The 57,671-nt window shown below is 41.9% G+C and carries 47 protein-coding genes and 7 pseudogenes (1 of these 54 running past the window's edge); 26 read left to right on the top strand and 28 right to left on the bottom strand.

Annotation, left to right across the window (positions count from 1 at the left end):
• From V7L29_RS26140 to V7L29_RS26180, 8 genes and pseudogenes are all read left to right on the top strand, one after another.
• Nucleotides 1-1,067, top strand: a 1,067-nt coding sequence (locus V7L29_RS26140; RefSeq protein WP_334737266.1) for a condensation domain-containing protein, incomplete at its 5' end; no start/stop codon positions are given.
• A 40-nt stretch (nt 1,068-1,107) separates the two neighbouring features.
• Nucleotides 1,108-3,132, top strand: a pseudogene (locus V7L29_RS26145) (condensation domain-containing protein).
• A 265-nt stretch (nt 3,133-3,397) separates the two neighbouring features.
• Nucleotides 3,398-6,319 carry a non-ribosomal peptide synthetase gene (locus tag V7L29_RS26150; RefSeq protein ID WP_334737267.1) on the top strand — a complete coding sequence of 974 codons (2,922 nt, stop codon included), beginning with the start codon at nt 3,398-3,400 and terminating at the stop codon, nt 6,317-6,319.
• Nucleotides 6,276-7,043, top strand: a pseudogene (locus V7L29_RS26155) (phosphopantetheine-binding protein); the annotation flags it as partial. The gene V7L29_RS26150 and the pseudogene V7L29_RS26155, both read left to right, overlap by 44 nt.
• A gap of 66 nt (nt 7,044-7,109) precedes the next feature.
• Nucleotides 7,110-11,714 (top strand): annotated as a pseudogene (locus V7L29_RS35655) (SDR family NAD(P)-dependent oxidoreductase).
• A 186-nt stretch (nt 11,715-11,900) separates the two neighbouring features.
• Nucleotides 11,901-12,320, top strand: coding sequence for an aspartyl protease (locus V7L29_RS26170; RefSeq protein WP_442944267.1), 420 nt, complete (start codon nt 11,901-11,903; stop codon nt 12,318-12,320).
• Between the two features lie 580 nt (nt 12,321-12,900).
• A pseudogene (locus V7L29_RS26175) lies at nt 12,901-14,409 on the top strand (condensation domain-containing protein).
• A gap of 15 nt (nt 14,410-14,424) precedes the next feature.
• Nucleotides 14,425-15,228: an AMP-binding protein gene (locus V7L29_RS26180; protein ID WP_334737272.1), complete on the top strand. Its 804-nt coding sequence runs from the start codon at nt 14,425-14,427 to the stop codon at nt 15,226-15,228.
• 217 nt (nt 15,229-15,445) lie between these two features.
• On the opposite strand, the gene V7L29_RS26185 is transcribed toward V7L29_RS26180, so the two are convergent.
• The 5 genes from V7L29_RS26185 to V7L29_RS26205 form a co-directional block, all read right to left on the bottom strand.
• Complete coding sequence (locus tag V7L29_RS26185; RefSeq protein WP_334737273.1) at nt 15,446-15,664, bottom strand: hypothetical protein; 219 nt, start codon at nt 15,662-15,664, stop codon at nt 15,446-15,448.
• Between the two features lie 141 nt (nt 15,665-15,805).
• Nucleotides 15,806-17,545, bottom strand: a complete 1,740-nt coding sequence (locus V7L29_RS26190; RefSeq protein ID WP_334737301.1) for an NAD+ synthase — start codon at nt 17,543-17,545, stop codon at nt 15,806-15,808.
• A gap of 87 nt (nt 17,546-17,632) precedes the next feature.
• Nucleotides 17,633-18,379, bottom strand: coding sequence for an NUDIX hydrolase (locus tag V7L29_RS26195; protein ID WP_334688985.1), 747 nt, complete (start codon nt 18,377-18,379; stop codon nt 17,633-17,635).
• Nucleotides 18,340-18,939: a nicotinate-nucleotide adenylyltransferase gene (locus V7L29_RS26200; RefSeq protein WP_334688989.1), complete on the bottom strand. Its 600-nt coding sequence runs from the start codon at nt 18,937-18,939 to the stop codon at nt 18,340-18,342. The genes V7L29_RS26195 and V7L29_RS26200 overlap by 40 nt, the downstream gene beginning before the upstream one ends.
• 4 nt (nt 18,940-18,943) lie before the next feature.
• A complete protein-coding gene (locus V7L29_RS26205; protein ID WP_334688986.1) occupies nt 18,944-20,392 on the bottom strand; it encodes a nicotinate phosphoribosyltransferase in 1,449 nt (482 codons plus the stop codon).
• 451 nt (nt 20,393-20,843) lie between these two features.
• Here V7L29_RS26205 and V7L29_RS26210 point away from each other — a divergent pair, with 451 nt between their 5' ends.
• Nucleotides 20,844-20,993, top strand: coding sequence for a nicotinate phosphoribosyltransferase (locus V7L29_RS26210; protein ID WP_298919063.1), 150 nt, complete (start codon nt 20,844-20,846; stop codon nt 20,991-20,993).
• 301 nt (nt 20,994-21,294) lie between these two features.
• On the opposite strand, the gene V7L29_RS26215 is transcribed toward V7L29_RS26210, so the two are convergent.
• The 5 genes from V7L29_RS26215 to V7L29_RS26235 form a co-directional block, all read right to left on the bottom strand.
• Entirely contained in the window at nt 21,295-22,038 is a 744-nt protein-coding gene (locus tag V7L29_RS26215) for a M50 family metallopeptidase (RefSeq protein ID WP_334737274.1), read from the bottom strand.
• A 366-nt stretch (nt 22,039-22,404) separates the two neighbouring features.
• Nucleotides 22,405-23,280, bottom strand: coding sequence for an FHA domain-containing protein (locus V7L29_RS26220; protein WP_334737275.1), 876 nt, complete (start codon nt 23,278-23,280; stop codon nt 22,405-22,407).
• A gap of 270 nt (nt 23,281-23,550) precedes the next feature.
• A complete protein-coding gene (pgl, locus tag V7L29_RS26225; RefSeq protein WP_334737276.1) occupies nt 23,551-24,273 on the bottom strand; it encodes a 6-phosphogluconolactonase in 723 nt (240 codons plus the stop codon).
• A gap of 372 nt (nt 24,274-24,645) precedes the next feature.
• A complete protein-coding gene (rph, locus tag V7L29_RS26230; protein WP_334690823.1) occupies nt 24,646-25,392 on the bottom strand; it encodes a ribonuclease PH in 747 nt (248 codons plus the stop codon).
• A gap of 163 nt (nt 25,393-25,555) precedes the next feature.
• On the bottom strand, nt 25,556-26,179 hold the full coding sequence (locus V7L29_RS26235; RefSeq protein WP_334737277.1) for an adenylate kinase family protein: 624 nt from the start codon (nt 26,177-26,179) through the stop codon (nt 25,556-25,558).
• Nucleotides 26,180-26,511: 332 nt separating this feature from the next.
• On the opposite strand from V7L29_RS26235, the gene V7L29_RS26240 reads away from it, so the two are divergent.
• The gene (locus V7L29_RS26240; RefSeq protein WP_334737278.1) at nt 26,512-27,048 is read left to right on the top strand and encodes a P-loop NTPase family protein; all 537 of its coding nucleotides are present in this window, start codon (nt 26,512-26,514) and stop codon (nt 27,046-27,048) included.
• 56 nt (nt 27,049-27,104) lie between these two features.
• On the opposite strand, the gene V7L29_RS26245 is transcribed toward V7L29_RS26240, so the two are convergent.
• From V7L29_RS26245 to V7L29_RS26260, 4 genes are all read right to left on the bottom strand, one after another.
• Nucleotides 27,105-27,677: a deoxycytidylate deaminase gene (locus V7L29_RS26245; RefSeq protein ID WP_334737279.1), complete on the bottom strand. Its 573-nt coding sequence runs from the start codon at nt 27,675-27,677 to the stop codon at nt 27,105-27,107.
• Nucleotides 27,678-27,725: 48 nt separating this feature from the next.
• Nucleotides 27,726-28,160, bottom strand: coding sequence for a nucleoside 2-deoxyribosyltransferase (locus V7L29_RS26250; RefSeq protein ID WP_334737280.1), 435 nt, complete (start codon nt 28,158-28,160; stop codon nt 27,726-27,728).
• A gap of 204 nt (nt 28,161-28,364) precedes the next feature.
• Nucleotides 28,365-29,192 carry a hypothetical protein gene (locus V7L29_RS26255; RefSeq protein WP_334737281.1) on the bottom strand — a complete coding sequence of 276 codons (828 nt, stop codon included), beginning with the start codon at nt 29,190-29,192 and terminating at the stop codon, nt 28,365-28,367.
• Nucleotides 29,193-29,435: 243 nt separating this feature from the next.
• A complete protein-coding gene (locus V7L29_RS26260; RefSeq protein WP_334737282.1) occupies nt 29,436-30,935 on the bottom strand; it encodes a thymidylate synthase in 1,500 nt (499 codons plus the stop codon).
• Nucleotides 30,936-31,129: 194 nt separating this feature from the next.
• Between V7L29_RS26260 and V7L29_RS26265 the strand changes: the two genes are divergently transcribed.
• Both V7L29_RS26265 and V7L29_RS26270 read left to right on the top strand, forming a co-directional pair.
• Entirely contained in the window at nt 31,130-31,345 is a 216-nt protein-coding gene (locus V7L29_RS26265; protein ID WP_334689573.1) for a high light inducible protein, read from the top strand.
• A gap of 144 nt (nt 31,346-31,489) precedes the next feature.
• A complete protein-coding gene (locus V7L29_RS26270; protein WP_334689574.1) occupies nt 31,490-32,071 on the top strand; it encodes a thioredoxin family protein in 582 nt (193 codons plus the stop codon).
• Between the two features lie 107 nt (nt 32,072-32,178).
• On the opposite strand, the gene V7L29_RS26275 is transcribed toward V7L29_RS26270, so the two are convergent.
• Complete coding sequence (locus tag V7L29_RS26275) at nt 32,179-32,691, bottom strand: hypothetical protein (protein ID WP_334689575.1); 513 nt, start codon at nt 32,689-32,691, stop codon at nt 32,179-32,181.
• 415 nt (nt 32,692-33,106) lie between these two features.
• Here V7L29_RS26275 and V7L29_RS26280 point away from each other — a divergent pair.
• From V7L29_RS26280 to V7L29_RS26290, 3 genes and pseudogenes are all read left to right on the top strand, one after another.
• Nucleotides 33,107-33,349, top strand: a pseudogene (locus V7L29_RS26280) (3-phosphoshikimate 1-carboxyvinyltransferase); the annotation flags it as partial.
• Nucleotides 33,350-33,729: 380 nt separating this feature from the next.
• Nucleotides 33,730-37,194 carry an efflux RND transporter permease subunit gene (locus tag V7L29_RS26285; RefSeq protein ID WP_334737283.1) on the top strand — a complete coding sequence of 1,155 codons (3,465 nt, stop codon included), beginning with the start codon at nt 33,730-33,732 and terminating at the stop codon, nt 37,192-37,194.
• Nucleotides 37,195-37,287: 93 nt separating this feature from the next.
• The gene (locus V7L29_RS26290; RefSeq protein WP_334689577.1) at nt 37,288-38,646 is read left to right on the top strand and encodes an efflux RND transporter periplasmic adaptor subunit; all 1,359 of its coding nucleotides are present in this window, start codon (nt 37,288-37,290) and stop codon (nt 38,644-38,646) included.
• Between the two features lie 331 nt (nt 38,647-38,977).
• Here the strand turns inward: V7L29_RS26290 and V7L29_RS26295 are convergent, their stop codons facing one another.
• The 3 genes from V7L29_RS26295 to V7L29_RS26305 form a co-directional block, all read right to left on the bottom strand.
• Entirely contained in the window at nt 38,978-39,946 is a 969-nt protein-coding gene (locus tag V7L29_RS26295; protein WP_334737284.1) for a glutathione S-transferase family protein, read from the bottom strand.
• A 63-nt stretch (nt 39,947-40,009) separates the two neighbouring features.
• Nucleotides 40,010-40,300: an Asp-tRNA(Asn)/Glu-tRNA(Gln) amidotransferase subunit GatC gene (gene gatC / locus V7L29_RS26300; RefSeq protein ID WP_334737285.1), complete on the bottom strand. Its 291-nt coding sequence runs from the start codon at nt 40,298-40,300 to the stop codon at nt 40,010-40,012.
• Nucleotides 40,301-40,391: 91 nt separating this feature from the next.
• The gene (locus V7L29_RS26305; RefSeq protein ID WP_100902961.1) at nt 40,392-40,913 is read right to left on the bottom strand and encodes a photosystem I assembly protein Ycf3; all 522 of its coding nucleotides are present in this window, start codon (nt 40,911-40,913) and stop codon (nt 40,392-40,394) included.
• Between the two features lie 197 nt (nt 40,914-41,110).
• On the opposite strand from V7L29_RS26305, the gene V7L29_RS26310 reads away from it, so the two are divergent.
• Nucleotides 41,111-41,239 carry a hypothetical protein gene (locus V7L29_RS26310; RefSeq protein ID WP_334737286.1) on the top strand — a complete coding sequence of 43 codons (129 nt, stop codon included), beginning with the start codon at nt 41,111-41,113 and terminating at the stop codon, nt 41,237-41,239.
• On the opposite strand, the gene V7L29_RS26315 is transcribed toward V7L29_RS26310, so the two are convergent.
• A complete protein-coding gene (locus V7L29_RS26315) occupies nt 41,236-41,934 on the bottom strand; it encodes an SOS response-associated peptidase (RefSeq protein ID WP_334737287.1) in 699 nt (232 codons plus the stop codon). The two genes, V7L29_RS26310 and V7L29_RS26315, sit on opposite strands and share 4 nt — an antisense overlap.
• Before the next feature lie 197 nt (nt 41,935-42,131).
• Here V7L29_RS26315 and V7L29_RS26320 point away from each other — a divergent pair, with 197 nt between their 5' ends.
• Nucleotides 42,132-42,743, top strand: coding sequence for a glutathione S-transferase family protein (locus tag V7L29_RS26320; protein ID WP_334689584.1), 612 nt, complete (start codon nt 42,132-42,134; stop codon nt 42,741-42,743).
• Between the two features lie 124 nt (nt 42,744-42,867).
• On the opposite strand, the gene V7L29_RS26325 is transcribed toward V7L29_RS26320, so the two are convergent.
• Nucleotides 42,868-43,095, bottom strand: a complete 228-nt coding sequence (locus V7L29_RS26325; protein WP_334737288.1) for a DUF167 domain-containing protein — start codon at nt 43,093-43,095, stop codon at nt 42,868-42,870.
• Nucleotides 43,073-43,489: a ribosomal maturation YjgA family protein gene (locus V7L29_RS26330; protein WP_334737289.1), complete on the bottom strand. Its 417-nt coding sequence runs from the start codon at nt 43,487-43,489 to the stop codon at nt 43,073-43,075. The genes V7L29_RS26325 and V7L29_RS26330 overlap by 23 nt, the downstream gene beginning before the upstream one ends.
• 649 nt (nt 43,490-44,138) lie before the next feature.
• Between V7L29_RS26330 and V7L29_RS26335 the strand changes: the two genes are divergently transcribed.
• Together V7L29_RS26335 and V7L29_RS26340 are read left to right on the top strand one after the other, a co-directional pair.
• Nucleotides 44,139-44,711 (top strand): TauD/TfdA dioxygenase family protein, encoded by a 573-nt coding sequence (locus V7L29_RS26335; protein ID WP_334737290.1) that lies wholly within the window; start codon nt 44,139-44,141, stop codon nt 44,709-44,711.
• On the top strand, nt 44,629-45,087 hold the full coding sequence (locus tag V7L29_RS26340) for a TauD/TfdA dioxygenase family protein (RefSeq protein WP_334737291.1): 459 nt from the start codon (nt 44,629-44,631) through the stop codon (nt 45,085-45,087). Before V7L29_RS26335 ends, V7L29_RS26340 begins: the two co-directional genes overlap by 83 nt.
• A 148-nt stretch (nt 45,088-45,235) precedes the next feature.
• Here the strand turns inward: V7L29_RS26340 and V7L29_RS26345 are convergent, their stop codons facing one another.
• The 3 genes from V7L29_RS26345 to V7L29_RS26355 all read right to left on the bottom strand — a co-directional run bounded on the left by V7L29_RS26345 (nt 45,236) and on the right by V7L29_RS26355 (nt 47,526).
• Nucleotides 45,236-45,787, bottom strand: a complete 552-nt coding sequence (locus V7L29_RS26345; protein ID WP_334689587.1) for a DUF2231 domain-containing protein — start codon at nt 45,785-45,787, stop codon at nt 45,236-45,238.
• Nucleotides 45,788-45,820: 33 nt separating this feature from the next.
• On the bottom strand, nt 45,821-46,561 hold the full coding sequence (locus tag V7L29_RS26350; protein WP_334689588.1) for an LmeA family phospholipid-binding protein: 741 nt from the start codon (nt 46,559-46,561) through the stop codon (nt 45,821-45,823).
• Between the two features lie 524 nt (nt 46,562-47,085).
• Entirely contained in the window at nt 47,086-47,526 is a 441-nt protein-coding gene (locus V7L29_RS26355; RefSeq protein ID WP_334737292.1) for a Uma2 family endonuclease, read from the bottom strand.
• Between the two features lie 168 nt (nt 47,527-47,694).
• On the opposite strand from V7L29_RS26355, the gene V7L29_RS26360 reads away from it, so the two are divergent.
• The 5 genes from V7L29_RS26360 to V7L29_RS26380 all read left to right on the top strand — a co-directional run bounded on the left by V7L29_RS26360 (nt 47,695) and on the right by V7L29_RS26380 (nt 52,346).
• Nucleotides 47,695-48,261, top strand: a complete 567-nt coding sequence (locus tag V7L29_RS26360) for an HD domain-containing protein (protein ID WP_334737293.1) — start codon at nt 47,695-47,697, stop codon at nt 48,259-48,261.
• A 182-nt stretch (nt 48,262-48,443) separates the two neighbouring features.
• The gene (locus tag V7L29_RS26365; protein WP_334689591.1) at nt 48,444-48,989 is read left to right on the top strand and encodes a hypothetical protein; all 546 of its coding nucleotides are present in this window, start codon (nt 48,444-48,446) and stop codon (nt 48,987-48,989) included.
• 421 nt (nt 48,990-49,410) lie between these two features.
• Nucleotides 49,411-50,247: a CheR family methyltransferase gene (locus V7L29_RS26370; RefSeq protein ID WP_334737294.1), complete on the top strand. Its 837-nt coding sequence runs from the start codon at nt 49,411-49,413 to the stop codon at nt 50,245-50,247.
• Between the two features lie 241 nt (nt 50,248-50,488).
• Complete coding sequence (locus V7L29_RS26375) at nt 50,489-51,268, top strand: hypothetical protein (protein ID WP_334689593.1); 780 nt, start codon at nt 50,489-50,491, stop codon at nt 51,266-51,268.
• 691 nt (nt 51,269-51,959) lie between these two features.
• Nucleotides 51,960-52,346, top strand: coding sequence for a hypothetical protein (locus tag V7L29_RS26380; protein WP_334689594.1), 387 nt, complete (start codon nt 51,960-51,962; stop codon nt 52,344-52,346).
• A 140-nt stretch (nt 52,347-52,486) separates the two neighbouring features.
• Here the strand turns inward: V7L29_RS26380 and V7L29_RS35660 are convergent.
• Both V7L29_RS35660 and V7L29_RS26385 read right to left on the bottom strand, forming a co-directional pair.
• Nucleotides 52,487-52,743 (bottom strand): annotated as a pseudogene (locus V7L29_RS35660) (IS701 family transposase); the annotation flags it as partial.
• Between the two features lie 55 nt (nt 52,744-52,798).
• Nucleotides 52,799-53,722, bottom strand: a complete 924-nt coding sequence (locus tag V7L29_RS26385) for an FTR1 family iron permease (RefSeq protein ID WP_334737295.1) — start codon at nt 53,720-53,722, stop codon at nt 52,799-52,801.
• 353 nt (nt 53,723-54,075) lie between these two features.
• On the opposite strand from V7L29_RS26385, the gene V7L29_RS26390 reads away from it, so the two are divergent.
• Both V7L29_RS26390 and V7L29_RS26395 read left to right on the top strand, forming a co-directional pair.
• The gene (locus V7L29_RS26390) at nt 54,076-54,483 is read left to right on the top strand and encodes a beta/gamma crystallin-related protein (protein ID WP_334737296.1); all 408 of its coding nucleotides are present in this window, start codon (nt 54,076-54,078) and stop codon (nt 54,481-54,483) included.
• Between the two features lie 841 nt (nt 54,484-55,324).
• Nucleotides 55,325-55,420: pseudogene (locus tag V7L29_RS26395) on the top strand (cysteine peptidase family C39 domain-containing protein); the annotation flags it as partial.
• A 79-nt stretch (nt 55,421-55,499) separates the two neighbouring features.
• On the opposite strand, the gene V7L29_RS26400 reads toward V7L29_RS26395, so the two are convergent.
• On the bottom strand, nt 55,500-56,102 hold the full coding sequence (locus V7L29_RS26400) for a cytochrome c oxidase subunit 3 (protein WP_334737298.1): 603 nt from the start codon (nt 56,100-56,102) through the stop codon (nt 55,500-55,502).
• Nucleotides 56,103-56,208: 106 nt separating this feature from the next.
• Nucleotides 56,209-57,671, bottom strand: the 3' portion of a protein-coding gene (ctaD, locus tag V7L29_RS26405; RefSeq protein WP_334737299.1) for a cytochrome c oxidase subunit I. Its footprint extends 223 nt past the window's final position; the window shows 1,463 of its 1,686 coding nt (coding positions 224-1,686); the start codon falls outside the window, past its right edge — the gene reads right to left on this strand; it ends in the stop codon at nt 56,209-56,211.

Below are 57,671 nucleotides of genomic sequence, written 5' to 3' on the forward strand. Positions count from 1 at the left end.
GTTTCGACAGGCTTTCTTGCCTCAAACATAGACTAAACAAAGCTTTGCGTCACTTCATTCATTTATTCTCTCACGAGAGTGATGGAAGAGCGATAACGGGTGACAAACGCTTAATTGCTTATATTACACCCCTCCCCAACCCTGACATAACTTCAAAATCATCTAATTTGCGGCAATTTCTAGCAAACCGTTTACCAGATTATATGATTCCCGCCCATTTTGTTTTCTTGGAAGTATTGCCGCGTACTCCCAATGGCAAAATTGATCGCAAGGGGTTACCGAAAGTAGAAGAACTACCTAGCCTAACTGTAACGGCTCCCCGCACACCTAGCGAAGAATTGTTAGTAGGCATTTGGCAGACAGTATTGAACTTAAAATCAGTAGGAGTTGAAGATAATTTCTTCGCTTTAGGTGGACACTCACTGCTGGTAATTCGGATGATTGCCCAAATTCAGCAGGTATTTGGAGTAAATATACCATTGCGGCAAGTGTTTGAAACACCAACTATAACTGAATTAGCGTCTGCGATCGCATCATCATCTAATCAATCATTCTCACAGTTGGTAATTTCACCCATCAATCGGGAGGGAAATTTACCCCTTTCTTTTGCTCAACAACGCCTCTGGCTTTTAGCACAATTAGAACCAGATAACCCATCCTACAACGTAGCTGCGGCATTGCATCTGAGTGGGAAGTTGAATGTTACTGTCCTCAGACAAAGCTTTACCGAAATCATCCGTCGTCATGAAGTATTGCGTACCAGCTTTCCTACAGTTGATGGTCATGGGGTAGCAGTTGTATCTTCTGATGTAACTCTATTTATTCCAATTATTGACCTGAGTTCACTTTCTGCATCGCAACAGCACCAAACCGTTGAACAGCTTGCTCATAGCGAAAGTCAGCAGCCGTTTTACTTGGAACAGAGTCCACTTTTGCGGGTAAAATTATTATATCTGCATCCAGATGAACACGTATTATTATTGACCATGCATCATATCATCACTGATGGTTGGTCAGTTGATGTTTTAGCGCAGGAAATCGCAACTTTATACCAAGCAATGGGATAATCAAGTTAAAATCAGAGGTTTTCGGATTGAGTTAGGCGAGATTGAAGCAGTACTCGCTCAACATCCAACTGTACAAGATTGTGTAGTAATTGCTGACGAGTTCAAATCGCAGCATAAACAGCTTGTAGCTTACTTCGTACAAGACACAAAATTGCAACCGATTTCTGCAACTGAACTGCGGCAATTTCTTCAACTACGGCTACCAGATTATTTGATTCCTAACTTTTTTATCTCACTAGAAACTTTACCGCTCACAGCTAATGGTAAGGCAGACCGACGAATCCTACCAGCACCAGAACTGCAAAACCAGCAGGATGTGGTTTTACCACGCACTGATATAGAGGCAATACTAGTGAATATCTGGTCATCACTTTTACATCTGCCTCAAGTCGGCATCCATAATAACTTTTTTGAACTGGGTGGAGACTCAATTCTGGCAATTCAAGTGATTAGTCGTGCCAATCAAGCAGGGCTGCAACTGACTCCTAAACAGCTTTTCCAATACCAAACCATCGCCGACTTAGCAGCAGTTGTTACCCCTGTCTTAGCAACCCACGCCCAGCAGGGTATAATCACAGGTTCTCTACCACTCACACCCATTCAACATTGGTTTTTTGAGCAAGAGTTAGTGAATCTGCATCACTTTAATCAAGCGGTGTTTTTGCAGGCGAAGCAGAAATTACAACCAGCAATTCTCATTTCAGCCTGGAAAAAACTATTACAACATCATGATGTACTGCGGAGTCAATTTACAAAACCCCATCCATCTTCCCCAAGGCATCAGCAAGGGAAGGTGCAATGGCAAGCTACAATTGTCGAGTTAGATGATGATATTCCCTACATTTTTAGCGATTTATCGGCTTTATCGGCGACGCAACAAGAAGCGGCGATGAGAGAACTTTCCAGCCAACTGCAAGAAAGTTTAAATATTACTCACGGTTCATTGCTGCGGGTAGCTAATTTCGATTTGGGTGAAGAATCTCGCCTATTAATTGTGATTCATCATTTGGTAATAGATGCAGTTTCCTGGCGTATTCTCTTGGAAGATTTGCAGAGAACTTATCAGCAACTCATTCAAGGACAAAGTATTGATTTTCCGCCAAAAACCACTGCTTTTACAGCTTGGGTAGAACAGTTACACAGCCATGCTGCATCAACAACTTTATCAGAAGAACTCGATTATTGGCTATCAAGCGATGCCTCCGGCGGGCTTAGCCTACGCCAAACAGTAAAACCCCTAGCAGTCGATTATGCCGATGGCAGTAACACAGTAGCCAATGCTGATGCCATTACCATCAGTCTCTCAGCACCAGAGACACAAGCATTACTTAAACAAGTCCCCTCAGCATACAACACCCAAATTAATGATGTGTTATTGACTGCCTGTACACAAGCAATCTCAACATGGACAAAAGAGGATTTAGTCTTGATTGATATGGAAAATTATGGTCGTGATTTTCCCGGAAAAGAGATAGATGTATCTCGTACCGTGGGCTGGTTTACAGTCATATATTCCCTATTGTTGTAAGTTGAAAGTAGCGACAATTGGGGCGAAAAGCTCAAAGCTATCAAAGAACAATTGCGGATGGTGCCAAATCGCGGGTTTAACTACGGACTACTCCGTTATCTTAGCAAAAATAAAGAAATCAGTGATCGCTTACAGACTCTCCCATCCGCCGAGATTAGCTTTAACTACCTGGGACAGTTGACAGGGGAAAGGGAACAGGAGGAAGAGAGTAAAGTTTCCCCTTCAACCTTTACCCTTTGTGATTCTTTCTCTAGTGGTACACCCCAAGATTTACAACAGCATCGCCACTATCTTATTGAAATCAATGGTTTTGTGCGCTCAGGGCAATTACAATTCGAGTGGATATACAGTTGCAAACAGTATAAACAAACAACCATTAAGCATCTCGCTACCAACTTCTGCACTTACTTGCAACAAATAATAACCCACTGTCAAACGCCCCAGAATACAGGCTATACGCCCTCCGATTTTGAATTAGCAAACCTAGACCAACACACATTAGACCAAGTGCTAGGGATGGTGAATTTTGAGCATTAACTATTCTAGAAATTCAATCTTGCTCTCTGCGCGACTGACACTTTCCTCAAGTCGGAAAACTCGCCTACGGAAGTGTCCTCCTCTGCGCCTGTGCGTGAAAATTTCATATTTATATTCCAGTTGGGTTAAAGCTAGCACTTTTTGTCAAAGTTATTTTTTTTACGAACCGCAGAGGCGCAGAGGACACAGAGAGAAGGAAAAATTGCTTACTGAACTGTATTGATTTATATTCAGCAATACCGAATTTTGAGACAGAGGATAAACAGTGAACACAACCCCCAACCGCCAAGCCATTGAAAATATTTATCCCTTGTCACCCATGCAGCAGGGTATGCTGTTTCATAGCCTTTATGCTCCCTCTTCTGGTGCTTATGTTATCCAAGTAAGCTATGAATTACACGGTAATTTAAATATTTTGGCTTTTGAGCAAGCTTGGCAACATTTAGTCAATCGCCACACTGTGCTAAGAACAGCATTTGTTTGGGATAAGTTAGAAAAACCATTGCAAGTAGTCGGCAAACAAGTAAAATGTCCTATCACCCATCTTGACTGGCAAAATTATTCTACCACCACCCAACAACAGGAACTTTCAATACTACTACAAAAAGAGCGACAACAGGGATTTAGCTTATCGCAAGCGCCCTTAATGCACATCACCCTGATCCAACTTGCACCGACAGTATATCAATTTGTCTGGAGTTATCACCATCTGTTATTGGATGGTTGGTCAATGCCGATTTTGCTCCAGGAATTTCTGATGATTTACGGTGTCTACAGCCGGGGACAAACCCCCACCTTATCTAACCCGCGTCCCTATCGAGACTACATCGCTTGGTTGCAGCAGCAAAATGTTTCCCAAGCCGAAACGTTTTGGAAGCAGCACTTACAGGGATTTACAACTCCCACCCGCTTGGGTATTGGACAACCTGGCGATGCTCAAGGTGATAATTTATCTACCCATTACACTGAGCAAAGCATTCACCTAACTTGTGAGCAAACGCAACAACTATACAATTTCGCCAAACAACAGCAAATTACTCTCAACACTCTTGTTCAAGCAGCTTTTGCTCTATTGTTAAGTCGTTACAGTGGGGAAATGGATATCCTGTTTGGTACTGTCTGTTCCGGTCGTCCAGGCACGCTAGCAGGTGTTGAATCGATGGTAGGACTGTTTATCAATACATTACCATTACGAGTGTTAGTCTCACCACAGCAAAAATTATATTCTTGGTTACAAAAAATTCAATTCCAGGAAGTAGAAATACGTGAATACGAATATAGTAACTTGACTGATATTCAACGTTGCAGCGAAGTGCCACGCTCTCTGCCATTGTTTGAAACCTTGGTAGTGTTTGAAAATTATCCTGTGGAACCTGCCCTCAAGCAATCCTTAGACACAGTGCAAATTCGTAACTTTCACGCCACAGAGCAAACAAATTATCCTTTAACACTATATGCAGTGGTAGATTCTCAGCTTAGTTTAAGATTATTATCCGATCGCGATCGCTACACCGAAGATAACATTACCCAATTATTGCAACAGTTAGAAACCCTATTATTAGGGATGCTGACTCAAGGTGATTGTGCTTTGGTAGAACTCCCATTACTTTACCCCGCACAACAGCAGCAAATACTAGTTGATTGGAATGTAACAGTTAAGGAAATCCCTGACCAATGTTTGCATGAATTATTCGCGCAACAAGTAAAGGAAACACCCGATGCAACAGCAGTTGTGTTTGAGGAACAACGTCTTAGCTACAGCGAATTAAATTCCAAAGCCAATCAAATCGCTCATTATCTACAAAAATTGGGAATTCAGCCAGAGGCACGGATAGGAGTTTATTTAGAGCGATCGCCACAATTACTTATAGCATTACTAGGTATCCTGAAAACCGGAGCCGCATATATTCCCCTCGATCCTAGCTATCCGGCTGAACGTCTGCGCTTTATGATTGAGGATGCTCAGATTGCCCTGCTGCTCACTGAATCTAGCCTTGGGGAAGTAGGGGGGCAGGGGACAGGGGAGCAGAGAGGCAGGGGAGCAGAGGGGCAGGGGGAAATAAAGATTACTTCCTCATCTGCCAACTATCAGGTAATCTGTCTTGATACAGACTGGGAAGCGATCACTCAATGCTGCACAAATAATCCTGAATGTCAAGTAAATCTGGCAAATTTAGCATATTTGATTTACACCTCTGGTTCTACCGGCACACCAAAAGGGGTGATGGTGGAAATGCGATCGCTTGTCAACGTTCTTACAGCCCTGAAGCAGCAGTTATCAATTACCGCTAGCGATCGTCTTTTGGCAAGCACAACAATCGCCTTCGACATAGCTGCCTTAGAACTGTTTTTACCCTTAATTGCAGGTGCTCAACTGATCCTGACTCGCCAAACCGCCCTAGTTGATCCTGGGCAATTAACAGCCGCGATCAAACAATATCAAATCACCGTCATGCAGGCTACCCCTGCAACTTGGCGCTTACTTTTAACTAGTGGTTGGCAAGGGAAACCAGACTTAAAAATTCTCTGTGGTGGAGAAGCTTTAGATAACTCCCTGGCGGCACAACTTTTATCATTGAGTCAAGAAGTTTGGAATCTCTACGGGCCAACAGAAACCACCATTTGGTCAACCGTGCAACAACTCAATAACGGGGAGTCTGTTAACATTGGTTATCCTATTGCCAACACTCAATTTTACGTTCTCGACAATTATTTACAACCAGTTCCCGTGGGTGTACCCGGAGAACTTTACATCGGTGGTGCGGGAGTAGCACGGGGTTATTGGCAACGGCCAGATTTAACCGCCCAAAGGTTTGTGCCGAATCCTTTTGTTGGGGACTGGGGAGCAGGGGAGCAGGGGGGCAGGGGAGTGGAGAGTAAATACTCATTCACGAGTATCAAAGACTCATTAACGGAGTTCAAAGACTCGTCGGCGAGTATCAAAGACTCGTCGGCGAGTATTAAAGACTCATTAACGGAGTTCAAAGACTCATTAACGGAGTTCAAAGACTCGTCGGCGAGTATCAAAGACTCATTAACGGAGTTCAAAGACTCGTCGGCGAGTATCAAAGACTCATTAACGGAGTTCAAAGACTCGTCAGCAAGTATTAAAGACTCATCCCCAATGCCCAATGCCCCATGCCCTATACAAAACAGGCGATCGCGTCCGTTATTTACCGTCTGGTAATTTAGAATATTTGGGTAGATTGGATAACCAAGTAAAAATTCGGGGCTTTCGGATTGAGTTAAGTGAGATTGAATTGGTACTCAATCAACATCCAGAAGTAGCCCAAACTGTGGTGACTGTGCGAGAAGATGAACCGGGAGAGCTTCGTTTAGTGGCGTATGTTGTCCACAATACACCCCTCTCTAATCCTTCCCCTGGCAAGGCGGATGGGGTTACTGATATCCGTTCCTTTTTGGCAGCAAAACTACCAACATATATGATACCTGCGGTATTTGTCGTCCTAAAGCAATTACCTCTTACACCCAATGGGAAGGTAAACCGCCAAGCACTACCTGCGCCGAATAACTTGCTCTCAGCACTGGCGACTTCTTTGATTTTACCGCAGACACAAATCGAGCAAAAAATCGCTGACATCTGGCAAGAATTACTTCATATTAATACCATCGGCATTCATGATAACTTCTTTGATTTAGGAGGACATTCTTTATTAATGGTAAGAATGCAAGGACAGTTGCGCGATCGCTTAAATCAAGATATTCCTCTAATAGAGTTATTCCGTTATGCCACAATTAATTCCTTAGCAACTTATTTAGCCCAAACCACCACCTCAACCTTACCTGATGGGGAAGTAGAATCTAGAATTGTCCAGCTGGAAACTGGTAAACAGCGACTTCTAAAACGCCGACAACAACTTCTAGAAAATCAGCAAACTAAACCAAATTAACCTTAGTAGTTGTACATCAATTCTTTATCCGCTGCGCTCTTTGCAGTTCACTCAAAATATTTATATATGACGAATAGTAACAATAAATATAACGGATTAGAAATAGCAATTATCGGCATGGCGGGACGATTTCCGGGAGCCAATAATTTACAGCAATTCTGGCAAAATATCCGGGATGGTGTAGAATCAGTTACTCTTTTGAGTGATGAACAATTACAACAGAGTGGTGTAGATCCTTCACTACTACAACATCCTGACTACGTGAAAGTAGCTGCAACTCTGGAAAATATTGAATACTTTGATGCCGAATTCTTTGGATTCAGTCCCAGAGAAGCAGAAATTCTTGACCCACAACAGCGACTCTTTTTAGAATGTGCTTGGTCAGCATTGGAAGATGCTGGATATAATGCCCATTATGCAGGAGCGATCGCTGTATATGCCGGTTCTGCAATGAACAGCTATCTACTAAATTTAATTTCTCACCCGACGATTCAAGCCAACGTTAATCGCTATCAATTGTTTTTATCCAATGATAAAGATTTTCTCACCACACGAGTTTCCTATAAACTCAATTTGCGCGGCCCAAGTGTGGATATTCAAACCGCTTGTTCTACATCCTTGGTAGCCGTACATTTGGCGTGTCAAAGCTTGTTGAGTGGAGAGTGTGATATGGCATTGGCGGGGGGTGTATCTTTGTCCAGTCCAACGGGTTATTTATACCAAGAAGGGGGAATTTACTCACAAGATGGGCATTGTCGAGCCTTTGACGCTGATGCTCAAGGAACGATCGCAGGTAGTGGTTTAGGTGTTGTTCTCAAACGCCTCGAAGATGCTCTCCGGGATGGTGATTACATCCATGCTGTAATTAAAGGATCGGCGCTCAACAATGATGGTGCTTTGAAAGTTAGTTACACAGCCCCCCGAATTGATACTCAAGCAGCCGTAATTCGGGCGGCTCAAGCGGTGGCGGAGGTAAACCCGGAAACCATTACTTATATTGAAACCCACGGTACCGGTACAGCATTGGGCGATCCAATTGAAATTATGGCTCTGACTCAAGCCTTTCGCGCTCAAACTGAAAAAACCGGATACTGTGCGATCACTTCTGTGAAAACTAACATTGGACACTTAGATGCCGCCGCCGGAATCGCCAGTTTAATTAAAACTGTGCTGGCGCTTAAACACAAACAACTTCCCCCCAGTTTGCACTTCCAGCAGCCTAATCCTCAAATTGATTTTCCTAAGACTCCCTTTTATGTCAACGTTAGTTTAACTAATTGGCAAACTGATCAGACTCCCCGCCGTGCGGGTGTGAGTTCCTTTGGAATTGGTGGGACAAATGCTCATGTAATTCTTGAAGAAGCACCTGCAATAACATCATCCAGTGCTTCCCGTCCTTGGCAGTTGTTAATTTTATCAGCGAAAACCCCTACTGCTTTGAGTGCGATCACAGATAATTTAGCTAGTCATTTACAACAGCATCCATTAAATCTGGCGGATGTAGCCTATACCCTGCAAGTAGGACGACAGGATTTTGACCATCGGCAAATGCTATTGTGTCAAACAACAGCACAAGCAATCCAGATTTTGGATGATAGAACCCAAAGATTGACTCAGGTTGCTTCTAAAGAAAGGCGTGAAATTGCCTTTTTATTTCCAGGACAGGGAAGCCAATATGTCAATATGGGGAAAGAATTATACGTCACAGAATTAGTATTTCAACAACATATTGATCGCTGCTGTGAACTAGTCCAGCCTCACTTAGACCTAGATTTGCGAAATCTACTTTATCCTTCCTCAGTCCTGAATTCCTCATCACTGAGCGTACCCCTACGGGGAAGCAAGCTACGCGTAGCGTCTCGTAGAGAAGCCGAAGTGCAATCCCCAGCTTTATCCCAAACCGCTTACACTCAACCAGCTTTATTTGTAATCGAATATGCCCTAGCACAACTATGGATATCCTGGGGAATTCAACCCCATGCCATGATTGGTAACAGCATTGGTGAGTATGTCGCAGCAACCTTAGCAGGTGTATTTTCGCTACCGGATGTCTTAAAGTTAGTAGCAATGCGTGGTAAGTTGATGCAGCAATGTCCGCCAGGGGCAATGCTATCAGTGGCAATCTCGGCACATACCTTACAACCTTTATTGTCAGGTAGTTTAGTCATTGCAGCAAATAATGCACCTCAGTTATCAGTGGTATCTGGTACTAAGGCAGAAATTACCAAATTAGAACAATATCTATATATCCAAAACATCACTTCTCGCCGCTTGCAGACATCCCATGCTTTCCACTCACCCTTAATGGATGAGATAATCGCACCATTTATTGATGCTTTTGTAGGGATGAATTTGCGATCGCCCTAAATCCCATTTATTTCTAACGTCACTGGCGACTGGATTACACCTGAGCAAGCAACCGACCCTCATTACTGGGGAACTCACTTACGGCAACCTGTACAATTTGCTAAGGGGGTAACAGAACTCCTTAAAGAACCCAACCGGATTTTACTGGAAGTTGGGCCAGGGAAAACACTTACTACTCTAGCCAAGCAACAAATCTCCACTCAAACTATACTATCTTCCCTCCGCCATCCTCATGAAACCCAATCAGATGTAGCATTTTTGCTCCAAACTTTGGGAAAATTATGGTTGGCGGGTATACCTATTAATTGGTTAAGCTTTTATACTTACGAACAGCGCCACCGATTGCCATTACCCACCTATCCCTTTGAGCGTCAACGCTACTGGATTGACCTCCAAGCAGTTCCACCAGCACAAGAGCATTCACCTGAAATTAATCCTACCTCTGACTGGTTCTATATGCCCTCTTGGGAACGAAGTCTATCGCGTCCGTCCGTAGATTTAACTGAACAACGGCAGTGCTGGCTAGTGCTGGCAGATAATTACGGCGTAGGCACAGAGATTATTCACACTCTGCAAACCGCTGGGCATGATGTGATTACTGTAACTCCTGGCGAAAAATACGAACAACCAGCATACCGCACCTTTACAGTCAATCCCAAAGAAAAACAGGACTTTGTTGCTTTACTCGAAGACTTGCAATTACGTGAACTGATTCCCGATCGCATTCTGCACTTATGGAATTTATTTAGTACTAACGAACATCACAACCAGAGTTATAACTTATTGTACTTAGCACAGGCGATTTATTCCCAGTCAGTTAATGCACCAATCCAAATTACTGTAGTCACAAATAACGGGCAAATAATACTGGGGAACGAAGAAATTAACCCTTTCAAAGCAATGGTTTTGGGTATGAGTAAAGTTATTTCTCAAGAAATTTCCCAAGTGAGTTGTCGTTGTATTGACATCGTAGTATCCAAGGAAACTGATACACGCCAGCGATTGGTGCAGCAATTAATTAGAGAATGTTTTAGCTCTGCAACTGAGGCTGTTGTTGCCTATCGGGGTAGTCATCGCTGGCAACAAATTTTTAAACTCGTGCCAATTGATACACTTCTCCCCAACCCTCCCCAAGGCATCGGGAGAGTGCTTGATAGTGCGGGTGGGGTTTTGTCTACTATACCTCTGCGACAAGATGGAAACTACCTGATTGTGGGAGATTTAACAACGGGTCTGGGAACAGTTTACGCTGATTTCTTGACACAAATGCCAGTGCGGTTAATCTTGCTTAGTGATGTCATTGCCAAAGCCGTAAAACAAACTTTAGATAATGCAAGTGTCGATTACATTTCGGCGAATATAGATATTACTGACTACCAGCAGTTAGAGCAAGCGATCGCCCATGCAGAACAAAAATTTGGACAACTACACGGTGTCTTCTATTCCACGCCGATGAGCAATGAGCATTCAATGGCATTGCTGCCTCAATTGACACCACATCACTGGGACTACAATTACCGCACCAAAGTAGAGGGATTATTTGCCTTAGCTAAAGTTATCAGCGACAAACCCTTAGATTTTTGTGTATTACAATCATCCCTTTCCAGTGTTTTGGGCGGTTTGGGATTGGCAGCTTATGCTGCCGCTAATGCAGTGATAGATATGTTTGCTATGCAACAAAATCAAACCAGTACATTCCCCTGGATTAGCATCAACTGGGATGCTTGCCGAGATGATGCATTTGAGATAAACAGTGGTTTTGGAGCAAATTTAGCCGCACTAGCACTTACCCCTCAAGAGGTTTGGGATGCTACCTGCCGAGTTGTCAACTTAGGCTTACCGGAGTCTGTCGTAGTTTCCAAAAGCAGCCTCCACAAGCGTTTAGAGCAATGGGTAACATCAAAAACTCCAAATGCAACCAAAACAGAATCATCTACTGATACTGCCCATACACGCCCTAAATTAGCTAACGAATATATTCCGCCCAACAGCGAAATCGAAGAAGCGATCGCTCAAATTTGGCAAGAACTGCTAGGAATTACACCCATTGGCATTCATGATAACTTCTTTGATTTAGGTGGACATTCTCTGCTGGCAATTCAAGCCATCTCTCGTTTGCGCGATCGCTTTGGCATAGAACTCTCGATGCGGAGTTTACTGGAGGAAGCACCAACTGTTGCTAGCATTGCAGTAGTTATTGCATCTCAAAAACCAAAATCTCAGGATTTAGCAGAAATAACCACATTATTGAGTGATATTCATAACTTATCACCGGAGGAGGTAGCACAACAACTTCAAGAGTAGGTAATGGAGAGCAGAATAAAATTTTTCACATTTTCGGTATATTTTTCCTGTATAAAGATTATGAAAATGAGCGATCGCTAACCGAAAATATTTATGCTTAAGAGGGTGATAAAATAAATATCAATAAAATTGCCATAATCTAACTTCAGGGAGAATAATGTTGTGGCAACAAATCCAACAGAGACAATGGGCAAAGTCACAACTAAAATTACAGTAGCCAACCGTATTGACCAAATTTTAGCCGAACGAGGATTTATTTCCTCAGATGAAATTCGTTTAGTTACATTGAATGATGTTTTAGTCGATCCTGGTGCAACTCGATTGTGCTTGCCAGAAAATATTATCAGTGAATTAGGACTAGTACTTCAAGGTGAGGTTGATGTCAAAATTGCTGTAGGGATACAAAAAGTTCGTATATTTAGAGAGTTAAACCTATTAATTCAAGGTCGAGAAGGAACATTTAATTGTATTGAACTACCAGCAGGTTCAGACCCATTGTTAGGACTAATTCCTCTAGAAGATTTAGGATTAGAATCAGATTTAAAAAATCAAAGTCTCCGAGTTTTACCATTAGAAGGAAAAGATACTTATCTGACGGTACTTTGAAGTCCCCTTATAACGCACTACGCGAAGATTTTGGTGCCGTACTCTCGCCGATAACACAACGCCAGTCTCACCAGGTGGAGAAACCCGCAAAACAATGCTGGCTCCCCTACATATACCTAGATTTTTTCAAAAATCAAATCGGATTGCTATATGCAAGAGAGATGTTATATCAAGTCCGATTAATTACTTGTAAGAGACTTCCAAATAAAAAAATACTCAAAAAAACTGGCGAAAAAACTCTCTCCTCCTTAGGGAACTCCAAAAAATAAATTATCCAATTTGTCTACTCAACTAGACTTCCTTCTTCCTTGTCCCCTTGTCCCCCTTGTCCCTCTGCGATTGAATATTTTTTTACTTGGAAATCCCTTATTCCTCTGTGTTCTCTGTGTCTCTGTGGTTCGTTTATTTGGATAATTTATTTCTTAGAAGTTCCTAAATAAAAAAAGTTTTATCACCCAATCGTACAAAATTACTTCTGAATTCTGAACACCAGTTGCTTGATTTGGGGAAACCCCACGACGCTACTCGTTCCTTTTGAGTTCTGAATTCTTGTTCATAAATTCAAAATCTAATATCTAAAATGGCTGACTTACTACAACTCCTAGCTCAATTATCTCCAGAACAACGCCTACTTTTTGAACGCCGCCTCAAAGAGCGAGGCTTGACATTAGGACAATCTCTCACGATTTCCAAACGCCCAAATACAGAAGATATTCCTCTATCCTTTGCTCAACAACGCCTCTGGTTCATTCAGCAACTCGAACCTACGAGTTCTGTTTACAACGTCCCTTGTGTTCTGTGGCTGCGGGGAGTCTTGCAAGTGTCAGCATTAAAAAAATCCCTGAATGAATTACGGCGACGACACGAAACTTTACGCACTTGTTTCACCACCAACGCGCAAAAGCAGCCCGTCCAAATCATTACACCTTGGGAACCTCTGACGCTTCCTATTATTGATCTCAGCGAAATTAACACTCCATTGGAAGTGGAAAGGTTAGCTTTAGCACAGGCAAAACGCCCCTTTGATTTGAGTCAACCCTTATGGCGATCGCTCCTATTATATTTAGGAGAACACGAGTATATTTTACTGCTGACAACTCATCATATTATTTCTGATCGCTGGTCGATTGGCATTTTCCTGAAAGAATTATCGTTACTATATTCAGCATTTGTGCAGGGAGAAACTTTATCATTACCAGAGTTGCCTATTCAGTATGCTGATTGGGCTGTGTGGCAAAGACAACAGTTAGGGGGTGAGTTTCTCACAGAGCAAATTAATTATTGGCAACAGCAATTGGGCGGTGAGTTACCTATTTTACAGTTGTCAAGTCGTCCACAGCCAGCCGTACCTACATATAGCGGTTCACATTATCCTGTAGCTTTATCGCCATCTCTATCTCAAGCAGTCAAAGCTTTAGCAGCCAAGCAAGGGGTAACACTATTTATGCTGTTGTTAACTAGCTTTTAGGTATTGCTGTATCGATACACAGGAGAGGATGATTTAATTATTGGTACTGATATTATCAACCGCGATCGCCAAGAAACTGAAAATTTGATCGGTTTACTGGTTAATACGCTGGTGTTGCGTACCAATTTGGCAGGAAATCCCACGGTGCAGGAAGTATTGATGCGAGTGCGTGAGGTGGTGCTTGCTGCTTTTGCCCATCAATATTTACCCTTTGAAAAATTGGTGAAAGTGATAAATCCTGAACGGAATTTCAGTCAGATGATGCCGTTATTCCAAGTTAAGTTTGATTTACAATTGGCATCGGTGTGATCGCCACAATTGCCAGGATTAACTCTGGAACGGTTGCCTTTTAATGAAGACACAGCAAAATACGAATTACGTCTGAATTTGCAGGACAGCGAGCAGGGAATTACTGGACAATTTGAATACAGTACAGATTTGTTTGATGCTGCTACGATTGCCAGAATGTGCGAACATTGGATTACTTTGCTAGAGAGGATAGTTGTAAATACTGAACAAAGGCCGTCAGAAATACCTTTGTTAACGGAGAACGAACAGCAGCAATTTAAAATTTGGAACCAAATTACACAAGAATATCCTAGACATCAGTGCCTTCATTAGCTATTTGAGGCGCAAGTGGAACGGACACCGAATGAGATAGCGCTAATTTTTGGTAAGCAATCTTTTACTTATAGAGAACTTAATAGTAAAGCTAATCAACTAGCACATCATTTGCAACATTTGGGTGTGGAAGTAGAAACACCTGTGGGAATTTGTCTAGAACGTTCTGTTGAGATGGTGGTTGGGATTTTGGGAATTCTCAAAGCGGGTGGGGTGTATGTACCGCTAGATCCAGCTTATCCTGAAACTCGGTTGAGGTGGATTCTGGAAGATGCGCGAGTTCCGATTCTGTTGAGTCAGACATCATCAACTCCCTTTGCTTACCAAGTAAATAGCAATACAAAAATCGTTAATCTTGACGAAGATTGGCAAGCTATAGCTGAAAATTCTGTTAGTAATCCCATTACGGCTATTACATCAGAAAATCTGGCGTATTTGATTTATACTTCTGGCTCTACAGGAAAGCCGAAGGGGGTGATGATTGAACATCGCAATCCAGTTTGTTTATTGTATTGGGCGTTGGAGGTATTTAGTGCAGATGCGATCGCTGGTGTATTAGCCTCAACTTCAATTTGCTTCGATTTATCAATATTCGAGTTATTTGTACCTCTGAGTTGGGGCGGGAAAGTTATTCTTGCCGAAAATGCCTTGGCACTGCCGAATTTGCCAGCTAAAAATCAAGTGACGCTGATTAATACTGTACCCAGTGCGATTACTCAACTACTGCAACTCAATGCTATTCCTAACTCTGTGCAAACTGTGAATTTGGCAGGTGAACCCTTGAGTTGGCGAGTGGTGCAACAACTTGAAGAACTATAGCAACCGCCAAGGTGGTTAGGACAAAGAATATAATCTATAAATGAAGTAATACTAGATACTGCTTAAGTCTTCAGCACAAGAACAGATTTTGAAAAATTTGTCGAGGCTAATGGGGATAAAACTCAAGTAGATATGGCCAAATTATGGTCGGTAGAAATTAGCGATACCTTTTCTACGGAACACATCACGACTTTCAATGAAGGGAAATTTTTGTGAATTAAGCATCGTTTATCTGTCTGTCTTCTTCTAGCAGTGCGCCTAGTTTATTAGCAGCTTCATGGGAATTATAGGGAGACCATACATGATAAGTGACTCCTGGCTGTAACGACAATGTTTCTTCTTCAGTCGCTAGTTCTTGAACTAAAAACTGCATGACCTTGAGTTTATCTGCACGAGATAGCTTGTGCAAGGTTGGGAATAAATCTGCTGCGCTCATATTAAATTGAAGTTAAAAAAGATTTTACTATGCAAAACCTATCCCTCTCCGCATCAGAGAAGGACAGACTTTAATAAAAGTTCAAGGCAGGGACAGGTTTGATAACTAAATTACTTGATTTGCCGATGAGCATTTTGTCCATCACAACAAACTAAGGTTAGGTGTAGCTGTGGTTTTAGTCTGGTAAGCGTTTTTGATACCAACCCAGTTACTAGCAATTGGCATTCGCCAACCAGTTCCAAAAGCGCGATCGGTGATTTTTAAACCGGGAGGTGCTTGTCGCCGTTTAAATTCAGCCCGCGCCACCATTTGGATTACTCGGTCTACAATCACCGGATCGTGACCTGCTGTAACAATTTGCGCTGCTGATTGGTGATTGTGAATCAGGCGTTGCAAAATATCGTCCAAAATTTCGTAAGGCGGTAGAGAGTCTTGATCAACTTGACCTGGTTTGAGTTCGGCGCTGGGTGGTTTAGTCAAGACGTTTTGCGGGATGATTTCACGTAGGCGTAGCCCGTCGTGGACATCGCGATTTAACCAATTGCAAAGTGAATATACACGGGTTTTAGGAACATCTGCAATTACTGCTAACCCGCCATTCATATCGCCGTAGAGAGTACAGTAACCAACTGCCATTTCTGACTTGTTACCAGTAGATAAAAGAAGATAGCCAAATTTATTAGCGATCGCCATTAATAAATTACCGCGAATCCGAGATTGGATATTCTCTTCAGCCAGTCCAAACTCCGTACCTGCAAACAAATCATCTAAAGTATGATCGAAGCCTTGCATTAACTCGCCAATTGGTAAAAGATGAGTCTTAATCCCCAAATTTTCCGCTAATGCCACAGCATCACTGATGGAATGCTCGGAACTATAAGGGGAAGGCATGAGAACACCGAGGACATTTTCTTTACCAAGTGCAGCAGTGGCGATCGCAGCTACTATTGCAGAATCAATTCCGCCGCTTAAACCCAACACTACTTTAGAAAAGCGACACTTGCGGGCATAATCTCGAACTCCCAAAACCAAAGCGTACCAAATTTCTTCATCTTCCGATTCATATGCAGGTGCTACAGAACCCAATTGCAAATCCCGTTGCGCCTCGTCAAATTCGACTACTACTAAATCGGTGTCAAAACCACGGGCACGACACATAATTTTACCTTGACGATTCAAGGCAAAACTACGCCCATCAAAAATTAGGTCATCATTTCCGCCAACCTGATTAGCATAAATAATCGGTTGTTGAAAACGTACTGCACTATGCTTGAGAATGGTTTCACGAAACTGCTGCTTGCTGACAGTGTAAGGAGAAGCAGACAAATTTACAATCAAATCTACACCCAGAATTGCTAAGTCAGCAATCGGATTCACTGGATAACTACGTTTGCCCCAAAATTCCTCATCGTTCCATAAATCTTCGCAAATAGTTACGCCAATATGAATATTATCAAGAGTGAAATAATTAGCTTGTAATCCTGGTTCAAAATAGCGACGTTCGTCAAATACATCGTAAGTCGGCAAAAGTCGCTTGTGAAAAAGCTGTTTTACCTTGCCATTCTCTACCAAAGCCATGCTGTTAAATAAAGTTTTACCGCCAGTAATAGACGCTTTCAGGTTCCGTTCAACAGTTCCTACCAATACAGCTAAATTTGGTGGTAAATCCCGCGCCAAATTTTGTAAAGTGATGCCCATCGCTTCCACAAAACTAGGATTTAGTAATAAATCTCTTGGTGGATAGCCACACAAAGAAAGTTCTGGTGTCAACAACAAACGCGCACCGCTAGATGCTGCTCGTTGTGCCGCCTCCAGGATTTTTTGGGCATTCAAAAGCAAATCACCAATTGTCGGATTAATTTGAGCGATCGCAATCTTCATTGTATTAGTCATTAGTCATTGGTCATTGGTCATTGGTCAAGAGTCAAAATAAGTTACTCAGGATTTTCGACTCTGCAAAGTGATTAGCTAAATAAACACTAAAGGTTTATCTTTTAAGGGAGCAAAAGCTTCAGCGTCAAACTTATACAAACTAGCCGGACGACCAGCACCCCGTGATACTTTAATTCCGGTATCAAATAAAAAACCTAACTTGAGTAGACGCGCCCGAAAATTAGAATAATCGGAAAAGTTGTCACCTAAAACTGTGGCGTATAACTGATATAAATCATTCAAGGTGAACATTTCTGGCAAGACTTCAAAAGCCACCGGGCTATACTCTAATTTATTTCGCAATCGCCTGTGCCCATAGGTCAGAATTTCATTATGATCAAAAGCTAATTGCGGCACTTCTTTGACTGGATACCAAGCGATACCAGTCATGCGATCGGCAATTAATTCGGCTTCCTCAAATCGCACTAGGGCAAAGTAACTAACTGATAGATAACGCACACCATAACTATCAGTTGCTTCTCGTGGATCGCGATTCGGTCCTCCAAATGTATAGAGTTGTTCTAAGTAGAGATTGTTGACCTTAATTTTCTCTGCCATAATGCGATAGGCGGCATCTTCTAAAGACTCTCCTCGACGCACTAAAGTACCGGGAAGACTCCAGTGATTTAAAAATGGTTCTTGCTGTCGCATTACTAATAGAACTAACAGCCGATTTTGTACAGTATCTACAGAAAAAATTACATTATCAACACCAACCTTGAAATCGGCCAAAGGTTGTTGGTTTAACGGAGTTGGTATCTTTTTTTGTGAACGTCCTGGCATTCGTACAAATGCTCTCGATTAATATAGGCAACTACAGGGGCTGTAAGGGCTTGGGGATTTCCATGTTCGCGGTACGCTGTTGAGGAAACATCTAGACCGGTCAGACTAGCGATCGCAATCTTCCCTGCCAGCTTTTGCACTACCTCTGAACTAGACTCATCTATGGCATATCCCGGTCGCGGCACGATTAGTAGTTGCACTTCCTGTAACAAATCTTCAACGCGATACCAACGTGGTAGCTGAGTGAGTAAATCTGAACCAATTACCAACGTCAATTTAGCGTCTTCACCCCAAGTAAGCTTCGCTTTTTCTACTGTTTCCAGTGTTCTGAAGCTACTCAATTCTTGTTCCAAAGCAATATTGTGCCGTGGCGCGTCTATATCCGCAATCAACAGTTGCAGCATTGCCGCCCGATGCTCTAAGGGTGTTTGATGGGACTTAAATGGATTATCCGCTGCCCAAACCGCTACCCAATCATAACGCTCAGACAACCAACTCAGAATTTCTTGATGTCCAGCAGTTGGTGGATCGGCACTAGTACCAAACAAAGCAATTCTCATCATCTTACTTTGCGTCCTTCTCTACTAGACGCTGCGCGTAGCTTGCTTCTCCGTAGGAGTATGCGGTTCGTTTCTTAGTTTCCTCAGTCAACTCTTGCAGTGCAGCAGAAATCTCCACCTGCACGGAGACAGGATGATCCAAACACCGTGTCTGTTGTGGCAAACTAGCAACTGAGGCGGCGGTACGCTGACGAATTGTTGCCAACGACTCCAGTGGTTGCACCCGTTCACCCTCCTGTACTACCAACTGCAACAAAGGTTCTTCATCCACAGAACTTTCACCTAAGAGTCCCAACCTGTCTGCTTTTACCTTACCTCCCGTAAACGAGCGAAAAATCTGCTTGCGCCCTGGATAAGTAACCTTACCACTCGACTGCTTCATCACTGGGATGCCATCAATGTCTACAAGTTTATAAACTCCATTTACAGGGGAACCTGTAACTAATCGCGTTCCCAGTCCGTAACCATCAATCTCGGCCCCAGCAGCTTTTAATCTGGCAATTTCCCACTCATCCAAGTCGCCACTGGCAAAAATTGGCACACCGGGAAGGAGCGATCGCACCTGTTTTGATAAGGTAACTAAATCTCCTGAGTCCAATCTCACTCCTGTTAATTGCATTTCCCCAGAATTTACTTTTTGGGCCAAGCGCTGGGCAGCAACAACTGTATCGTAGGTATCAATCAGCAATGGCGCACCCGGAAAATATCGATGAAATGCACTAAAAGCTTGTTCTTCAGTGCCTTCTATTGCTGACAACGCCATCACCAAGGCGTGTGCCATCGTACCACTTGGCTTTTGTCCCAGTTGTAGCGCTGCTAACACATTGGAAGTGGAATCTAATCCACCTGCCAATGCCGCCCGCGCCGCCCACAAAGCAGCCTGGGGACTAAATGCTCGTCTTGTCGCAAATTCTAAAAGTGTTGCTGACTCCCCTGCTACATCCCGCAACCGTGCTGCTTTTGTGGCAATCAAAGTCTGGTAATTAATAGTATTCAAGAGGTAAGTTTCCACTAGTTGCGCTTGCCAAAGGGGTGCTTCCACCCGCAATAGTGGTTGATTGGCAAACACAGCCGTCCCTTCTGGTACTGCCCAAACATCACCCGTAAACTTTCCCTCAGCTAAAAGTGACCAAAAACGATCACCTGCTTGAGCAAAAATTTCCGTTGCCTGTAATGCCGCAATTTGCGAGGGACTAAAGCGGATTTTAGCCAAATATTCCAATGCCTGCGTCAGCCCCATTGCAATTAAATAACCAAAACCCTCTGGCAATCGCCTGACAGACAACTCAAAGCTTGCCCGTCGTTGTTCTATACCTTCGCCTGTGTAACAAGCTGCCATCGTCAACTGATAAAGGTCGGTCAGCAAGCTGTAGTCATCCCCAGAGAGGTTTAGTTCCTGGTTCTGCTGGCTTTGCTGTTTATGTACGTAGCCCAAATCTGGCAAAGTTGTCATGCAAGACCTTCCTTACAAGAATGCTTCTTCTATTATGGTAAATATTACCATAAATAATGTCAACTCCCGGCAAGTGTATTTTATAGATTGCTGTATAACAGTAGATTCAAAGGTAAATTAATACTAACTTCATTAAATACTTAATATTTTTTAATAGTAATAGATAGCAATAATGTTAATCTGGCAAGGCGGTTAATGAAAGGAAACAATATCTTGTAACAGAAAGTTTATTTGCCAACCTGTTTCCCAGACTGAAGTTGGAGAAATAGCTAAGTTACAATTACAATCAAAGATAAAAGTTTGATTTTTTGACAAGCTAAAGTATTGCGAAGTTATCTGAATAAACATTGCATATATTTTCAATATATTGAGAATAGAAGCTAGTCAAGAATATCAGCATTAGAGTATAGGTATCACAATTAAAGCGACTTAAAAAAAGGAGTCGAATATTATGGCTATTTCCAAAATCATTGCGAACATAACCCAATATATTTCTGAAGCTGCAATGCGGATTTTTGGACCTACGGATGATGCTTATCCTACTATTGGCGTACAACCTTTTACAGGTGAGCCTTACGATAAGCGGACAGATGATACTTAATAAATTATTGAATACAGGAATCAGCTTGAATAATGATAAGCATACTAAGATAAAATCTTTGTCTAACAAGACTTTTATCTTAAAAATTTTTCATTAATCAAACTGGAGTTCTATCGTTGCAATTGATATAAACCAATACAGTTTAGTTAAGGATGGTCAGTGAAAGTTTGATGTGCGTAGAGACATTGCATTGCAACGTCTCTACAGAGGTTATGTTTAACGTAGGTTGTCATGGAGAGCTACCCCTAGTGGCAAGCTAGAAATGTGCATTACTAATCCCGAAGCTAAAGATTCAATCTGATTACTCTGAACGATAGGCAACGCGGAGACTTTGGACTAAAATCACCAAAGATGCGATCGCCATCAACCCCCCCCAAAACCAGTAAGGTAAAAGCAAATACCGCTGTATTTGCGCTGTATCAGAGAGTCCAAGGGGACCAGCAGACCTACTAAATAGATAATCAAGTTGATGGTACGTACTTACACAAGCTTGTACACCTAGAAATTGAATGGCAAATCCTTGTGCCCAGCGAGGCGCCCTCAGGGCGATACCCAAGATTATTAAACCCAGCAAGGGAATTGCCACCAATCCAAACCAAGAACGTACCCAAATTAATGTGGAAAATAACAAAAAACTCCCTAAAATTTTTAAACAGAGGGTTGCTGCTTTAAAACTCCGGGAAGCCAGAATCAAAACTGCACCGGCAACAGGCGGCCCCATTGGCCCTGCTGCTGCGACCATTGCCGGGGCAATTGGCCCCAATGACAACTGAATATCATAAGTTGCGACACCAGAACCATTGCTAAAAATCTGCAATTTCTGAAACTGTCCCCCAAATAGGAGTGCCATTAAGCCGTGACCCATTTCATGAAACCAGGTTGCCAAAATTGTAAATGGGTATAAGATATAATCCCCTCCTGGTACTTGCCACAGTAAAGCAGTTGTGATCGCTGCTGCAACTAGCCACGTTAGCCCCATGCGTTCAACAACTGGCGGGGCTTCTTTGGTGAGCAAAGGTTCAAAATTTTTGCTTGGTTTCCTCATAGGTTGCTCTATTTTGGATTTTAGATTTTCTGGAAAATTTCAAATCTAAAATTGACAGTGTATTTTCTCTATCCTAGTGTATTTAAACTGATGAGCATTTAAATTACATATAGTCAATAGCTAAAATACTTGCTGCGCTTGCATTTATTTATTTTTTAATCTTTAATTGCTGATTGAGGTAATGGAGTTGCTGAACAATGCAACAAGAAAGCACCTCGAAGCGACGGCTGTAAACTATGGCGCTATCAAGAACAATATAGTTATCCGTCGCTTGTCTGATGCAGTTTATTTGTTTATCCTCCAAAAGGGATGCCGGAGGATGGGCAGAAAATGCCTAAACCAATGTCACAATTGATGGAGAATCAGTTAAGCAAGTTGAAAGAGGAATGTCATTAAGTCTCCTTTACCCAAGCTGATGCGATCGCCTGGTCGCAAGCGGTGACGATTCCCTGGTAAAAGCGGCAAATTATTAATATAAGTGCCATTAGAACTTCCCACATCTTCTACATAATGCGCGTCTCCCTCAACGCGAATATCTGCATGAATCCGCGAGACAATTTCTGAATTGGGAAATCCTGAAACATCTATATCTGGGGGAATCCGATCATTGGGCTTGCCAATATGAATCACAGAGAGATTTTGCGGCAATTCAATTAAGCGATCGCTTTGAATGTGGATTAACCGCGCTGTAACCTGTTGTAATTGCGTTCTGGCAACAGTTGCAGTTGATGCTGGTGCTGCTGGTGGTACTTCGGCTTCAGAGGCTGGCGCTGGTTCCACAGGTGGTGGAGTAGGAATACTTTGTCCAGAGACTACAGGTTGGGCTGCTCCCGTTGGCGGTGGTTCTGGGGGGCTGCTTTCTGTAACAGGTACTTGTGGCAAAGCTGCTAGGGGAGCTGCCACTGTTGTTGGTGGTAAAGATGAGCTGGAGGGATGGGAGTTAGTAGAACCGCTTATTCCCAAAGCATCTGGTTGTAAAAGTTCTAACAGTGGATCGGGTGGAACTAATGGCGGAACTTCCACAGGAATATCGGGAGTAACTGTTGCAGCTACCGCAGTATGAACGTGTGGAACTCCTGCGGAGTGAAGGTTATAGCCACACTGACCGCAGAATGCAGCATCTGCCTGCACAGTTGCCCCACAACTGGGACAGTTAGTAGTCGCGGGTAACGGTGTATAGCAAGCTTCACACTGGACAGCGCCATCAGGGTTGGGATGATTGCAATTAGGGCAGACGATCATCGATATTTAGCCTTTGTTCAAGATCATCATAAATATAGGTAGGACTGGCAAGCAGAGGGCGGCCCTAGCTTTAGATTCTAGCAATTACTGCTGATAGAACGGTTAGAATAATTCGTAATTGATAATTCGTAATTGCTTTACACATAAATACGCTTGCTTAGAGCAAGGAATGTGTTTTTTTCTTTTCCATAACCAAGGTTAGTTGCTTTAAAACCTTGATGAGTTAATTACGAATTACGAACTACGAATTACTAATTACTAATTACCTGTTCAATGTTGGAGTTCCAAACCTGCTGCCGCATCCAGCAGCCACCAAAGTTCTCCTTGGGGCTGAATTAAGCGGGATGGGTAAGTGAAGTCATCGGCTACAGGTGCAAAGACTTGCGCCAAAGCTGGTCGTTTATTAGCACCAGCAACCAGAAAAATCACGCTGCGAGCAGAGTTAATCAAGGGGTATGTGAAACTTATCCTGAGATTTCCGTTTTTGTTACCCACAGTAAGCAGGCGATCGCGTACTTTGAGAGCCTCTGTGTGGGGAAACAAAGATGCGGTATGTGCATCATCACCCATTCCTAGTAATATTACATCCAACGAGGGAAACTCGACCCCAGAAGAATTGAAAAATTCTTTGAGTTCTTGTTCATACTTAGCAGCAGCCAGTTCTGGATTGGCTTCTAAAGTTGGTACAGGATGAATGTTAGCCGCTGGGATATCAACACGATCTAGCCATGCACGACGCGTCATCAGTTCGTTGCTATCGGGGTGATCAGGTGGTACGTAACGCTCATCCCCCCAGAATATATGAATTTTATCCCAAGGCAGTTTTTGATTAGCGATCGCTTCGTATAACGGTTTAGGTGTACTACCGCCAGATAAGGCGATCGTAAACCGCCCCCGCTGCTCAATGGCAGTTTTTAACTTAGACAGAATTAATTCTAGCGCTCGTGCAACCAGCGCTGGCTGATCCGGTAGAACTTCAACGGTTTTGTTCATGGCTTCATTATCATATTGCTGCCTTCCAGCAATACAATACCGAACTTATTACGATCCCCCTTTTTAACTTTTGAAACATTTAACATCGTGGATTAGGTAGGCTGGAAAAACGTAGACGCACCTCATCACCTTCAACGGTAAATTGTCAGTAGTCGATTGTACTAACTACTGTGATGATTATTTTTATTTACACCCAGTTACTTGATACTTCGTTGATTAACGCCACAGAGGATACATTTATTAATTCTTATTAAAAATTAATAAAACTAATTAATAACTTCATTTTGCACTGGGTAATGACTAAGAAATAAGGGAGCAGGGGAAGAATAACAATGCCTAATGCCCTATCCCTCCTTTCCTCTTGTTGACATCTTACCAATCACCCACAAATCGGGCTTCCCAGTCAGTGATCGCTTCACGTTGGGCAATTAACAATTGCTGAATTCCTTTTTGGGCGACATCTAGCAGCTGATTCAACTGAGTGCGGCTAAAGCTGCCTTGTTCGGCTGTTCCCTGGACTTCAATGATTCCCAGATGTTGATTCATCACCACGTTAAAATCTACTGTTGCAGCCACATCTTCGATATAATTAAGATCCAAAAATGGCTCTCCCTCTAGTAATCCTACGGAAACCGCTGCTACCTGTCCACACAGAGGCGATCGCTCCAACACGCCCTCCTGCAACAATTTAGAAATCGCATGAGCCAACGCCACAAATGAGCCTGTAATGGCTATTGTCCGAGTTCCAGCGTCTGCTTGTAACACATCAGCATCCACAGTCAGCGTGCGTTCTCCCAGTGCCTCGAAATCCACTGCTGCACGTAAGCTGCGTCCAATTAGACGTTGAATTTCTTGCGTCCGTCCAGATAATTTGAATAATTCCCTTTCTTGGCGTTTTTGGGTAGCAGATGGTAGCATCCGGTACTCAGCAGTTAACCAGCCTTTACCAGTTCCTTCGAGAAACTTCGGAACTCCTTTAGTAACGCTAACAGTACAAAGTACTTGAGTATCACCGCATCTTGCGAGAACAGAACCGGGGGCAAACCTGGTGAAACTAGGGTAAAAGCTGATCGGACGTAGTTCGTAAGGAATCCGACCGTCTGGACGCTGCCAAGCCATTGGAGTTGCCTCAAGATTTTTATATGGAATACTGCCTTAAGGTTACCTTAGTGTTGCAAATCATTTGAGTGCTGAACAAGGAGTGCGAAGTTAGGAGTTAGAAGCAAAGCCAAAGACGCTCCGCCTCCGGTTAGGAGTTAGGAATTCTTCCCCTGCTCCTTTTCTAAGGAGCTGAAAGCAAAGTCAAAATATTTTGCTGCACTATCTCTGGTGACTGGTCGCCGTTAATGGTCAACAAGCAGCGACGACGGTCGTAATATTCTAGGATGGGAATAGTGCGATCGCAGAATAATTCTACACGGCGCTGCACGATTTCTGGTTGATCATCTGGTAGCGATCGCCCCAAGGATCGGCTAACCATGACAGCTTCTGAGACTTGGAGATAAATTGCCCAATCTAGCTTTTGCCCTAAATTATCCAATAAAAAATCTAATTTTTGAGCTTGGAAGGCATTACGGGGATAGCCCTCTAAGACCCAATCGCACTTAATATCTGGTTGTCTGAGACGAATTCGGATCAATTCAATGATCATTTCGTCTGAAACTAACTTCCCTTTTTTCACGTATGGCTGTGCATGGTAACCTAGTTCACTCAGGCTAGCGTAAACCGAAAGAGAAATCCGGGGATCGGCTTGCGACCATTGGAACTCCGGCAGGAGCTGATCGCCAGATATCGCTTCTTGTAAAATCTCTCCTGTAGAAATTAAAGGAATATCAAAATATCTGCAAAGCCTTTGTGCTTGAGTGCTTTTCCCCGATCCTGATCCTCCCAGAATCACCAATCTCACAACAATTCACTCCTCATTCTGTCAAATTCACTATTTGCTAAGTTTGTTTTGCCCAAACAACCAGGAAATCTAAAATTTAGCGATTTTCAGCTGTTATGCCCCGCTTTTTTAAATAATTGGAACTTTAACTTATGTGTTTTCATTTTTACAACTACTTTCAGAGAAAAAACGAAAATAACTCTTGACTTCAGCACAAACCTAGTGTTTGACTAAGAATGCAATTTGCCAAATCCACCACATCTGTAAAAAACAGATTGATTATACAGGCAGATTTGTAACAAGTAGCGCCAGCACAAAACTTTAATTTATTGTAACTTTTTGAACTTTACCCTATGGTTGCCCAGCTAGAAACCCCAAGTATAAATTCAACTCTTACTTTACCATATCCAGTTGAAGGACTAGTGCAAGTTTTCACTAGCTCCCATCGCAACTTTTTTACGAGCGTTATGGCTCAAGCACTGACAATAGCTGGACAAGGAACACCAGTATTAATAGTGCAGTTTCTCAAAGGAGGTATTCGTCAAGGACAGGAAAGACCTATACAATTAGGACAAAATTTAGATTGGATTCGCTGTGATTTGCCTCGTTGTATCGATACACCACATTTAGACGATACGGAAAACCAAGCCTTACAAAAGCTGTGGGAGTATACACAGCAGGTAGTGTGTGAGAGTAAGTATTCTCTCGTTGTCTTAGATGAGTTAAGTTTAGCGATTAACTTTGGTTTAATTCCTGAAACAGAAGTTTTAGCGTTTTTAACAAAACGCCCTCCCCACGTCGATATCATTCTCACAGGGACAGAGATGCCAAAATCTCTGTTGGATGTAGCAGATCAAATTACAGAAATCCGCCGGAGTCATCGGCCCTAAACAAAATACTCAGGATTTGAGATTTCAGATTTTATAATCTTCAATCAGAGGGTGTGTTAAAGTTCGTGGACACACCTTACTGTTCTAGCAACAGATGTCGGATTAAGGAGAAATTGAGCAGCTTGTTGTGCCATTACTTGAGATAACTGAATCTGTTTGAGGGTGACTAAACCTTCATTAACAAAGGAATCCCTCACTAAGGCTTTCTCGCCGCTATTGAAAGAAGTTTCATAAAACACTTCCTTAATTCCTGCGGAGATAATTAATTTTAAACAAGACAGACAAGGTTCTAGGGTAACGTAAATACTTGCACCATCTGTAGAAGTCCCATGCTTTGCTGCTTGTGCGATCGCATTTGCTTCTGCGTGTACAGCCCTTGAGGGTAGAATTTTACTAGCATCACAGCTACTTAATCCCGGATAACAGTATCCTTGAGCTGTACAATGGGCTGAACCCGATGGTGAGCCATTGTAACCTGTTGCTACGACTTGCTTGTTTTTTACAATCACAGCACCCACTGGAAAGGCTAAACACGTTGAGCGAGTGGCTGCTAGTTTAGCCAACATTAGAAAGTATTCATCCCATGTTGGTCTTTGATGGGGTTTGTCGATTGGGGAAATATCTTGCATAATCTATCAATTTCAAACTTTATTCTACTGCCTTGCTGACAACGGAAACTATGGATGCTCTGGGTTCCACTTATCCAAAATATTTTTAAGCTGATTCAAGGCGTCTTCATGATCGTGAAACTGTATTTCAGCAATAACAGTGGGAATGCCGCGTGGAAATCTTGATATTTTTTTACCTGTTTCGTATAGAAGAATAATAGGAATGTTGTTTGTCTCTGCAAAAGCTAACTCCATTCCAACACCAAAGGATAGTGAACCAAGGTAAGCAATAACTAAATCTGAATTGCTGACTTGATACTTATCTTGGTCAAAAACTTCACGAGGACTAATCTCAGGATTATTTACTGGATCAGTTTGTTTGTGTGGAACATAAGCTTGAAGACCAATTTCTTCGCAAAGGAAACCAATTTTTTCATAAAGTGCCTTAGACTCTGCTGGATTCTCCACATTAGTTAGCGCACCAGATACATATATTGTGTGCATATTTAATAACTACCTTACATTAAAAATAAAATTACATTCTTTTTTTAATTCTTGATTAATATTTTTTCAAGAATTATACTAAGTTATTCTAAAAATACAATGTTGTATTTAAAATAAAGTATGATTCTTCAATTATAAAAGTTTATTTATCTATTATTTTATTACTATTAATTGTAAACAAAATGTTTTTCAATATCAGATACATCATTTCTTATTTAAAGGTGTATTTACTGTTTTGTTTGGTTCAGTTCGGATTTCTAGAGTGGGAGTTTTAACTCTTTGAAATAATGGAATTCCCGCAAATATTGCTGATAATAAAGTTCCTATTGCAGCAACTGCTGCCCATTTCGCCGATGTATCTTGTCCAAGAAAACTTAGCAATGTTTCATGAACACTAATTTTAAGTTTTTTATACTCCTCTGACTCCAGCATAAGTTTCCTCAATAAATCTGTATCGCCTGTCATCCAACTATGTTCTTTTCTATTGAAAAAATCATCAATTTCATTACGATTAGGCAAACCAATAAGAATATCAAGTCTTGCAGGTCTATCTGTATTGCGATTACTTGATGACTTAGAACTTAATTTTTCAATAGCCAAATAGGCAATCGGTTGATTCACATCTCTTACATTAATTCTAAGCATTTCATCTGAAATATTATGAAGGGCTATACAAAGAACACCTGACCAATAAGGATTTACTCGCGTACCAATGTGTCCCATACCTTTCGAGACTAGCCCAACCATTGAGTAAAGTGGACCACGAAAGTAACCACTGAGGTAAACAGCTTCATCAGTCCATACTAAAGCAGTATCTCTTGGAGGTATGTAGAAAAACTTCTTTTCCTCATCTGGCTTACTTGTCTTTAGTTCTGTTTGAATAGTCAAACGTTGCTTTTGTCCAATTGCGTATGCATATTCACTAGCGGTTAAACATAAATCACAAGCCCTTATACTATCTGGCTTGAGAGGATAAAAAAGTATACCTTTACTAAGTTCCCTAATAATATCCCGATCACTCAAGACTGACATACAAATACTCCCTAATTCCACAAACCAACACAATTTTCTACAAAGACATCCGATGTAGTTATAAAGTCAAGCACATTGTGTCAGTAGCTAAATAGGAGGCTCTGACTGTCTTGAAGAAAAGGCTACTTTGATTACACGTATTTTAATTTATATTCTAGTGTGTTGCAAATTACCTTATATATTTAGCACGGAGATATCTATTCTAGTATTGCTGTTTATTTACATGAATTACAGTTTTTTCACTTACTGATCCTGAATATAAGGCTTGCAAGTTTTAATACAGTTACTAGCCTTTTGCAGTTCAATACCTAAATAACCAGTATGTTCAGGTTGAATTGCTGGAGATGTAGCACAAATTTCTCTTAGTAGGCTGAGGGGGTTTTTCCCACGATAAGACTTAATCACCTCACCACTACCAGGGGTTGTGTGAGTAATGACTATCTCTTTGCCATCAACCTCAATTACGAAATTGCCAGAAGGGTCATAATAGTTACGCTGATTAAAAATTGCAGCGTATTGATTGGTAATTAGCCTTTCTGCATTGTCCCAGGTATCATCATATATATGAGCAGACTGACTAATAGTTATGAGTGGCCCCATTTTCAAGTCATACTCAGAAAGTTGAGCAATTTCATCCCTAATATGTCGTTGCAAAGCCCTCAATCCCATTGCATTTGCAGGCCATGCGGCAAACATATCATTACTTCTAAGAGTTGCAGTTAGTGATAACTCATTATCAACCACTCTCAACCAAATATGATTAAGACAAGGGCTACCACCTTTTTCATGGTCTTTCACATCCCATAAATTCATCACTGCACTAGCAGCATCAATTTCTCCAATTAACTTCTGAATCACCTGGTCAATTTGATCACGCTCAAACCAGGAACGTAAACGTTGACCATATGTATATTTCAACCCTTCCCTAGAAGGTGCATCATCTAAAATCTGCGAAACGTATTCTTCAAGAAAAGGAGGGTCAATTGGCAAATAATTCGGCTCAGGAAAATAAAAGTCAGCAGGTTCATCGGTAATAATTGCCATTAAATCAATTAATTCTTGCCATTGCCCATCATAGCCAGTTGGTCTAATTGTTCCTGTTGTCTTAATCCGATGAATAATTTTTACCCAAGTTTCTGCTATAGTCTTACCCTCAATTCTGTGACCGTATCTCGGTCCAGGTAAGATAGTTGGTTCAACAGTAGGCATGAGAAAATTTAAGCGCAAACCCAAACCCCATGCAGCAAGCGCTTTCTGCTGAGCATATGACTTAACTAGACTAATGCCTTCAGAGATGGATTTGGTTTCGTGATACTTTATTGACTCCCGCAGGTCTTCTAAAGCACTAGCTTCCACTTGAAGATCAATATATCCAGGGATAGGGGAGCGAATTACCCAGCAACGCAACCCAGTATCACACACACCTTCTTCAAAGCCATCGCGGAAAAAGTCCAGCAAGCACTGACACGCACCTGCGTTATTGTCTTCTTTAGTAGCGTTTAAAACTACTAAATACCTAACATGGGGATTATACAGTAAATTGCGAATTAGTAAGTTTATCCCCCTTGTAGGCGAGTATAGTTGCCCAATTACAGCATACTGTTCGGGTTGCAGGTGTTTAGCGATCGCCTGCTTTACTGTCCATCCTGTAATCACTGCCGTCTGACCTAGACCATAAATAAGCTGGTTGGACTTGTGCAGTGCTTTGTACTCGAATTGGGTTGCCTTACCCGTTGCTGTCATGATTGGCTAAAAATAAAAAAGTTAACAATCTTATATCATAACCTAAATCTAACATTGGTAGTGGTTTCATCGAAGGTAGGCTTTGGGAGCTTACTTAATACACAGCCAATATTTTATAAATCACTGCATTTGCTTTACAAATGTTAATATTTTTGTTACAGTTATTTACATAAAGAAAAGACAGGGAAAAATCCATGCGTACAAACACTGCTATAATCGACGACCAAGGTAAACTGAACAACTTTGCGATCGAGCCAAGGGTTTATATAGATGAGCAAGGCGACCGCACTGGCTTCACTCCTTTTGCAGAACTGCTCAACGGTCGTTTAGCAATGATTGGTTTTGTCTGTTTGATCACATTAGAAGTATTGACAGGACACGGCATCGTTGGTATTTTTACAAGCCTGTAAAAACTGATTCTTGTAACATAACTCTCAACAAATTTAAGAGGCGGTAAATTTACCATCTCTTAATTTATGTAAAACTTAGTGGTACAGTAAAATATACTGATAGCAAAAGCTGTTGGTTATCAGCGTAAAGTTATCAGGTAAATTATGGTTTTAACTGCTTCAACTATGTTGCCGCTAGGCACAAAAGCACCAGATTTTGATCTACCGGAAGTGATATCTGGAAAAGCAACTTCACTTTCCACCTTTGCAGATAAAAAAGCGTTGTTGGTAATGTTCATTTGTCGGCATTGCCCATTTGTAAAGCACGTCCAACAAGAATTAGCGCAGTTAGGAAGAGATTACTTTACAGGTGATTTAGCGATCGTTGCCATCAGTGCTAACGATGCACACAATTATCCAGATGATGCGCCAGAGTCGTTACAAGCATTTGCCATAGAACAAGGGTTTAATTTTACCTTATGCTACGACGAGAGCCAGGAAACCGCAAAGGCTTACACAGCAGCTTGTACACCTGATTTTTTTGTATTTGATGACCAACGGGAACTAGTTTATCGGGGACAATTGGATGATAGCCGCCCTAGTAATGGTAAACCTGTAACAGGTGCAGATTTACGCGCAGCCATTGAAGCAGTGCTGGCGGGTAAACCTATTACAAGCGAGCAAAAACCGAGTGTTGGTTGCAATATTAAATGGAAACCTGGAAACCAACCGAGTTATTTTGGTTGAAACAGATTAGGCATTGGGTATTGGGTATTGGGAAATTTTCTTAGTCCCCATTACCCCTTATCCCCAAAAGGGGCCCCGAGTTCCCCAATCCCCAGTCCCAATGACTATCAGTGTTTAATTTCCAAATTCAGTATGTAGCATCCTAATTGGACTTTTTCTGCCCATAATTCATATTCCAGACGCAAATGCTCTGGCAAAGGATGTCCGTTGAGAGTTAGGCTACTAGTAAAATTTCGTAAACGAATAGGATCGTTAGGTTGTAATGATTCAGTTGGTAACCAATAACGACTAATTCCATAAACGCCCTGTTCCCAAAAGTGACGGTAACTCACTTGAGCGTTACCTTGCATAGTCATGATCACCCGGTAAGGGGAAATTTCCAGCCACAAAATCCTGGGACTGCTAGGGGCGTAAGCTTTGCTCTTACTTTGGGGAAGTGTGTCCTTTGGACTTAAGACACTCTCTACTTCGCAGCTAATTAGGGGCGGTGCAGTTAACAGCAAATGGAACCGATCAGTATCTTTTTGATACAATGTCCCGGCAGTTTCAACAACAGACCAGATTGGTAGGTCAGTGGAAATAAGTGATAAGCACACGGGCTTGCGGTGATGGGTCAGCATGGGAGCGATAAAGGCTAATAGCTATTGAACAAAGTGAAATGAACACTCTAGCTGTCTAATAGGTCAGGGTAAGAAACTAAATAGTAAAACAAGCTTAGTATTAATGAATCCGCTGATTTATTAAGCTACACAAATCCGGATAGAAACAGGTAGAATGCCACCTAAGACAGCAAAAACAGTGTTTTTTCTAGAGAGAGCTAATTCGTAAGTAAAGCTTGTAAATATTCTAAGGCTATAGCCTCAAAACAGTGGGAGTCGTTGTAGATGCTAAGAAACCTTCTTAAGGGAGACTTCCCGTAGATTGAAGTAAGTTTCATACAGCAAAAAGCGATAAGATACTAGGCAGGAAGTCACCAGCAGCGACAAACAAAGTCGCTGTTAAACTTCCGGTGTATTCAAAAGCCAGTGTATCCTAATGTCGGCTTCTGTTATAACCGTAGAAACTCACGAAGACCTTTGTCATAAGTTAATTATTCAGCTGCCTTCTTTTGGGCTATCTTTACAAGGTCGTATCCGGGTAGCTGGGGAGCTTCACCATCCTCTAATGTTAGGCGCTTTAGCCGAAGGTGAAACCGAAATTCAGTAACTTCTCTAAAAAGAAGAACCCCGCAGCAGTGCTGGTTGTTTTCAAGCTATGGATGCCCAAATTTTGGAACTTTGGGGCTGAACGAGCATCGACTTAGAAACCAAAAGCTTAACCGAACCGTATTGACCCCACATCTGTCTGGTTAATGTTAAGAAATATTTCCTTAATAGCATCTATGACTGGTGACGTGGATTACAAAGGATAAAACGCGTTACATTTATTTACGATGTCTTTAGTAGACCTTTATATATCTAACTCTGTTTCATCACTTTAGAAAACGAAAAATCAGATGCCATTTTTAATACAAGACAAAAAATGGGTTTGAGTTTTTATTTTCTAATACAATGCACAAAATTGTGACTTTTTGACAAAAGCCACTTGTAAAAAGGATTCTAAATTATTCTCTGGCAATAGTGATGATAGAGCGCTAAACCCATTTAAAAGGAAATTGCATGTGGATCGTCAAAATTGCTTTACGTCTTCCGTATACATTCGCGATCGCTGCCTTGATGATTGTGATCTTGGGTGTAGTAACGATATTTGGCACAGCGGTTGACATTTTTCCCGCAATCAACATTCCGGTTGTCAGTATAGTTTGGACTTATACTGGTACTACATCTGAGGAAATGGCACAGCGAATCGTGACAATTAGCGAACGCTCCATGACAACAACCGTTGGTGACATTGAACACATTGAGTCTCAATCTTTAAGTGGTGTTAGTGTTGTCAAGGTTTTCTTCCAACCGAGCGTCAATATTGCCTCAGCAGTAGCTCAAATCACCTCTGTCAGTCAAACAATTCTCCGTCCTTTGCCACCCGGGATCACGCCGCCATTCATCATTCAGTACAACGCTTCTAGCGTGCCGATTATCCAGATGAGTGTCAGCAGCAAAACCTTGCCGGAACAAGCGCTCAACGACTATGCTACCAACTTTGTCCGCACCCAGTTAGCAACAGTCCAAGGGGCGAGTGTACCTTTGCCCTATGGTGGTAAACCTCGGCAAATTATGGTTGATATCGATCCCCAAGCGATGTTGGCTAAAGGTGTTTCTGCCCAAGACGTGACTAATGCTGTCAGTGCCCAAAACTTGGTTTTGCCAGCAGGCGATATGAAAATAGGCACTCGCGACTTTGCTGTACAAATCAACAATAGTCCAGATATAGTGGCAGCCCTCAACGATTTGCCGATTAAGCAAGTTAATGGGAATGTGACTTACATTCGTGATGTGGCGCAGGTACGGGATGGCTTTGCCGTGCAAACGAACATGGTACGTGAAAATGGTAGGCGATCAAGCTTACTGAGTATTCTCAAGAGTGGCAATGCCTCAACTATTGATGTGATTGATCGGGTGAAAAAAACTTTACCTCGCATCCAATCCACTTTACCCCCAGGACTGAATTTAGCTTTTTTGTTCGATCAATCTATATTTGTTAAAGCTTCGATTCAAGGCGTTCTCAAAGAAGGATTGATTGCCGGGTGTCTCACCGCGCTGATGATTTTGATTTTCCTAGGAAGTTGGCGCAGCACTGTAATCGTAGCTGTATCGATTCCCCTCTCGATGCTGGTTTCGATTATTGTGATGAGTCGTTTGGGAGAAACTTTCAACATTATGACCTTAGGTGGTTTGTCCTTAGCTGTCGGTATTCTCGTAGATGATGCCACAGTAGAAATTGAAAATATCCATCGAAATCTCGGACAAGGTAAACCAATTAAACGAGCAATCTTAGATGGAGCGCAGCAAATTGCAACTCCCGCATTTGTCGCAACATTATGTATTTGTATTGTCTTTGTGCCGGTCGTGTTTTTGAGTGGAGTAGCAAAATACCTGTTTGTCCCGCTAGCAATGGCGGTAGTATTTGCCATGCTTGCTTCTTATCTGCTATCTCGGACTGTAGTACCGACGATGGCAAGCTATTTGCTACCACATGAAGCGGACTTGCATAGAGAAAGTGAGGATCATAATGGTCATGGCGACAACCATCATATAGATTCGCCAGTTCAAAACAATAATGGTCGCGACAACCATCATATAGATTCGCCAGTCCAAAACAATAATGGTCGGGACAATCACCACAGCCATTCACCAGTCGAAATCCATGATCATCGCGACCACCACACCTATTCGCCAGTCCAAAATAATAATGGTCGCGACAACCACCAAACAGAAGAAGCAACAACCAAAAATGCCGAACCTGTGAAGAAAGATTGGATATGGCGGCTACACGAAAAGTTTAACCGACAATTTGAGAAATTTCGCAGTTGGTACTACGATGTCCTAACCTCAGCATTAAATCACCGCCGCATAGTCTTTGTGCTGTTTGGTGCTTTTATAGTAAGTGCAGGAGTTTTGTTGCCGTTCGTCGGTCAAGATTTTTTCCCTGAAGTCGATGGTGGTCAGTTTAGCCTCCATGTTCGAGCCTTACCTGGTACTCGTTTGGAAGAGACAGAAAGAATTGTCAGCCAAGTCGAAGGCGTTATCCGCCAGACTGTACCGAAAGAAAATCTCTCGAAGATTCTGGATAACATCGGCTTACCCAACAGTGGCATTAACCTTACCTATGGCTACAACGGTGCTACAATTGGCCCGGCTGATGCTGATATTCTTGTGTCCCTGAAAAAATCTGGTTCAACTTTTTCTTATGTCAAGCAACTCCGCCAGAAATTGAAAGCGACATTTCCCAATTACACCTTCTTTTTTGAGCCTGCTGATATTGTTACTCAAATTCTGAATTTCGGTTTGCCTGCTGCTGTTGATGTGCAAATATCTGGCCCTCTGCAAAATTCAAAGACCAACTTTGAAATTGCCAAACAAATCGAAGCAAAGATGACGCGCATTCCTGGTGCTGTAGATGTACACATGCAGCAAGTTGTCGATGCTCCAGAGTTACGTCTTGATGTAGATCGTACCGAGGCTCAACAACTGGGTATGACCCAGCGTGATGTTGCCAATAGTGTTCTCACTTCCTTAAGTTCAAGCGGTCAAGCTGCAATTAACCAATGGCTCGATCCCAAAAAAGGCGTGAGTTACACCCTTGCTGTACAAGTTCCCCAGTACAAAATTGACTCTATTGACAGCCTGAAAAATACGCCAGTTAGCAACGGTCAAACTACACCCCAACTTTTAGGTAATTTAGCTAGTGTTAAACGCGACACAGTGATGCAAGTTGTCAATCACTATAACATTCAGCCAGTTTTCGATATCTACGCTAACTCCTATGATCGCGATCTGGGGGGAGTTGCCCGCGATGTAGATCGAATCATCGCTGATTATAAGAAAAAATTGCCTCACGGTAGTCAGATTAATGTCCGCGGGCAAGTGCAAACGATGAACTCTTCGTTTTTGGGACTTGGTTTCGGACTTGTGTTTGCAATTGTGCTGGTTTACTGCTTAATGGTGGTGAACTTCCAATCTTGGCTTGATCCCCTGATTATTATGATGGCATTGCCGAGTGCTTTAGCTGGTATTGTCTGGATGCTGTTTGTCACCCGCACCACTTTTAGCGTTCCTTCGTTAATGGGTGCAATTATGAGTATAGGTGTGGCGACATCAAACAGTATTCTAATGATCACTTTTGCTAATGACCAGCGTCAGGAAGGGCAAAATGCCTATAAAGCAGCGCAAGCGGCGGGTCACACACGGTTGCGTCCTGTATTAATGACTGCCTTAGCCATGCTCATTGGTATGGTGCCAATGTCCCTCGGTTTTGGTGAAGGTGGTGAGCAGAATGCGCCCTTGGGTCGCGCTGTAATTGGCGGCTTGTCAGCTGCAACAGTTGCGACTCTCATCTTTGTACCTGTTGTATACAGCATGTTACGACGTAAACAACCTCGTCCTATTGATCAGGATGATGACGATTTAAATTTCTCAGATCCACAAACTGCATATTCCTTGTCATCATCCCAAGGTAAGGAGTAAGCAATTTCATTGTTCAAAATTGCCAAAGCCAATGATGGTAATGACTCTAGCTGCTGAATTTCTGCAAATTAGATAATATGGGACAGCTTACCTATGGATTCTCAGCCTCCATCTCCTGATTTAGAACAACAAACGACTTCTAGAAAACAAAGGCGCGGCATCGGTCGAATTGGTTGGGCTATAATTGGTGCTGTTTTTTTTGGTAGCCTACTGGCTATAGGTATTCTGCCTCGGTTAAGTCAAAGGTCAGAATTACAAGCAGCAGTCAAGGAAGCAAGTACTGTACCCTCAGTTAACGTTATCACTCCCCGTCGCGCTGCTGCTACTACCAATTTGGAACTACCTGGGAGTGTTGTAGCCCTTAACCAAACGACCATCTACGCTCGTAGTACTGGGTATTTGCGGCGGTGGTACGCAGACATTGGCGATCGCGTGCAGGCTGGTCAATTATTAGCAGAAATTGATTCACCAGATATAGATCAGCAAGTTTTGCAAGCGAAGGCAGAGTTAGCACAAGCACAAGCTAATGTGCTTCAAAGTCGTGCTAGTTTAGCTAAAAGTGTTTCTGATTTGAAGCAAGCCCAGGCTAATCTATTGATCGCACGTCAGAGTTGGCAGCGCTGGAGTGTTCTTGTCAAACAAGGTGCAGTGCCTCAACAAGATGCTGATACAAGATATGCCACATATCAGGCTAATCTTGCCAACGTTGAAGCAGCAAAAAATACTGTCAATTCTGACTCTGCTAACGTCAAAGCAGCACAAGCTAACGTTTACGCAAGTCAAGCAAACTTCCAGCGTAATACCGTATTGCAGTCTTACAAGAAAGTCACTGCTCCCTTTGCAGGGGTGATTACCGCACGTAACGTAAATACAGGTGTTTTAATTTCAGCAGGTAGTGGCAACACTAATACTAGTAGTAACAATACCAGCAACACCAATACTAGCAATACCAGCCTTTATACTATTGCTGCTTATGACAAGCTAGACGTGAATGTGAATGTTCCACAGAGTTTATCACCGTCACTTCAGACTGGTCAAACAGCAGAAATTACAGTCAAAGAGTTACCACAACGAGCGTTTACGGGTAAAGTAGTGCGTACTAGCAACGCTATAGATCCAAATACTCGCACTTTGCTGACACAATTAGAAGTGGATAATTACAACGCGACGCTGCGACCTGGGATGTATGCCACTGTTAAATTTGCCATTAACCGCACTAATCCTCCCTTTGTTGTGCCAGATAGTGCCTTAGTCGTTAACGCCGCAGGTACGCAGGTAGCAACTCTAACCAAAGACCAAACAGTGCATTATCAAAAAGTTGCCGTTGGGCGAGATTATGGTACTGAAGTAGAAATTACATCAGGTCTGACAGGAAATGAATCGCTGATTGCCACTCCTACGGTTGATGAGACAGAGGGTTTGCGCGTGCAGCCAGTTGCACAAAAAAAGTAGACTCAATGTTGTCAATTTACAGCGCTTTTCATCTAAGTAAGGTAGACTAACCCATCCTCCCCAATACCTTGGGGAGGGGAGGGGTGTACTCCATTAACTTCTAATTTGCTGCTTGCCAAAGGCATCGCTTCTTCAATTGCCCCTCTGCCCCCTGACTTCTTGTACCAGAAGCTGAAAGTAGTACAAAGTACATTTGCAACCGCTGTATCATTGGCGCTAATTCCTTCAGGGTTAATGAGAAAATATACACCAATATAGTTGAGCTGTCAATACTGAAAATGAAGCGAAGACACGACAAGCGAACAAAATATTTAAAGGTCAGCAGTGTTAATCAAGCAAATATTTTATCCCGGTTATGGGGTGCATCAAAATCAATCAGTGGGCCTTTGGGGACGATGCGAGTTGGGTTAACTTGGGGATGGCTTTTATAATAATGCCGTTTGATGTGGTCAAGATTGCAAGTCTCTTTGACTCCCGGCTGTTGGTAAAGCTCTTTGAGATAATTCCACAGATTCGGATAATCTACAATCCGGCGTAGGTTGCATTTGAAATGCACATAATAAACTACATCGAAACGAAACAAAGTAGTGAACATACACCAGTCCGCCTCGGTAATTTCATTTCCGCAAAGATAGCGTTGATTTCCTAATATTTTTTCCCAGTAGTCGAGAGCCGTGAATAATTCCGTTATCGCTTCATCATAAGCCGATTGAGTAGTAGCAAATCCCGCCCGGTAGACGCCGTTATTTATTGGTTGATAAATTGTATCAATCGTCTCGTCAATTACTTTTTGTAAATGTTCTGGATAAAAGTTGATATTTTGTTTAGCGAATGCATTGAATTCTGTATCGAACATCCGGATGATTTCGCGGGATTCATTATTGACAATTGTCCCATTTTGGATATCCCATAAAACTGGAACTGTCACCCGGCCACTATAGTTAGGGTCAGCCTTCAGATAAAGTTGCCAAAGATACTGAGTACCGTTGACTGTATCGGGAATGCACCCCGGTTCATCGCCAAATTCCCAGCTATTTTGAGCAATTTCTGCTGCAACGACCGATAACCCAATGACATCTTGAAGTCCTTTCAATTGGCGGATAATGGCGGTGCGACACGCCCAAGGGCAAGCCCAAGAAATATACAGATGATAGCGCCCCGCTTCAGCTTTCAACTCACTATAACCATCAGCTGTAATGTGGTTGCGGAAAGTTGTTGATGGACGGACAAATTTACCTTCTGAGTCTTCTTGATCCCTTTGAGATACCCACTGACCATCCTTAAGAATTCCCAAACCCATAATTATTTCCTTAGTTATTAGTCAACAGTCAAGAATCTAAAACTCTGGACTTTTGACTTTTGACTATTCAGCGTTGAGGATTTTTGGTACTTTGAAAAATTCGCCTTCTTGTTCAGGCGCACTGTTGAGGATACTTTCCCGGTCTGGATAGGGTTGCAATTCATCATCTCGTGTGACATTGCTGACATCGATTGCCCGTGTTGTTGGGGGCACATTACTGACATCAAGTTCGTTCAACTGTTCAATATAATCCAGAATACTTCCTAACTGGGTAGTGAATTGTTCCTCTTCTTCTGGATTCAATTCTAAACGAGCGAGATTAGCTACTTTATGAACTTGTTCTTGGTCAATCATATTTTTTTAGTTAGGAGTTAGGAGAGACGCGATTAATCGCGTCTGTACAGGAGTTAGGAGTGAATGATTCATAATTCCTAACTCATCACTTTTAGAAGAATACGTCAATTTGCGATCGCCCAGTGGTTTTCAGCCAGTTTTGGGCTTCGATGTAGTTATTGGGAGCCATGCGAATAGCTCGAATCCAATAGTCTGCTGCTTGGTCAAAGAGTGCTTCACCAGCCTCGTTATCTCCAGCTTCTTTCTCTTTTTCGCCTTGGTAGTGATAAATCACGGCGATGTTATTTAAGGCTTGGGGCATGCGTGGGTTTAACTCAACTGCCTGGTGATATAGTTCTAAAGCTTTGTTATGGTCGCCATTGCTGGCATAAATTAGCCCCATATTGTAGAGAATATAGCCGCGATCGTTGGTATCTTCCTCTAATGTCAGAGCTTCTTCATAATATTCCAATGCTTCAGCATATTCCCCTTCTGCTTGGGCCGACATGCCATCTCGATAATAAACAAACGCTTCTTTAGCTTTTTTGTTGGTTGGCAGGATCTTCAGGATAATATCCGCCATCACTGTAAAGGATTTGTCAACAAAATTATCGTTTTTTTGTGTTCTTGGCATATTTGTCTCTGGGTATTAAGGACGGGGACTGGGGACTGGGCATTGAGCATGGGGCATTGGGGAGCCAGCGCCGTGGTGTTAGCGCAGCGTAAAGCCTACGGCATAGCTTCTCTTCGAGACGCTGCGCGAACGCTTAGAGCGACGTAGGAGCGTCGGCAGTCGCTCAAAGGGGGTTTTCCCCAGGAGGAACTGCCTTCATGGTTTCCCGACTTGAGGCGACTGGCGTCATTGGGCATTGGGCAATAATCAATAGTTTTTCTTCTTGTGCTTCCTCTGCTTCCCCTGCTCCCTCATTTCGCCAATCCCCTAGTACACTTAATAGCTAATTTAACTGATTTGCGGGTGCATTTTTATCATTGAGGGGTATGATACATTCCGGACTATTATGCCGAGCGTTATTGACCAAGGTGCTAACTGGATAGGCAGTCATTGCTGGCGCTGGATAAGGATGCAGTAGCTGCTGTAGGGTTTCGGGCGTTTGCACTTGGGAATCTAGCCATAAATCGTAATCTTGTGGCTCTAGAATCACTGGCATCCGCTCGTGGATACGTTGGAGTAATTCGTTAGCTGCCGTTGTCAAAATTGTACAAGAGATTATTTCTTCGTCAGCAGGCGATCGCCATTTCTCCCACAAACCTGCAAAGGCGAAGGGTTGTCCATCTTGAAGGCGAAAATAAAACGGTTGCTTTTTACCTTGTTGCCGTTGCCACTCATAAAAGCCATCAGCTAGCACTAAACAGCGTCGATGTTTAAAAGCCGAGCGGAAAGAGGGTTTTTCGGCAACAGTTTCTGCCCTAGCGTTAATCAGCTTTGCCCCCATTCCTGCATCTTTCGCCCATGACGGAATTAATCCCCAATGCAACTGCTTAAATTCACGCTTTTCGCTTTCAGGATTTTGTAATACTGTAGCCACCATTTGCGTAGGTGCAATGTTATATTCTGCTAAATCCGAAACTGGCTCAACATGGAAAACTTGAGCTAAACTTGCTGCCGACTGGTTTAGAGTAAATCTTCCACACATACTTTTATTCTCAACCTTTGACTAAATTAAATATCTCTAGATTGAAATATTTAATACTTTTTTATTTTTTGAGTGCTTTTATTATGTAGTACTCAAAAGCTAATAGAAAAACAATTATCCGATTATGGGAAAATCTTTTGGTAAGATATTGTATTTCCAACCTTTACTTCTCAATATATTCCTAACTGTATTTTAGCATGGAACTACTGCATCTGTACGATTTTTTACCTTCTGGCAATGGTTATAAGATACGTCTTTTATTGACACAACTAGGTATGCCTTTTGAGAGGGTAGAGCTTAACATATTGAAAGGCGAGACTCGAACACCAGAATTTTTAAGTAAAAATCCTAACGGTAAGATACCCGTTCTAGAAATTCAGCCAGGGAAATATTTGGCAGAATCAAATGCCATATTGGTATATCTGAGTGAATGCACAGAATTTTTACCCTATGACCGATTTTTACGAGCGCAGGTGCTGCAATGGTTATGTTTTGAACAGTATAGCCATGAACCTTTTATTGCTACATCAAGATTTTGGATTTCTATTTTAGGTAAAACTGAAGAATATAGTGAAGCTATCAAGCAAAAACGTGAACCAGGTTATGCAGCACTTAACTTGATGGAAGCACACTTAACTTCTCACACTTTTTTTGTGGGAGAGCGTTACACGATTGCTGATATCGCCTTGTTTGCTTATACCCATGTAGCTGATGAAGGTGGGTTCAATTTAACACAATTTCCTGCTATCCAAGCTTGGATAGGAAGAGTCAAATCTCAACCAAGATATATCAGTATTACACAAGCATAAAAATTATATTTTGTGGGTTTCTGTCTCTCGTTTCTTGGCTCTAGTAGAGGATGTACTGGGTGAGACATTGCCTCAAATTCACGAGGCAGGCAAAATATTATTAGAAGGTGTTACTAAACAGCAACTAGATATCAGTATCAATTTTTATCAGCTTTTGCCTGGAGGACAAACCTGACTTAATTCTGATATGAGATTTGGTTACATCAAATTTCTCTGCTAGTAGTTTAATTAACTCTTCATTCGCCTGATCATCAATTGGGAGTGATTTTAAATACACAGTCAAACTGCCATCAGGTTGTTCTTCAATCTTTTGCTGTTTTGAATTAGGTTTAACCTTGACTTTTTTTTGCATAACCTATTTCCTGTAATTTTCGCAGCCACAACCAACCTAAAACACAACCCAATACATAATGAAGAAAATCCCACCAAACAAAGGTGGTACCAAGTAACAATTTACCTATCAAGGTGGCGCGAATCTCCTCTAATAGGGGCGGATGCCAAAGTTGTAAGAATTCTAGTATAGAGGTGATCACAAAAATCCATATAGGAATTTGGATTACCGCCGCCCGACTTCTGAAAAACCAAAATGCGAACAGACACCAAAATATTTCGTAAAATACAGCTGCTCCGTAGTCATTAAACCACTGATGGGCAGGCCCACTATAATACTTAAACAAAAAGCCCATCGGTACAACGATGAGCACAGAAATAATAATAAATATTGTTTGGTTACGGTTTCGGCGCATTTTCTCAGGACTAAAGACTAAGCAAAATTTTAGCAGCCCGAACCACTAGAAGTCGGTTTACTATCTCCTGATTCTCTTTAAGCAATTATACTAAATTTTTTAGTATAAAAAAACTAAGTAATGATCCAGTCCTTGACTATAATATACAATCTATCGCTCACCCATTGGAGTTGCAATCTCTATTAAATGATCCAAAGGCAGATCAACCTACACTGGTTTTGGTTTTTGGCTTTAACCCAAGCGTATTGAAACCAACGGTCAATATTGTTAGCTGCGTTTTATGTCTTATCCTCAATGTGACCGCACACAGGACATACATAAACGCAGTTTTTTAATGGCATATTGTGACAATGCAGATATTAGAGCCAATACCCACATCTCAAAGATTGGATGCCTCAAATCAGTTGTGGGACAGAGCCATTTTATTTCTGGGCACTTCTAAGCCTTTGATAAGATGCTATAAACCTCTGATTGTTCCGGCAATCTAAAAATACAAAAATCGATACTACGATAAATCTATCAAGATAAAGTATAATACTTGTAGCTATGATCGCTTCCTTTAGAGTTTTGCTTGCACTTGATAGCAAAATTCCAAAAGAAACGGACGAGTGCCAACACCACCCTATGGATCAAATCCTGGAGAATCTACATGGGCTACAAACATATCGAAGTCAAACAAGTAGCTGGTTTCATTGGTGCTGAAATCAGTAAGGTAGACCTTTCCCGTCCTCTGAATGATGATGAAGTCAAAGAAATTCGTAAAGCACTATTGAAGTGGAAAGTTGTGTTCTTTCGTGGACAAAACATCGATCATGCTGCCCAGGTTGAATTCACATCTCGTTTTGGCGAAGTGACTTTCGCCCATCCACTCGGAGAGCCTGAACCAGTTCCGGGATTTCCGCAACTCAAACCCGTAGACCGGAGGCTCTATGAGAAGCAGTATGGTTTTCGCACTGGAGGCCCCTGGCACACAGACGTAACAGCAGCTATCAACCCGCCAGCAGCGTCAATTTTACGTGCGGTTAATGTCCCTAGCTTTGGTGGTGACACCCAGTGGAGTAATTTAGTTGCAGCTTATGAGGGTCTGTCAGCACCTCTAAGAGCGCTAGCAGACACATTGAAAGCTGAACATCGCTTCAATGGCAGTGGGTATCAGCCCCGTAACAGCAAGTTCGCCGAGCGCATTGCTGTCAATCCACCCAGTAGTAAGGGTTCATCCTGAGACTGGTGAGCGTGCGTTGTTCATTAATCCTGGCTTCACCTCACACATTGTTAATGTGTCATCACAAGAGAGCAAGCTGTTACTTGAGTTGTTCTTTAACCAAATCACCAAGCCTGCCTATACCACCCGTTTCCGTTGGAACAATGGTGATATCGCGTTCTGGGACAACCGCGCCACCGTGCATTTGGCTCCTCAAGATTTAGATCATTTGGATGTTGAGCGTCTCCTATATCGCACCACTATCACTGGCGATGTTCCAGTTGGGGTTGATGGTTTCCGCTCAGAAGTAGTTCAAGGTGAGGCATTTAACTCACAAGTACCAACCGTCTTCAAGCAAAAAGCCCAGAAGTTAGAAACACAACCAGTGCTTTCATAAGCTACAAAGTACTAAACAGGGCTGCTTGTATCTGATGCAGCCCAGGATGAAATTAGAGCAGATAACTTAATTTAGGCAAATCTAATTACCATTAGAGTCAGGGACTTCAAATAAAAAAATATCCCATTGCTCAAAGACAAAGAAGAATTTACGGATATCTTCTGCTACCTGCACCCACAACACCGATTTTGTGGCGATAGGAGAGTTCGGCACCGAACCAACCAGAAATACTAACCAGCGTACCGACAATCAGCGACAGAACCAGTCCCCAAGGTAGTATTCGGGATTCAGCGTCGCCCAAACGCACAAGGAAGTTAATTAGACTTAAAACTAGTAGAGAAACGTTAAGTATTAAATGCGCCCAACCTGCGCTGCGCTTGCGAACTCGTTCAATTCTAAAAAAGTCGCTCAGACCAATCACTGATGCAAGGACGCCTCCAGCTAATCCGAGTCCGATTAACCATAGTGAAGCTTTAGCCCAGAAGAAATCACCAGTTAACCAGTAACCGATGTCGCTTCCCAAGGCGGCGGCTAAAAAGGCTATGGGAAAGGTCACACTCAGAGGATGTAGGGGATGTCCTGCGATCGCAACTGTACTAGGTACGCCGCTATCACGATACTCACTGTCGTTACTTTCAATAACTGGTGGAATATTTGGGAAAGGTGTTGAACTTGTTTGCGTTGTTTGTGTAGTTTCCATTATTAGTATCCTGAATTTATTAGCGTCCTATTTTTAATCTGAAGGAATTTGTTCAACATAAGCTTCAGCTTGTAGGGTTAGTTGGCCTACTTCTACTTTTAGTTGGTTAACTTGCAAGCTCATTCCTTCTAAATCAAAGTTACTCAAATTTAAAATTTCGCTAGTTTGATCTATCAAAGCTTTTGTCAAATCGGGCGATATTTCCTCACTTTCGCCATACTCGACATTTTCCAAAGTAACAGTTTTTCCATTGGCGCTGATCCTGGGTACTGCGGAAAAAGCAACTTGCTGATTTTCACCTGTTTCTACTATTTTTATGGTGGCATTTAGTGCTATTTTCCCATCACCCGGTAGTCGAAAGTCTACATCTTGAGGCTCAATAGTCGTCAATTGTCCGTTAATATGTATTTTTTGACTTTGCAGTTGCGATTGCACATATTCTGAGTTGAAGGCGCGATTAATATCAGCCTCGGTTAACACAACTCGTGCACTAGCTTCAGTAGGTTTAGTGAGTTCAATTTTGCCAAAAGCCACACTTAGAGGATTAATGGCAACATTAGTCATTTGCATTTCAAATTCCTCCATGCGGAGGTCTTTCTGCATAACCAAACCTTCACCTTCAATCGTGACTCCATCCACTTCTCCCTGAACTAGTTTCAGTGGATCGGTTTTGATGTTTACATCTAAATTTTCTACTTCATCTAATTGGCTAGATAATCCTATTTCTGCCGCTTTATTCAGAGCTTGTTCTCCTAATCCAGGACTGTCTGCCATTATTAAATTAACTCCTGCTTCAAATAATATTTCCTTTAGTTACTCTAAATAATTAGTATCGGATTTTTCTCTATCTGACGATGGAATATAGATTTAAATGCTGTCTATCTAAAAGGATAATTGTATTATTTATAATCAATAGTTTTGCTTTTCTACCCAGAGTTTTTAAAGCGTAGATACAGAACGTCTTATTGTCAGATATCACTCAAAAGAAAGATTGAATATATAGAACTTAGTAGTTATGTTGTTTATTTTTGAACTTTAGCTAAAATTTATTTAATAAAAAAAATTCCCAACATACCTTAGAATCGAATTTTTGTTTTGCGTGACGCCTGCTCATATAAAATAGGTATAAAGTCGATAGGTGTAGCCAGCCGCAGGCATCGCTTTTACAATAATTTCTTCAAAGGCAGCATCAACCCAGGCACAACATCTTCACTGCTTAATATTGCTGTAGCCGGATATTGAGTAATTGAACCGTCCCAGCGATAAACTAAAGCTTGTTGATTTTTATTATCAATTAACTATTCTAATTGAACACCATTAGCAATATATTCTTCTATCTTGGCTTTGAGTTTTGCCAAACTATCATTTTTAGAAGGAATTTCAATTACAAAGTCGGGTGCTAAGTTGATAAATTTGTTCTCTTGCTGATCCCAACCTTCTGGTAAACGTCCTTTAGCCACAAAAGCAACATCAGGTGCTCTGACAGCAGTATTTGCTAATTTAAAACCAGTACTCGGCCCAAAAACTTCACCAAGCTCCTGACTTTCTACCCAATTGAACAGATAGGCTCCTGCTTTTATTTCTCGATTACCAGAAATTCCACCAGTTGGGGGCATAGTTCCTAATGTTCCATTGGCATTGCGTTCAAACCGCAGTTCTGGGTTTTGCGAACTCATTAGCATTAATTCTTCATCAGTGACAGTATACAGAGACTGCACCGTTATTTTTTCGCTGGTCATAATGATTTCATAGCAAGCTTGATAGATATCTCAATTTTAGGCTGAGATTCAATTACTTCTGTACCCCTCTCCTGCTTTGCATTCTCTGTGTCTGGAGCGGTTTGTTATAAAATTAACATTAGCAGCAGTGCAATATCTGATTATAAGCTGTTTTATTCTTTCAAAATAATGCTCTCAGAACGTTTTACCGCAGCCCTCACCTACGCTACCCAACTGCACGCTAACCAAGTTCGTAAAGGTTCAGGTGTTCCCTACGTTGCCCATTTATTAGGTGTCACCAGTATTGCTTTAGAATACGGGGCAAATGAAGATGAAGCGATCGCAGCCCTCTTACACGATGCGATCGAAGACCAAGGTGGCGCCGCAACACGGGAAGAAATTCGCCGTCGCTTTGGTGACAATGTAACCGCAATTGTAGATGGTTGTACTGACGCTGATACAACTCCAAAACCGCCTTGGCGACAGCGCAAGGAGGCATACATTGCTCATATTCCTACCGCTTCGCCATCAGTACTGCTCGTGTCATTAGCAGATAAACTTTACAACACCCAGTCTATTCTCAAAGATTATCGCCTTTTGGGCGAATCAGTTTGGGAACGTTTTCAGGGGGGTAAAGAAGGTACTCTTTGGTATTATCGGGAGCTTGTGGATGCTTTCAGGAAGACTAGAACTACTATAATCATTGAGGAATTAGAACGAGTTGTTGCACAAATTGAGGTATTAGCATCACGGTAAAAATTTTATTTACGCAGAAATAAATAAAAGATTCATTGGAACTAGACAAATAGCCTTTTACAGACACGATATAGTTATAATGTCCACAAACAAATTTTGGCTTTTAGGTTCTCTCTCTAGATAAAAAATCTTTCTCTCGGTAGATAGGTGTACTTACATTATTATAGCTATATGTTACCAATATGACGATAGTAAGACAAAACACCCTAAATACAACTGTAAGTCCTTCAGTAAGTCCTCCAGAAAACTTGGCAGAAAAATATATTGAAGCAGAGCGGATGCATGATGTTCTGCTTTTACTGCAAAACTTGGTTAACAGTGAAGAAGCCACTGTGAAACTAATTCTGGATTGTCTATATGATGTTGGTTCAGTCAATCTGATCAACCAAAAGCTTCGCCTGAAACCCTTAAATAGGGTGATGAAATTAATTGCCCGAATGTCTAAACCAGTTTTTAAAACCTTAGCTTTATATTGGTTTAAGAAAAACTGTCCCCAACTGATTACTAATTGGCTACACACACAGGTCTCTTTTAGAAAACCCCCAAATACACCCCAACAAGTAGCTATCGAAGTTACAGAACTGCAACCATATTCCATACCACAAAGAGAAAGTCTGAACCAAGAAATTAAAAATCTCCGCTACCAGGTTAGATTGCTAACTGTGATTTCGATAACAGCGATCGCTATTTTAGGAGTAACAGCCACTTGGTTAAACTCAAACCCATAAAACCCATAAGTAGTACCATGAGCAAATTTAATTGATTCAGCAAGCTATTTTAGACGTAAAATCTAATTGGGTTTTACAGCAATCTGAAATTGTTTGTAAATATCTTCTCTATTTTTTTCTTCTGGTGCATTTGCTGCGCGAACATATAATTTTTCTACTTAAAGTGCCTTTGGTATGCGTAGCTTACTTCACCGTCAAAGTACGCATGTCCTTATGATTATTTTTTGTTTATGACTTGTCTAGGATTCTTGGATGAGCAAATAATTATTAATTTCTAATCCCTAGTTGATGTTAAAGAGCAACTAAATTGATTTATGGAAATTACCCAAAGTCCACCATGATTATTTCAAAAAGCCCATTCATGGCTGGGGTAATAATTATGAATTATAAATTATTAATTATGAATTAATTATGAATTATTATGACTTTGCCCAAACTCACCTTGGAGGACATCGAAATACATCTGCTCTTGGAAGGGCTGTATCAGTACTATGGTTATGACTTTCGCGATTATGCTCTTTCTTCACTTAAGCGCCGCATTCAGAGCTTCATGCAGTTAGAGGGGTTAGCAAATGTTTCTGCATTGCAAGAACGGTTACTCCACAACCGTGCCTATATGGAACGATTTTTACTTGCTCTGACGGTGAATGTAACATCAATGTTTCGTGATCCCAGCTTTTATAACACCTTCAGAAATCAAGTTATCCCTTTCTTACAAACCTATCCGTTTATTCGCATCTGGCACGCTGGATGCTCAAGTGGGGAAGAAGTCTACTCAATGGCAATTTTACTGCAAGAAGAAGGACTTTACCACCGTTGCCGCATATATGCCACTGATACGAACGAAAAGGTATTACAAAATGCCAAAAGTGGTATTTTCTCCCTGAAACTGATGCAGGAATATACTCACCTTTACCTGAAAGCAGGCGGCAAGAAGTCTTTCTCAGAATATTATACAGCAGCTTATGATAATGCTATTTTTCGAGCATCCCTAAGAGAAAACGTAGTCTTCGCCCAGCATAATTTAGCAACTGACAGCTCTTTTAATGAGTTTAATGTCATCCTTTGTCGTAATGTCCTCATATATTTTAATCAGATACTTCAAAAGCGAGTACATGAACTGTTTTATAATAGTCTTTGCACCTTTGGCATCTTGGGTTTAGGAAAACAAGAATCTATCAGGTTTACCCCTTATGAGCAGTACTATGAAGAGATAATTAAGGGTGAAAAACTATACAAGAAGATAGCTGGCGCTTAAAGAGGACGTTCTCAGGGGGGACTGGAGAGATGATGGAATAGGAGAAGAAAAACTATTGATTATTGACCTATGCCCTATGCCCAATAAAATTAACACAAAGTGTTGTAAAAAAAAATATCATGAACAAAATTATGCTCGCTGTCAAAAGACAGTCCGTCAAACATTTTTAATTGTGTTCAAAAGTTAGATACAGCGATCGCTTAAGGTAAATTACACATTAAAGTCTTAAAGGAGATTGTCGATGCAACTTCTCGAATGTCCTCCTATTGCAGTCATTGCTGGAGAAAATGCGGTTCACGTTTCTCAACTGCCTTCTACATGGCAAGACATTGCTAGAGGAACCACGAGTGTCGGACTTTCCCATCCCCAAAGCTATGTTGAGATGGCACAGTTGTTCCTATACAAATTAGAGCATGGTGATGTTGACTTATTTAGCGATCGCCCCCAACTAGCTCACTTGATACCCTCATTTTCCCAGCTATTTACACAACTGGCATGGGAAACTCTTGACTTTTTTGGGCAAGACTTTCTCAAACACAGCTATCCAAACTTTGCAGAAATTCTCCGTGATCTGGAGTCAAAGGGCACAAAGTATGCTGACGAAGTAAAAGTGGCTCGTATTGGTATAGATTTATTCAACGAGTTTGGTTATGAACTACCTGCCAGCTTCTATCATGTGCATCTAGCACCAATTTACCGCGATCATGTTTTTGAAGAACGTGCCTTACGGTTTGATCAGCGTGATATTGAACACAAACGTGCTTGGGATGCCATACTCCATGCAGGTAAGGTGTTTGCTATCCAGATGAAGGTGCAAAGTATTGCCTCCAAATACGGTTTTACTTATCAACACGGCTGCGGTTGCAACTCTCATCTATCTTCTATTGATGTATCTCGTGGGGCGTTTGAATATGAATTGAGTCTTGAAAAGCGTCAGCGATGGATTCGCAGTTTCATCTGGACTGCTTGGTATGAGTATGCCTTCTTTGCGATCGTACCAAATACGAGTTATTTAGTTTAACGCCTCGCGCCCAGAAGCCTTGTGATTATCCAGACTTATCAAAGCAAGAGCTTCTGTGCTATCCAGCAGGGGAATCAAATTCCTCTGCTAATATCAAAAAATTACAACATACATTCCGCACTTCAAATTTAATTACAAACAGATTACAGTCAAAAAAGGCAAAAAATCAGGATAATTACGAAAAGAATCTTTATCTCCCCAAAATTGACTAAATAAATAGGTCAGAATGTATTGCATCCATAGACGCGTAGCGGCTTAAGGCAGGGTAAGAGAAGCGTTATATTACCGTGACTACTAGAATGACTACCAAAACCCTAAATCTCCAGTACGCACAGATCATAGTAGCTAGTTTGTCAAGTTCTTTAAAAGTGTAAATTTTTTAAACGTTCATTTGTTAAACAGCAACTGACAGTCTACTCTAAAGTTTATTAAGACATTACAATACGTAAAAACACCAAGGCCGAAATCTATAGCCTGCAATGATCTCTTGTCCGTTGTTCTGAATCTGAAAGCGCAATAGTTTTCGTGCCAGCACTGTTTTGAAGGACTACTTAATTACGCGAATTTATCGCTATCGCATCTTAGCACTATTTGCAGAAAACAGAACTTTATTGGAGGTACGTTTGTGAAATTATCTAAACTGTTTAAAATTTTCTGTTTCACAACAGCATTTGCAATCTCATCACCATCTATGTTGCTTATTCAACAAAACAAGGCTTTGGCGGGTGCAAATACACCTATCCTTAATACAGGCGAATTTTTATCCCCTGGTCAATACTTGATTTCACCTAATCAGGAATATACAGCTATACTACAATCTGATGGAAACTTTGTTGTTTATGATTCATCCAACAATATTTTGTGGGCATCAAACACTTTTGACACAGAAGTTAACAACATTGTCATGCAATACGACTGCAATTTAATTATTTATGATTCTAATGCAATCCCCACCTGGGCAACTTTTACTACGACTTATTCTAGTTGTAGTCTCCAAATGCAAGATGATGGTAACTTGGTAATTTATACAGGTGATAATGTTCCTGTATGGGCAAGTGGTACAAGATTGAGAGACTAAAGATAAGCTACCTTGTTTAATCCTAAATTGCCTTGTTAGTAAACCACAAACTTTTTAAAACCAACTGAAAAATAATTGTTTTACTTCTCTGTGAAACTCACGCCAGTCGCCTCAACGGGGGAACCCCCGCACAGCACTGGCTCCTCTATTTTCCAACGGATTTTACACACCTGTGTGCAAAATCCGTAGAACAAGGAGACAAATCATTAGTTGCTACTTGTTCCGTTCTATCGGTAGAGATAGTAACCCTGAATAGTTTCACTTTTTTCTCAGCAGGAAATGCTTGAATTTTTATTATTTTACCACATTCTAATTCCTCGTTACTCCATTCTAATGATTCAATGTTTTTAGATTTTTATTTGCCGAAAGTATCATCAACTAAACGATTAGTCTTGAAAAGACAAACATTTCCCTGAGTCAAATCTTTCAAGTTCGGTGTTGAGGAATAGACCTTAATTAAGTTTGCTTGCTGGCTTTAATTGTGTTGGCTGGTCAAGACTGCGGAAGTAAAGACCGCCCACAATTGCCCAAAAGAGGAGATACCCCATAGCCTGCACTAAATACAGTTTTTGAGTATAGCCAAATAAGGTTTTCAGCAAAATACCAGGAAACTGGCGGTCAGGTAAGATGGTTGAGAGATCCCAAATCTGGGGCCCCAAAAGACAAGATGTATTTCCTTGTCCGCAAACGCCCAAGACTTCAGGGTTGATTTGGCTAAAGGCGATCGCAGCTGCATCCAGATGGCGGAGGGCAGAAATTACTAACCCAGAGACAATCAATAGCAGAAATACGCCCATCACCTGGAAAAATTGTCTCAAGTTGACCCGAACACTCCACTTAAAAAGCAGCATCCCGATTACGACCGCGATCGCTAGTCCTGCAATCGCCCCCAGGACGGGTGTCAAGCCTTCTTGAAACTTAGCGACGATAAACAAAGCCGTTTCTAGTCCTTCCCGAAACACGGCAATAAAAACTAAGCTGAAAATTGCCCAAGCTGCGCGGTTATCTTCACCCAAGGCAGTTTTGACGGAACCTTCAATCTCAGCTTTGAAAAATCGCGCTTGTCGTGTCATCCAAATTAGCATCCAGCTGAGCATAGCGATCGCGATCGCGCCTAATCCCACCTCGAATAATTGCTTGAAGACAGGCGCATATAATTGCTCAGATGTCTGCAATCCCTGTAACCCTAGATGAATTAGTAAACCAACTACAAAACTCGCTAGAATGCCACTCAAAATTCCTAAGTAAACCCAACGATGCAATTTTTGTTGTTGAGCTTGCTGTAAACAGGCGAAGACGATTCCCACAACTAAAGCAGCTTCCACGCCTTCTCGCAGGGTAATGAAAAAGGTAGGTAATGCAGCACTCCAATTCATAGTAAATTAAATTCTTTCAATGGTAAATGTTTATTCTAAGTTGACTGTAACAGGTTCTTTACTTTTACCTTGAGCGGATTTTTCTTCGTGTGAGTTAACTTGGCCAATTGCAGATCGCATTTTCATCAAAAACGTAGAAGTGCTCCGCCTATCTACTTACCCATTGCAGAGTTGTGCAATGATAACTACCTTCACGAGCAACAGGAAATACAAACTTAAGCAGTTAACTTTGCACAAACTACTCTAGTTTCATCCCATCTATTTATTTATCGTATTAATTAAGCTTTCCACAGCTTGGAGTTCCAACAAATGGTCCAAACTCCAAACACACAGTTCAACCAAAGAGAAAACACATGACGACAATAATTACAACCAAGACAACAACCGATCTCGAACAGTTTCACACTGAGTCTAACATCAACAACTACGGAGTAGGTATGAACAAGATTGACCTTGGTGCAAATTTTCAAGAGCTTACTTGTGAACAGGCTGCTGCCGTTAAGGGAGGTGCTGCAGTAGAACTCTTCCGGGACGCCAATTTTACTAGCCCGTTATTGTCTGTAGACTCTGATAACCCTAATGTAGGTCCTGACGCGAATGACCAAACTACCTCGGCTCGGATTAACGACGGTTCATGGCTATTGTGTAGAGATAGTAATTACCAGAATTGTTTCGGTCCAGTAGGGCCAGGAAGTTATGACAATCTTCAGTTTAGCGTAGGTTTGCCTAACGATTCGCTCACATCCCTTAAGCGGGTATAGCGATCCGATTTGAGTTGTGAACTATCGCGCCTTGGTGCGGGCCGGACAGGCCCCGCAGGCTAGAAGCCTGCACCAAGAACTGATTTTACAAATCACTTAGGGTTGCTATAACCCGCTTTTGTCACTCTCCGAAAACAAAAATCAAAAGGAATATTTAAAACTTTGACTGGGACTGGGTTTGTGACTTTATTTCCTAATATGATAAACGTTATCATTGCTTTAGACTGAAACCCTTGTGCAGCAAGTATTTCAGATTTTTATCTATGGAAAGTGACAGAAGAGGGATAAGTTAAACTACGGCTTACTAAGCTAACGGCTGCAACGTCTCTAGAAAATTATTTCTAGAGGCGTTTGGAGGTGTTATCAGAGGTGGGCTGTGAAACAGCAGATTGTAGATATGGCTCTCACTTGTCTCTGGAGTGCGAGATACAGCGCGGGTTTTACATGTAAGTCCCACTACTGTAATTCGAGAATTTAAAAAAGGGACATAAATTCCAACATAGGACTTACGCATTGACAATAAATATTAAATATGCATAACGTGAAAAACCACATCTTACGTAGGGGTTTAGCATGCTAAACCCCTACAGCATCGTCTATTTACGATCAAAGGAGAATTAATCAAAGCCTGAAACAACCTATTTTTGTTAACGCAGATCACAATGGATTTGTACAGTGCGTAAGTCCTACAACAAGTGAATTTAGTAGGCATTTTAAGAAGGACGGCTTGCCTTGCTGTTCCTCCTAGCAGAGTAATGAGTGCAACGGTTATGAGAAAGGTTTTAGTCGTAGGGGAGGGAAATGTCTCGCTCCTAATTCTCTTAAATCTCAGGAGTTAGACATGAAATACCAAAGTGTACTACAACATAGTGAAGAAGACTGCGGTGCTGCCTGCCTTGCGACGATCACCAAACACTACGGACGCACTTTTGCCATGAAGTATAGAAGTAATTAACAATGCCCCATACACCAAGCCAGATAAATTCTGTGGGTTTTCCTCCCCATCACCTTAATGTTTACTGCCAAACATAGATAAGGACAAACAAAATAATCCAGATAACATCGACGAAGTGCCAAAACAATGAAGTTGCGTTGACGCCGTAGTGACCTGTGTCGTAGTTGCCAGGAATGAAAGAACGTACCAAAATTATCAACTGCAACAGAATACCTGTGAAAACGTGCAAACCGTGGAAACCTGTTAGTAGGTAAAACGTCCCACCAAATACCCCTGAGGTAAACCCAAACTCCAGGTGGCTCCATTCGATCGCTTGTCCAGCCAAAAAGTAAGTTCCCATCGCCATTGTTGCCAATAGAAACAGGCGAAATTTCACTAAGTCATGGCGTTGAAGGGCGCGTTCGGCTAAGTAAATTACAAAGCTACTAGTAACAAGAATTATTGTGTTGATTGTCGGATCTTTTACTTCTAGTCCAGAAACACCAACTGGTAGCCAGTTAGGAGTCGTTGTTTTATAGATGATATATCCGGCGAAAAAACTTAAAAAGATAACGCTTTCGGACAGTAGGAAGACAATGAAGCCAAACATTTTGTTGCCTTCTTCGTCGTGGCTATGTTCTGCGCTTGTCTGGTGCAATTTATGTGAATTGATATAACTGTCCATTTTGCTTTTAGCTTGAGGGGTTAATTTGAAATGCATAGGCGCTTCGCCTTCCCGTAGGGTAGGAACGCAAAGGGAAGCGCAGGGTTTGTTTCTGCGTACTTCTGCGTTAATCTGGGCTTGTCAATGTTGAGTGGCTTTCGCGTAGGTTAGCTGTCAACGGTTCAGATTTGCCGTAGCCGTAGGGTTCAGAGATGATGATCGGAATTTCTTCAAAGTTTTCTACTGGGGGTGGTGAAGAAACCAACCACTCCAATCCAATTGCCCGCCAAGGATTATCAGGTGCTTTCTCGCCTTGCATCCAAGAAATCACCATGTTGAAAATGAAGGGTAAGGTGGACATTCCCAACAAAAATCCGCCCAGGCTAGCGATGACATTCCAGTATTGATACTCTGGGGCGTAGGAAGCAACTCGGCGTAACATTCCTTGCAATCCTAAGGGGTGCATGGGCAAAAAGTTGAGGTTAGTGCCGATGAAGGCTAACCAGAAGTGGATTTTACCCCAGCCCTCGTGATACATCCGCCCAGTCATCTTGGGGAACCAGTGGTAGATGGCAGCATACAAGCCCATTGTCACGGTGCCGTAGAGGACGTAATGGAAGTGTCCCACCACAAAGTAAGTATTGTTAACGTGGACATCCACAGGCACGGAGGAAAGCATAATGCCTGTGATGCCGGCGAAGACAAACATGATCAACGCACCTAAAGCGAATAGCATCGGTGTATGCAGTCGCAGTTTACCTCCCCAGATGGTCGCCACCCAAGCAAATACCTTAATACCAGTGGGTACAGACACGCACATTGTTGTCAGCATGAAAATCAACCGCATCCAGCCTGATGTACCACTGACGTACATGTGGTGTACCCAAACAATACCGCTGACTAGTGCAATCAAGATTGATGAAACGGCGACTACCTTGTAGCCAAACAGGGGTTTACGGGAATAAACCGGGAAGATTTCCGAGAAAATCGCAAAGACGGGCAAAACGATCACGTAAACGGCAGGGTGGGAGTAGAACCAGAAGTAATGTTGAAACATTACTGGATTCCCGCCCTTGCTAGGGTCAAAAAAGCTCGTGCCAACTGTGAGGTCGAGTAGCAACATCACCGCACCTGCTGTTAGTGCAGGTAGTCCGAACAGTTGGATAATCTGGGCGCTAAATACTCCCCAGACAAACATAGGCATTCGGAAAAAGGTCATCCCTGGCGCGCGCATCTTGACAATAGTGGTGACAAAGTTGACTGCCCCCATAATCGAGGACACACCGGAAATTGCTACTGCCAACAGCCAGACAACTTGCCCATTAATCAAGTTACCTGTGGGATTTTGGAGACTGACTGGTGGGTAAGACCACCAACCGGCTTGGGCTGGGCCACCAGGAACCAAAAAGCTACCCATTAAAAGAATTCCCACTACTGGCACCATCCAAAAGGCAACAGCGTTCAGGCGGGGAAATGCCATATCTCGCGCCCCAATCATTAAAGGCACCAGATAGTTAGCAAAACCAACTAGGGAGGGAAACGTCCACAAAAACAGCATTATAGTGCCGTGCATGGTAAACATGCCGTTGT

Source organism: Nostoc sp., assembly GCF_036916575.1.
Classification (GTDB): Bacteria; Cyanobacteriota; Cyanobacteriia; order Cyanobacteriales; family Nostocaceae; genus Nostoc.

Excerpts from the sequence above, each read along its gene's own strand:
- V7L29_RS26400 (WP_334737298.1), bottom strand. The coding sequence starts at position 56,102 with ATGGACAGTTATATCAATTCACATAAATTGCACCAGACAAGCGCAGAA.
- V7L29_RS26320 (WP_334689584.1), top strand. The coding sequence starts at position 42,132 with ATGGAACTACTGCATCTGTACGATTTTTTACCTTCTGGCAATGGTTAT.
- V7L29_RS26240 (WP_334737278.1), top strand. The coding sequence starts at position 26,512 with ATGGTTGCCCAGCTAGAAACCCCAAGTATAAATTCAACTCTTACTTTA.
- V7L29_RS26200 (WP_334688989.1), bottom strand. The coding sequence starts at position 18,939 with ATGAGAATTGCTTTGTTTGGTACTAGTGCCGATCCACCAACTGCTGGA.
- V7L29_RS26195 (WP_334688985.1), bottom strand. The coding sequence starts at position 18,379 with ATGCCAGGACGTTCACAAAAAAAGATACCAACTCCGTTAAACCAACAA.
- V7L29_RS26355 (WP_334737292.1), bottom strand. The coding sequence starts at position 47,526 with ATGACCAGCGAAAAAATAACGGTGCAGTCTCTGTATACTGTCACTGAT.
- V7L29_RS26335 (WP_334737290.1), top strand. The coding sequence starts at position 44,139 with ATGGGCTACAAACATATCGAAGTCAAACAAGTAGCTGGTTTCATTGGT.
- V7L29_RS26255 (WP_334737281.1), bottom strand. The coding sequence starts at position 29,192 with ATGTCAGTCTTGAGTGATCGGGATATTATTAGGGAACTTAGTAAAGGT.
- V7L29_RS26390 (WP_334737296.1), top strand. The coding sequence starts at position 54,076 with ATGACGACAATAATTACAACCAAGACAACAACCGATCTCGAACAGTTT.
- V7L29_RS26350 (WP_334689588.1), bottom strand. The coding sequence starts at position 46,561 with ATGGCAGACAGTCCTGGATTAGGAGAACAAGCTCTGAATAAAGCGGCA.
- V7L29_RS26385 (WP_334737295.1), bottom strand. The coding sequence starts at position 53,722 with ATGAATTGGAGTGCTGCATTACCTACCTTTTTCATTACCCTGCGAGAA.
- V7L29_RS26270 (WP_334689574.1), top strand. The coding sequence starts at position 31,490 with ATGGTTTTAACTGCTTCAACTATGTTGCCGCTAGGCACAAAAGCACCA.
- V7L29_RS26375 (WP_334689593.1), top strand. The coding sequence starts at position 50,489 with ATGCAACTTCTCGAATGTCCTCCTATTGCAGTCATTGCTGGAGAAAAT.
- V7L29_RS26215 (WP_334737274.1), bottom strand. The coding sequence starts at position 22,038 with ATGAGGAAACCAAGCAAAAATTTTGAACCTTTGCTCACCAAAGAAGCC.
- V7L29_RS26245 (WP_334737279.1), bottom strand. The coding sequence starts at position 27,677 with ATGCAAGATATTTCCCCAATCGACAAACCCCATCAAAGACCAACATGG.
- V7L29_RS26260 (WP_334737282.1), bottom strand. The coding sequence starts at position 30,935 with ATGACAGCAACGGGTAAGGCAACCCAATTCGAGTACAAAGCACTGCAC.
- V7L29_RS26185 (WP_334737273.1), bottom strand. The coding sequence starts at position 15,664 with ATGAGCGCAGCAGATTTATTCCCAACCTTGCACAAGCTATCTCGTGCA.
- V7L29_RS26325 (WP_334737288.1), bottom strand. The coding sequence starts at position 43,095 with ATGCAAAAAAAAGTCAAGGTTAAACCTAATTCAAAACAGCAAAAGATT.
- V7L29_RS26205 (WP_334688986.1), bottom strand. The coding sequence starts at position 20,392 with ATGACAACTTTGCCAGATTTGGGCTACGTACATAAACAGCAAAGCCAG.
- V7L29_RS26315 (WP_334737287.1), bottom strand. The coding sequence starts at position 41,934 with ATGTGTGGAAGATTTACTCTAAACCAGTCGGCAGCAAGTTTAGCTCAA.
- V7L29_RS26220 (WP_334737275.1), bottom strand. The coding sequence starts at position 23,280 with ATGATCGTCTGCCCTAATTGCAATCATCCCAACCCTGATGGCGCTGTC.
- V7L29_RS26210 (WP_298919063.1), top strand. The coding sequence starts at position 20,844 with ATGGCTATTTCCAAAATCATTGCGAACATAACCCAATATATTTCTGAA.
- V7L29_RS26285 (WP_334737283.1), top strand. The coding sequence starts at position 33,730 with ATGTGGATCGTCAAAATTGCTTTACGTCTTCCGTATACATTCGCGATC.
- V7L29_RS26250 (WP_334737280.1), bottom strand. The coding sequence starts at position 28,160 with ATGCACACAATATATGTATCTGGTGCGCTAACTAATGTGGAGAATCCA.
- V7L29_RS26290 (WP_334689577.1), top strand. The coding sequence starts at position 37,288 with ATGGATTCTCAGCCTCCATCTCCTGATTTAGAACAACAAACGACTTCT.
- gatC (WP_334737285.1), bottom strand. The coding sequence starts at position 40,300 with ATGATTGACCAAGAACAAGTTCATAAAGTAGCTAATCTCGCTCGTTTA.
- V7L29_RS26330 (WP_334737289.1), bottom strand. The coding sequence starts at position 43,489 with ATGCGCCGAAACCGTAACCAAACAATATTTATTATTATTTCTGTGCTC.
- V7L29_RS26295 (WP_334737284.1), bottom strand. The coding sequence starts at position 39,946 with ATGGGTTTGGGAATTCTTAAGGATGGTCAGTGGGTATCTCAAAGGGAT.
- V7L29_RS26275 (WP_334689575.1), bottom strand. The coding sequence starts at position 32,691 with ATGCTGACCCATCACCGCAAGCCCGTGTGCTTATCACTTATTTCCACT.
- V7L29_RS26305 (WP_100902961.1), bottom strand. The coding sequence starts at position 40,913 with ATGCCAAGAACACAAAAAAACGATAATTTTGTTGACAAATCCTTTACA.
- V7L29_RS26380 (WP_334689594.1), top strand. The coding sequence starts at position 51,960 with ATGTTGCTTATTCAACAAAACAAGGCTTTGGCGGGTGCAAATACACCT.
- pgl (WP_334737276.1), bottom strand. The coding sequence starts at position 24,273 with ATGAACAAAACCGTTGAAGTTCTACCGGATCAGCCAGCGCTGGTTGCA.
- V7L29_RS26345 (WP_334689587.1), bottom strand. The coding sequence starts at position 45,787 with ATGGAAACTACACAAACAACGCAAACAAGTTCAACACCTTTCCCAAAT.
- rph (WP_334690823.1), bottom strand. The coding sequence starts at position 25,392 with ATGGCTTGGCAGCGTCCAGACGGTCGGATTCCTTACGAACTACGTCCG.
- V7L29_RS26360 (WP_334737293.1), top strand. The coding sequence starts at position 47,695 with ATGCTCTCAGAACGTTTTACCGCAGCCCTCACCTACGCTACCCAACTG.
- V7L29_RS26365 (WP_334689591.1), top strand. The coding sequence starts at position 48,444 with ATGACGATAGTAAGACAAAACACCCTAAATACAACTGTAAGTCCTTCA.
- V7L29_RS26340 (WP_334737291.1), top strand. The coding sequence starts at position 44,629 with ATGGCAGTGGGTATCAGCCCCGTAACAGCAAGTTCGCCGAGCGCATTG.
- V7L29_RS26170 (WP_442944267.1), top strand. The coding sequence starts at position 11,901 with ATGGGCAAAGTCACAACTAAAATTACAGTAGCCAACCGTATTGACCAA.
- V7L29_RS26265 (WP_334689573.1), top strand. The coding sequence starts at position 31,130 with ATGCGTACAAACACTGCTATAATCGACGACCAAGGTAAACTGAACAAC.
- V7L29_RS26370 (WP_334737294.1), top strand. The coding sequence starts at position 49,411 with ATGACTTTGCCCAAACTCACCTTGGAGGACATCGAAATACATCTGCTC.
- V7L29_RS26310 (WP_334737286.1), top strand. The coding sequence starts at position 41,111 with ATGGTTTCCCGACTTGAGGCGACTGGCGTCATTGGGCATTGGGCAATA.
- V7L29_RS26190 (WP_334737301.1), bottom strand. The coding sequence starts at position 17,545 with ATGAAGATTGCGATCGCTCAAATTAATCCGACAATTGGTGATTTGCTT.